General features: G+C 33.5%; 34 protein-coding genes. 17 read left to right on the top strand and 17 right to left on the bottom strand.

Features of this window, described 5'->3' with window-relative positions; all coding sequences use genetic code 11:
• Positions 1-98: 98 nt before the first annotated feature.
• Positions 99-269 carry a hypothetical protein gene (locus tag ACP6PK_RS21990; protein ID WP_426562663.1) on the bottom strand — a complete coding sequence of 57 codons (171 nt, stop codon included), beginning with the start codon at positions 267-269 and terminating at the stop codon, positions 99-101.
• Positions 270-1,756: 1,487 nt separating this feature from the next.
• Complete coding sequence (locus ACP6PK_RS21985; protein ID WP_426562661.1) at positions 1,757-1,915, bottom strand: hypothetical protein; 159 nt, start codon at positions 1,913-1,915, stop codon at positions 1,757-1,759.
• 469 nt (positions 1,916-2,384) lie between these two features.
• Here ACP6PK_RS21985 and ACP6PK_RS21980 point away from each other — a divergent pair, with 469 nt between their 5' ends.
• The 4 genes from ACP6PK_RS21980 to ACP6PK_RS21965 all read left to right on the top strand — a co-directional run bounded on the left by ACP6PK_RS21980 (position 2,385) and on the right by ACP6PK_RS21965 (position 8,027).
• Complete coding sequence (locus ACP6PK_RS21980) at positions 2,385-4,448, top strand: ABC1 kinase family protein (RefSeq protein WP_426562659.1); 2,064 nt, start codon at positions 2,385-2,387, stop codon at positions 4,446-4,448.
• Positions 4,449-6,077: 1,629 nt separating this feature from the next.
• Positions 6,078-6,797: a DUF5009 domain-containing protein gene (locus tag ACP6PK_RS21975; RefSeq protein ID WP_426562657.1), complete on the top strand. Its 720-nt coding sequence runs from the start codon at positions 6,078-6,080 to the stop codon at positions 6,795-6,797.
• A 565-nt stretch (positions 6,798-7,362) separates the two neighbouring features.
• The gene (locus tag ACP6PK_RS21970) at positions 7,363-7,557 is read left to right on the top strand and encodes a hypothetical protein (protein WP_426562655.1); all 195 of its coding nucleotides are present in this window, start codon (positions 7,363-7,365) and stop codon (positions 7,555-7,557) included.
• Between the two features lie 110 nt (positions 7,558-7,667).
• Positions 7,668-8,027 carry a hypothetical protein gene (locus ACP6PK_RS21965; RefSeq protein ID WP_426562653.1) on the top strand — a complete coding sequence of 120 codons (360 nt, stop codon included), beginning with the start codon at positions 7,668-7,670 and terminating at the stop codon, positions 8,025-8,027.
• A 910-nt stretch (positions 8,028-8,937) separates the two neighbouring features.
• Here the strand turns inward: ACP6PK_RS21965 and ACP6PK_RS21960 are convergent.
• Complete coding sequence (locus ACP6PK_RS21960; protein ID WP_426562651.1) at positions 8,938-10,446, bottom strand: diguanylate cyclase domain-containing protein; 1,509 nt, start codon at positions 10,444-10,446, stop codon at positions 8,938-8,940.
• Positions 10,447-11,186: 740 nt separating this feature from the next.
• Between ACP6PK_RS21960 and ACP6PK_RS21955 the strand changes: the two genes are divergently transcribed.
• From ACP6PK_RS21955 to ACP6PK_RS21915, 9 genes are all read left to right on the top strand, one after another.
• Positions 11,187-12,422 carry an LL-diaminopimelate aminotransferase gene (locus ACP6PK_RS21955; RefSeq protein ID WP_426562649.1) on the top strand — a complete coding sequence of 412 codons (1,236 nt, stop codon included), beginning with the start codon at positions 11,187-11,189 and terminating at the stop codon, positions 12,420-12,422.
• Positions 12,423-12,643: 221 nt separating this feature from the next.
• Positions 12,644-12,916, top strand: a complete 273-nt coding sequence (locus tag ACP6PK_RS21950; RefSeq protein WP_426562647.1) for a Panacea domain-containing protein — start codon at positions 12,644-12,646, stop codon at positions 12,914-12,916.
• Between the two features lie 269 nt (positions 12,917-13,185).
• Positions 13,186-13,350, top strand: a complete 165-nt coding sequence (locus ACP6PK_RS21945; protein ID WP_426562645.1) for a hypothetical protein — start codon at positions 13,186-13,188, stop codon at positions 13,348-13,350.
• Positions 13,322-13,531: a hypothetical protein gene (locus tag ACP6PK_RS21940; protein WP_094675795.1), complete on the top strand. Its 210-nt coding sequence runs from the start codon at positions 13,322-13,324 to the stop codon at positions 13,529-13,531. Before ACP6PK_RS21945 ends, ACP6PK_RS21940 begins: the two co-directional genes overlap by 29 nt.
• Before the next feature lie 418 nt (positions 13,532-13,949).
• Positions 13,950-14,090: a hypothetical protein gene (locus tag ACP6PK_RS21935; RefSeq protein ID WP_426562643.1), complete on the top strand. Its 141-nt coding sequence runs from the start codon at positions 13,950-13,952 to the stop codon at positions 14,088-14,090.
• Positions 14,091-14,114: 24 nt separating this feature from the next.
• Complete coding sequence (locus ACP6PK_RS21930) at positions 14,115-15,299, top strand: DNA cytosine methyltransferase (RefSeq protein ID WP_426562641.1); 1,185 nt, start codon at positions 14,115-14,117, stop codon at positions 15,297-15,299.
• Between the two features lie 609 nt (positions 15,300-15,908).
• The gene (locus ACP6PK_RS21925) at positions 15,909-16,490 is read left to right on the top strand and encodes a Bpu10I family restriction endonuclease (RefSeq protein ID WP_426562639.1); all 582 of its coding nucleotides are present in this window, start codon (positions 15,909-15,911) and stop codon (positions 16,488-16,490) included.
• A 330-nt stretch (positions 16,491-16,820) separates the two neighbouring features.
• Complete coding sequence (locus ACP6PK_RS21920; RefSeq protein WP_426562637.1) at positions 16,821-17,672, top strand: LysM peptidoglycan-binding domain-containing M23 family metallopeptidase; 852 nt, start codon at positions 16,821-16,823, stop codon at positions 17,670-17,672.
• Positions 17,673-18,750: 1,078 nt separating this feature from the next.
• Positions 18,751-20,202 (top strand): sodium:solute symporter family transporter, encoded by a 1,452-nt coding sequence (locus ACP6PK_RS21915; RefSeq protein ID WP_426562635.1) that lies wholly within the window; start codon positions 18,751-18,753, stop codon positions 20,200-20,202.
• Between the two features lie 483 nt (positions 20,203-20,685).
• On the opposite strand, the gene ACP6PK_RS21910 is transcribed toward ACP6PK_RS21915, so the two are convergent.
• On the bottom strand, positions 20,686-21,513 hold the full coding sequence (locus ACP6PK_RS21910) for a class I SAM-dependent methyltransferase (protein WP_094678537.1): 828 nt from the start codon (positions 21,511-21,513) through the stop codon (positions 20,686-20,688).
• A 239-nt stretch (positions 21,514-21,752) separates the two neighbouring features.
• On the opposite strand from ACP6PK_RS21910, the gene ACP6PK_RS21905 reads away from it, so the two are divergent.
• Positions 21,753-22,442, top strand: a complete 690-nt coding sequence (locus ACP6PK_RS21905) for a phosphorylase family protein (protein ID WP_426562632.1) — start codon at positions 21,753-21,755, stop codon at positions 22,440-22,442.
• A 194-nt stretch (positions 22,443-22,636) separates the two neighbouring features.
• Here the strand turns inward: ACP6PK_RS21905 and ACP6PK_RS21900 are convergent, their stop codons facing one another.
• The 6 genes from ACP6PK_RS21900 to ACP6PK_RS21875 all read right to left on the bottom strand — a co-directional run bounded on the left by ACP6PK_RS21900 (position 22,637) and on the right by ACP6PK_RS21875 (position 28,021).
• Positions 22,637-23,197: a Crp/Fnr family transcriptional regulator gene (locus ACP6PK_RS21900; RefSeq protein WP_168186757.1), complete on the bottom strand. Its 561-nt coding sequence runs from the start codon at positions 23,195-23,197 to the stop codon at positions 22,637-22,639.
• Between the two features lie 292 nt (positions 23,198-23,489).
• The gene (locus tag ACP6PK_RS21895; RefSeq protein ID WP_426562630.1) at positions 23,490-23,840 is read right to left on the bottom strand and encodes a hypothetical protein; all 351 of its coding nucleotides are present in this window, start codon (positions 23,838-23,840) and stop codon (positions 23,490-23,492) included.
• Between the two features lie 455 nt (positions 23,841-24,295).
• Complete coding sequence (locus ACP6PK_RS21890; RefSeq protein ID WP_426562628.1) at positions 24,296-25,039, bottom strand: alpha/beta hydrolase; 744 nt, start codon at positions 25,037-25,039, stop codon at positions 24,296-24,298.
• 252 nt (positions 25,040-25,291) lie between these two features.
• Positions 25,292-25,804 (bottom strand): flavodoxin FldA, encoded by a 513-nt coding sequence (gene fldA / locus ACP6PK_RS21885; RefSeq protein WP_426562626.1) that lies wholly within the window; start codon positions 25,802-25,804, stop codon positions 25,292-25,294.
• Positions 25,805-25,882: 78 nt separating this feature from the next.
• Complete coding sequence (locus tag ACP6PK_RS21880) at positions 25,883-26,071, bottom strand: hypothetical protein (protein ID WP_426562624.1); 189 nt, start codon at positions 26,069-26,071, stop codon at positions 25,883-25,885.
• A gap of 921 nt (positions 26,072-26,992) precedes the next feature.
• Positions 26,993-28,021: a chlorophyll a/b binding light-harvesting protein gene (locus ACP6PK_RS21875; RefSeq protein ID WP_426562622.1), complete on the bottom strand. Its 1,029-nt coding sequence runs from the start codon at positions 28,019-28,021 to the stop codon at positions 26,993-26,995.
• Positions 28,022-29,685: 1,664 nt separating this feature from the next.
• Between ACP6PK_RS21875 and ACP6PK_RS21870 the strand changes: the two genes are divergently transcribed.
• Positions 29,686-30,684, top strand: a complete 999-nt coding sequence (locus tag ACP6PK_RS21870; protein ID WP_426562620.1) for a glycosyltransferase family 2 protein — start codon at positions 29,686-29,688, stop codon at positions 30,682-30,684.
• A 309-nt stretch (positions 30,685-30,993) separates the two neighbouring features.
• Here the strand turns inward: ACP6PK_RS21870 and ACP6PK_RS21865 are convergent, their stop codons facing one another.
• The 6 genes from ACP6PK_RS21865 to ACP6PK_RS21840 form a co-directional block, all read right to left on the bottom strand.
• Positions 30,994-31,239 (bottom strand): hypothetical protein, encoded by a 246-nt coding sequence (locus tag ACP6PK_RS21865; RefSeq protein WP_094678553.1) that lies wholly within the window; start codon positions 31,237-31,239, stop codon positions 30,994-30,996.
• A 90-nt stretch (positions 31,240-31,329) separates the two neighbouring features.
• Positions 31,330-33,828 (bottom strand): tetratricopeptide repeat protein, encoded by a 2,499-nt coding sequence (locus tag ACP6PK_RS21860; protein ID WP_426562618.1) that lies wholly within the window; start codon positions 33,826-33,828, stop codon positions 31,330-31,332.
• An 89-nt stretch (positions 33,829-33,917) separates the two neighbouring features.
• On the bottom strand, positions 33,918-35,954 hold the full coding sequence (locus ACP6PK_RS21855) for a tetratricopeptide repeat protein (protein ID WP_426562616.1): 2,037 nt from the start codon (positions 35,952-35,954) through the stop codon (positions 33,918-33,920).
• A gap of 291 nt (positions 35,955-36,245) precedes the next feature.
• Positions 36,246-38,291 carry a tetratricopeptide repeat protein gene (locus ACP6PK_RS21850; RefSeq protein ID WP_426562614.1) on the bottom strand — a complete coding sequence of 682 codons (2,046 nt, stop codon included), beginning with the start codon at positions 38,289-38,291 and terminating at the stop codon, positions 36,246-36,248.
• A 716-nt stretch (positions 38,292-39,007) separates the two neighbouring features.
• A complete protein-coding gene (locus tag ACP6PK_RS21845) occupies positions 39,008-40,381 on the bottom strand; it encodes a tetratricopeptide repeat protein (protein ID WP_426562612.1) in 1,374 nt (457 codons plus the stop codon).
• 373 nt (positions 40,382-40,754) lie between these two features.
• Positions 40,755-42,626: a tetratricopeptide repeat-containing sulfotransferase family protein gene (locus tag ACP6PK_RS21840; RefSeq protein WP_426562610.1), complete on the bottom strand. Its 1,872-nt coding sequence runs from the start codon at positions 42,624-42,626 to the stop codon at positions 40,755-40,757.
• 931 nt (positions 42,627-43,557) lie between these two features.
• Here ACP6PK_RS21840 and ACP6PK_RS21835 point away from each other — a divergent pair.
• Complete coding sequence (locus ACP6PK_RS21835; RefSeq protein ID WP_094670900.1) at positions 43,558-44,376, top strand: tetratricopeptide repeat protein; 819 nt, start codon at positions 43,558-43,560, stop codon at positions 44,374-44,376.
• 14 nt (positions 44,377-44,390) lie between these two features.
• Here the strand turns inward: ACP6PK_RS21835 and ACP6PK_RS21830 are convergent, their stop codons facing one another.
• Positions 44,391-45,299, bottom strand: coding sequence for an MBL fold metallo-hydrolase (locus tag ACP6PK_RS21830; RefSeq protein WP_426562607.1), 909 nt, complete (start codon positions 45,297-45,299; stop codon positions 44,391-44,393).
• A 113-nt stretch (positions 45,300-45,412) separates the two neighbouring features.
• On the opposite strand from ACP6PK_RS21830, the gene ACP6PK_RS21825 reads away from it, so the two are divergent.
• Complete coding sequence (locus ACP6PK_RS21825; protein ID WP_426562605.1) at positions 45,413-45,535, top strand: hypothetical protein; 123 nt, start codon at positions 45,413-45,415, stop codon at positions 45,533-45,535.
• Positions 45,536-45,643 lie beyond the last annotated feature (108 nt).

The following is a 45,643-nucleotide window of genomic DNA, read 5'->3' as shown; positions in this document are numbered from 1 at the left end:
TCGAATATTTTCTGGAAGTGGCAATAAACTCTCAGTTGTCTTGCTCTCTAGGTTTTAGTTCTACCCGATGCGTATGTCGCAATAGTCAGATTTAGCAATTAATTTTTCGATTCTTGATTCACTAATAAATTTTTTCTGACTAGAAGAAATTCTGGGTAGAGAAATAATAGTCGAATATTTTCTGGAAGTGGCAATAAACTCTCAGTTGTCTTGCTCTCTAGGTTTGATGTTCTACCCGATGCGTATATCGCAATAGTCAGATTTAGCAATTATTTTTTCGATTCTTGATTCACTAATAAATGTTTTGTGGCTAGAAGAAATTTCAGGTAGAGAAATAGAGTCAAATATTTTTTGGCAGTGGCAATAAACTTTCAGTTGCTTTGCTCTCTAGGTTTGATGTTCTACCCGATGCGTATATCGCAATAGTCAGATTTAGCAATTATTTTTTCGATTCTTGATTCACTAATAAATGTTTTGTGGCTAGAAGAAATTTCAGGTAGAGAAATAGAGTCAAATATTTTTTGGCAGTGGCAATAAACTTTCAGTTGCTTTGCTCTCTAGGTTTGATGTTCTACCCGATGCGTATATCGCAATAGTCAGATTTAGCAATTATTTTTTCGATTCTTGATTCACTAATAAATGTTTTGTGGCTAGAAGAAATTTCAGGTAGAGAAATAGAGTCAAATATTTTCTGGCAGTGGAAATTAACTCTCAGTTGTCTTGCTCTCTAGGTTTGATGTTCTACCCGATGCGTATATCGCAATAGTCAGATTTAGCAATTATTTTTTCGATTCTTGATTCACTAATAAATTTTCTGTGAGTAGAAGAAATTTCCGGTAGAGAAATAGAGTCAAATATTTTCTGTCAGAGGAAATAAACTCTTAAGTCTCTTGCTCTCTAGGTTTGATGCTCTACTGTTGCGTATGTCGCAATAGTCAGATTTCACAATTAATTTTTCGATTCTCGATTCACTAATAATTTTTCTGTGACTATTAGTTGCGTTGCAGTCTAGGTTTGATGTTCTACCCGATGCGTATATCGCAATAGTGAGATTTAGCAATTAATTTTTCGATTCTTGATTCACTAATAAATTTTCTGTGAGTAGAAGAAATTTCCGCTAGAGAAATATAGTCAAATATTTTCTGGCAATGGAAATCAACTCTCAGTTGCGTTGCTCTGTAGGTTTGATGCTCTACTATTGCGTATGTCGCAATAGTAAAATTTTACAATTAATTTTTCGATTCTCGATTCACTAATAAATTTTCTGTGAGTAGAAGAAATTTCCGCTAGAGAAATATAGTCAAATGTTTTCTGGAAGTGGAAATAACTCTCAGTTGTCTTGCTCTGTAGATTTGATGCTCTACTATTGCGTATAGAGCAATAGTGATATTTCACAATTAATTTTTTGATTCTTGATTCACTAATAAATTTTCTATGGGTAGAAGAAATTTCGGGTAGAGAAATAGAGCCAGATATTTTCTGGCAGTGGCAATCAACTCTCAGTTGCCTTGCTCTCTAGGTTTGACATTTCACTATTGCGTATAGAGCAATAGTCAGATTTTGAGAGCTTCTCATAAATGGTTAATTTTCCCCCATCGAATCTTTCCATCTATCCTCAAGTGAAAAATCACCAATATTTTCATTTTCTAAAGCTCCAGAAAAAAAATCGCGCCTCAAAGAATTTTCGGTTGTATCCTCACAATTTTTGTGATATCATAAATTATAAATGGGGTTGTTCGTATATACGCATGACTTTTTATTCAACCCAAATCTTTACTGAGAGAAAATCAAATATTCGGGAATTTTTCCCAGGAGCAATACCAGAAATATTTTCATTTTCTGAAGCCTCATAAATGGTTAATTTTCCCCCATCGAATCTTTCCATCCTCAAGTGAAAAATCACCAATATTTTCATTTTCTAAAGCTCCAGAAAAAAAATCGCGCCTCAAAGAATTTTCGGTTGTATCCTCACAATTTTTGTGATATCATAAATTATAAATGGGGTTGTTCGTATATACGCATGACTTTTTATTCAACCAAGGATAGTATAGTTTCTTTGTGATAGAACTGCCTTCCGTTTTCACTTTGCGACATCTTTAGCGGAGCATGACCTCAGGAAAAGGCGGAATAAGTCCGACAGTTATATCACGAATATTACAGAAAGAAACCCAATGTAAAAGATACGCTTAGGAATTCTATAGAACAATAGTCAGGTTTAGCAATTCTGTTTTTGATTCTTAACTAACTAAAAAATTTTCTGTCACCCGATCGACATAGATTAGATTCACTAACGAGAGGGAGGATTGATTTTTTACACTCGCACCCCAACAATAGGGATATTGTTACAATATTTAACAAGATTCGTTAAATTTTTCTTAAATATTATGAATTTAGAAACAATATCATCTATTCCTCGCCAAAAAGACATCAATTCCAACAGCAAGAAATTAGACACAGTAGAAGTTGAAGCAATGCAACTAAAAAATATAGATACAGAAATACCCAAATCTCAAAATCCTCCAGAGACAGCAGAAAATGCCCTACGCTACGATCCAGAAGCAATAACAGCCATCTACAGTAAACGTCCTTTGCAAGTCTGGAAACGGCGAATCAGTATCTTATGGACTTTTGTATTATTTGCTTCTAGCTTATGGCTGGACAAAATTACTGGTAACGCCACTAAAAATGAAAGAAAACGGGCAATCTGGTTAAGAGAAATTTTGACAAATCTCGGTCCTGCTTTTATTAAAGTAGGACAAGCACTATCTACTCGACCAGACTTAGCTTCTCCAACATATTTAGATGAGCTGACCAAATTACAAGACCAATTACCTGCTTTTCCCAATGAAGTTGCTTATCATTTTATAGAAGAAGAATTAGGTTTTCCTCCAGAAGAAATTTATGCAGAATTAACATCAAATCCCATCGCTGCAGCTTCCCTTGGACAAGTATATAAAGGCAAATTAAAAACAGGAGAAATAGTAGCAGTAAAAGTACAACGTCCTGGTTTAGCAGAAAGCATTGCTTTAGACATTTATATATTAAGAACATTAGCTATTTGGGCACATAAAAATATTCAGCGACTCCGTAGCGATCTAGTAGGCATAATGGATGAGTTTGGTACTCGAATATTTGAGGAAATGGATTACACTCAAGAGGGTCGAAATGCCGAAAAATTTAAACAACTCTACGGTCATTTGAAAGATATTTATGTTCCTAAAATTTATTGGCAATATACGGGTCGTCGTGTGTTGACAATGGAGTGGATAACGGGTACTAAGTTGACTGATTTGGAAGCTATAAAAGCCAAAAATATTGATGCGAAATATCTGATAGAAATTGGTGTGCAATGTTCTTTGAGACAGTTATTAGAACATGGTTTTTTTCATGCCGATCCTCATCCTGGTAATTTATTAGCAAGTCCTGATGGTAAGTTAGTTTATCTAGATTTTGGCATGATGAGTGAGGTTAAAACTTATCAGCGATATGGTTTATTGGAGGCAGTTGTACATTTAGTAAATCGTGATTTTGATGCTTTAGGTCAGGATTATGTGAAGCTGGAATTTTTAACTCCTGAAACTGATTTAACTCCGATTATTCCGGCATTGGCTGGTGTGTTTAATAATGCTCTTGGTGCTAGTGTGGCAGAACTTAATTTTAAGAGTATTACAGACCAGTTATCAGCTTTAATGTATGAGTATCCATTCCGGGTGCCTGCTTATTATGCTTTGATTATTCGCTCTTTGGTAACTTTGGAAGGTATTGCTATTAATGTCGATCCTAATTTTAAAGTTCTGAGTAAAGCTTATCCTTATGTGGCAAAACGTTTATTAACTGACCCTGCTCCTGAGTTGAGAACTTCTTTGAAAGATTTACTTTTTAAGGATGGTGATTTTCGTTGGAATAGATTGGAAAATCTTTTAAGAAATGCAAGTAATAGTGATGATTATGATATTAGTAAAGTTTTAGATCAGGCTCTAGATTTCTTGTTATCTGAACGAGGAGATTTTATTCGGGTTCGTTTAGTTGAAGAACTAATTAATAGTCTAGATTTAGCATCGATAAATACATTTATTAATGCGAGAAGTAAAGTCAATGAATGGTTGGGAATGAAGGTAGAGAAAACTCCAGTTACTACATCTAATAATCCTGGTAATGAAAAGAGAGCAGAACATATTAAAAATATCTGGCAAATTATTCAAGATACTCCTGGTTTTGATGCTATGCAGTTAGTACAATTAGTACCAAATATATTAGTTAAACCAGAGATGCAAAAAATGGGGCAACAAGTAGCAGGTGGTTTGACTCAACGGGCGATCGCTCGTTTGATTCGTCAAGTATTATTATCTCCAGAGTATTCTAATACTAATGGTAATGGTAATGGTAATGGTAATGGTCATAAACCAAAGACTCAACCTCAACTTTCTTTGCCTGCTTCTTCTAGTTAAGTTGATATTGATTGAAGGAAGAGTTCATTAATTGATAATTGATAATTGATAATTACCTCTGGTTAAAACCATTACGGAATTGAATATCAGGAAATATCCTAGCACTTTTTTTCCCCTATCCAAGGGGGGGCTTTAAACCAAAATTATTTAATTATTAATTATTAATTATTAGTAATTCGGGAAGAAGTAAGAAGGAAGAAGGCAAAAATCAATTTAATGACAAATGTATAACTTCTCTCTTTTATCAAGTTTTATCTTCAGAAAGATGTTGATAAAGCATAACTTTTCAAGGGAGTTAGGAGGGATAATTTATCAGAATAAACCCTCTATCTAAAACTGATTTATATATATAAGTCAGTATTGATTCTTTGATGGTTAATTCTGATTAGTTGTTGGTCGCAAAAATTTCTACTGGCAACTAATTTTTTAATCAAAAAATTCCCATAAGTTGCAGCAGTATTTCTAGCTAAAGCAAAAGGTGGAGATAGTATTATGGGTATAGCTTTAAAAAAAAGGAAGAATTCAATAATGGATAATGGATAATTGATAATTGATAATTGATAATTACCTATCCCTAAAATGAAGAGGATTGAATAAAAGAAAAATTTTTTTTGTTTCTCCTGGAAAGGAGAGGCTTTATACCTTGATTTTTCGGTAAGAAGGAAGAAGCCAAAAATCAATTTAATGACAAATTTATAATTTCTCTCTTTTATCAAGTTTCATATTCAGAAAGATGTTTATAAAGCATAAGTTTTCAAGGGAGTTAGGAGGGATAATTTATCAGAATAAACCCTCTATCTAAAACTGATTTATATATATAAGTCAGTATGGATGTTTTGATGGTTAATTCTGATTAGTTGTTAGTAGCAAAAATTTCTACTGGCAACTAATTTTTTGCTCAAAAAATTGCCAGAAGTTGCTTTAGCAATGTGTCTAGCTAAAACAAAAAGTGGAGATAGCATTATGGGTATAGCTTTAAAAAAAAGGAAGAATTCAATAATAGATAATTGATAATTACCTCTCGCTAAAAGGAAGGGGATTGAATAAAAGGAAAATTTTTTTTTGTTTCTCCTGGAAAGGAGAGGCTTTATACCTTGATTTTTCGGTAAGAAGTAAGAAGGAATAAGGCAAAAATAAATTTAATTACAAATGTATAACTTCTCTCTTTTATCAAGTTTTATATTCAGAAATATATTTATAAAGTATAACTTTTCAAAGGAGATAGGACGAATAATTTCTCATAATAAAACTTCTATAGCAATCCTAAATTGTTAGTGACAGTTTTAATAATAGTTAAAAAAAGCTGAAACCTTGAAAATTATGACTCCTGACTCCTGACTGCTAAATGCCATCAAAGTATTGTAACCTAAATAGAATTGCTATATCTAAAACTGATTTATATATATAAGTCAGTATCAATTTTTTGATGGTTAATTCTGATTAGTTGTTAGTAGCAAAAATTTCCTACAGCCTAAAGCTTTCTAATGAATATAATCTCAAGTAGCAACAGTATTCTAATTCAATTTTTTAAGATTTTAATCTAACTATTTCCTATATATAGTTGTTCCTATACTGGTAAGGTAGAAAATTCGTTAATATCACAAATGAAATTAGGATGACTATACAACTATGATAAAACAACCAACCTCTAGAAAACATGCCGATGCTTTAGATGCTTTGCGTGGATTTGCTATTTTAATGATGGTATTATCTGGCATAATTCCTCGTGATGGAACATTACCTGCTTGGATGTATCATGCTCAAACTCTACCACCAAATTATATATTTAATCCTAATATTCCTGGACTGACTTGGGTAGATATTGTTTTTCCAATTTTCTTATTTGCAATGGGAGCATCAATACCCCTATCTTTATCTAGATTAATTAATAAAGACTGGCAATACAGTCAAATATTTTTATTGATACTGAAAAGGGGATTTTTGTTAGGGACTTTGACTATAGTTTTGCAACATTTTCGACCACACATCATTAATAGTTTAGAAGAAACTCCTAAAAAGTGGCAATTAGCTTTACTAGGATTTTTAATCCTCTGTTTAATGTTCACTCGTTTACCTAAATTTCCCCCCAAGTTTCTGAATCAATTTATTACTATAGCTGGGTGGAGTTTATGTATTTTAGTTCTGAGTAGATTAACATACCCTGATGGTAGTAACTTTTCCTTAGAACGGAGTGATATTATTCTCATAGTATTAACAAATATGGCTGTTTTTGGTTCTATAATTTGGTTATTTACTAAATCTAATTGGTGGTTACGTTTAGGATTATTAGGAATATTATCATTGCTCAGATTTTCTACTACTGATGATCGATGTTTCAATAATTGGTAATTGATAATTGATAATTCATAATTACCTTTCCCTAAAAGGAAGAGGATTGAATAAAAGGAAAATAAATTCATTGTTTCTCCACGGCGAGTGAGAGGCTTTAAACCTTAATTATTCGGTAAAAGAGTTTTGGTTTAATTCTCCTTTGCCTTAGATTTTTAGATTTGATTATTTGAAATATTTATTTATCGTCATTCCAGGTACTATTGCTGGAGATTTAATTTTAAATTGCATGAAAAATAATGAAACTAATAATGATGATTCTATAGTATAAAAATGGTCAGCTGGTCGTTTTTTTATCATTGCAGTGTTAATGGTGACTATTGACTTAGTGTTATTGGTTGGGTTACAATCTAGGCTGGTTTTACAAACAACTTTAATAACTGTAGTTTTATGTGGTTCTGGTTGATTATTATTCCAGCAACCAGGTAATCAGATAGAAAATTTACTAAATAAACTTTATAGTTGGGGTACTTATTGGTTAGTATTAGGGTTAGCTTTTGAGCCTTTTCAAGGTGGCATCAAAAAAGATAGTGCTACTATTAGTTATTTTTTCGTTACCACAGGAATGTCTATTTTTCTGTTGATTCTATTCACTGTAATTAGTGACTATTTTCCCCAGAAATGTCCGATAAAATTATTGATTTATAATGGGCAAAATCCCATGATAGCTTATGTGATTTTCGGTAACTTGCTTTTACCTTTTTTCAAATTAACTGGATGGTATGAAAAAATTACACAAATGACTCAAGCAACAAGTTGAGGATTGTTTCGGGCATTTGTTTATACATTAATAGTGGCATTGATTGTAAGTATTTTTAGCAGGTTAAAAGTTTTTTGGAGGACTTAAAAAAATCAAATTAGGAGAATTTTATGAGTAGTATACTTCCTGTAGTTTTTGTATGGTTTGTTTCATTATTTGGTGCTTGTTTAGGCATTATCATCGGAGGTACTATTGGAGGAATAGTTGGTGGAATTACCAACTTAATTACTCATTTCAGATGTACGATGAGAATATTTAATGCAGCAACTTTTACTTCACTTTTGAGTACAGTTTTTTTTATTATTATCGGTCATCAAAAAATTCAACCTCTAAATTGTGCTGATGGTTTAGATGGATTTTATGTTTGTTTTAGCCCACTACTTATTCCTTTTTGGGGAGGAATTATCGGGGGTATATTTGGTTCATTTATTGGAGTGTTAGTGGAAGTATATAGAAAATCGAGTCGTTAAATTAATTAAATTAAATTATTTATTAAAGTTTTTTAGGATTGGTTTTGATTAAGGAGAAATGCAATTAATATAATGTCCGTTCAGCAATTAACAATGTTCATGTGACGAGGTGCCGTTTGCGGAGCATGACCTAGGAATACAATTAATAATTATCTAGAGTGGAACATTCATAATTTATAACAGACTATGTCATAGTTCTTTATGCCGTGTAAATTGTAAATTATTAATTATTAATTATTCGGTAAAATACGGATAAATGATGAGTGAGCAGTCAGCAGAGAAGAGGTAAGAGAAAGGAAAAAATTATATTATAGCAATTCCCAAAAAGCGTGAGGTACAAAATTTTAGGTTTGAGGGAACACTTAACACTTAACAGGGAACAAAAATACAAAAATACAACTGTACCTCATAACCTTGGGAAAGGCTATATTGACGGTTGAATACTTATCAATAAGTCAGTGGTAAGTATAACAATTCTCAAAAAGCGTGAGGTACAAAATTCTAGATAATAGGCAACAGGCAAGAAATATAAAAGTGTACCTCACACTTACTGATAAATGCTTTATAGCGAGATTAGTCTAGAAGGAGAGGAAAGATTTTTTGATCGCTAATCAAACTTAAATAGACTGGGTATTACTATTACCATAATATAAGCACCTGTACAAAATTAATTTAATATTTGTAAGCAATGAACAGCTTAACTAAGAACAAAAAATATACTTGTATACAACAGCAGTAAATATATCGCTGAAGTCAGACTTAAAAATTATTGATCTGACTAAATTTGAGAGAAGCAAGAATTTCCTAATAGTAATGGTGAGTGCTATAAAAATAATTTAGCTGACCTACTTAAAGTGACCATTAAATATAAAAAAATTAATTTTTGTTGAATGTTTAATTAACAAATTAATTAACAAACACAGCTATTTCTATGGGCAACAACACAATTACGTCCCTGTTCTTTAGCTTTATAAAGTGACTGGTCAGCATCTATTAATAATGTACGAGGGGATAATTTAAACTTAGGAACTATACTACTTACTCCCAAACTTACAGTAACATAAGGACTTGTTTTTGAATAGGCATGAGATATCTCAAGGTTTTTGATTTCCACTCTAATTAATTCTGCTCTTCGTAAAGCTTCATCAAGATTTGTATTGGGTAATATAATTCCAAATTCTTCTCCACCATAACGACATACTAAATCAGTAGGAAATATAGCAACTTTACTAATCGCCTGAGCAACTTTTTTGAGACACTGATCTCCCTCTGGATGTCCATAATAATCATTGTAATATTTGAAATAATCTACATCACAAATTATCAGAGATAAAGGCTTTTGCTCTTGTCTAAGTTGTTCCCATTTTTGGTGAAAATATTCATCAAATTTACGACGATTAGCCAGGGAGGTTAGACTATCTAAACTAGCAATTACTTGTAAATCTTGGTTAGCTTTTTTGAGAGCTAGTTCTGCTTTTTTGCGTTGAATTAACCCCCCTAATTGAGTAGCAACACCATTAACTAATTGCATAGAATTTTGGTCGAGGGAGCGAGAACTTTTCTGGAAAAAGACTAAAATAGCTAAAACCTTTTTATCTAGGATAATCGGAATTCCTAAAGCAGATTTAATACCTATTTTTTCAGCAATTTCAGAACAAATAGAAACAGAAGATTGTTCTTTAAAAATATCTTTTAGCCATTCTGACTGCTGAGAAGAGAAAACTCTTTGTAGGAAACCTGGATGAGAACTAAAAGTAATAATTTGATGCTGTTGTCGAAACTTGAGAGTAAGTGGTAAAGCACCATTGCTACTGTTACTAGCATACCAACCTCTACTAAATCTAAGCATTGTATTATCTTGATTAGGAATCCATGCTTCCCCAAAATCCCAATTCATAGTTTGGCATATTTCTGCGAGAATTATTTCTAAAGCTGATTCAAAATCAGATGCTTCACTAATAGCATAAGTCGCATTTAATAATAGTTGTAATCTAGCATTTTGTTGTTGTAATTCCTGCTGTAGAGAACGCAAGCGCAATTGATTTTCAATCCTGGCTAAAATCTCAATTAATTCAAATGGTTGAGTTATATAATCTACCCCTCCCACAGTAAAAGCTTTAATCTTATCCATCACCCCACCCAAAGCAGAGATAAAAATCACAGGGATATCACAAGTTAGTTCATCTATTTTCAGAACTTCACAGATTTGATACCCATCCATTTCTGGCATTTTAACTTCTAATAAAATCAAGTCTGGAAGTATGAAATGAATAGTTTCTAGAACCTCCTTACTACTGGTGGCAATTTCCACCTTATACCCCTGGGTAGATAACAACTCAGTCAAAAGTTTTAAACTTTTAGGATTATCATTAATAATTAAGAGAGTTTCTCTGAATCTAGAATCTTGTTGTTGATGCATGATTTAGTAGGACTAGAGTGAACATAACTACTATTTTAGCTACCTAGAGGAAGCTATTGGCCAAATTTAAGCTTCTTAAAATTGTGTTCGGTTAAGGGGCGTATAGACTTGTAAGACTAACTCTCTCAACTAATAATTAATAGCTGTTTGATTGAATTTCACCTACTACATTAAGAAACCTACAAGCAATTTTTAATTGTTGTATGCACCCTGAACTGCCTGAAATATTATGTATAACATAACCTTTTAAGATAAAATATTTTAATTTAACTAATATAGCATTTTCATTGGAGTGTTGAAAGTACTTTTGAGAAAAAAACAACAGGGAAGCAAGTATATATTTTTCTTGATAATGGAAAAAACACACAGTAGTTTTTACCAGTTTTTACCAATTTTATATAGCAAGCCATGATAGATAATCAAGTATGAAACTCTTGCTAATGTTACCTTTTCCCGAATTTATAGAGAATTTATCTTTTTGCTTAGGTTTGGAAACAAAACCCATAAAATAAAATGTTACAACCTATTTAGGATTTCTATATGGATACAGGAAATATAGGAATAAAGATCAATAGGGTTCAGATAAGACTAAAACTTATCTTAAATTGTATTTATTTATAGACTCATTTACTTTCCTTCTTCTTTCCTTCTTCCTTCTTCCTTCTTCCTTCCCTCTTCCTTTGTTTGACTTTGAGTTTTCCAACAGGTCTAATGTTGTAAGTGACTTTTTTTAATCTACTATGGCAACAATTAACGATAATTACCTCAAACTCAAAGCAGGATACCTATTCCCAGAAATAGCTAGACGGGTTAATACCTTTGCCGAAGCAAACCCAGAAGCCCAAATTATTAAATTGGGTATTGGGGATGTCACTGAACCATTGCCAGAAGCTTGTCGTCACGCCATGACTAAAGCTGTGGCAGAAATGGGCGATCGCTCAACTTTTAAAGGTTATGGTCCAGAGCAGGGTTATGCTTGGTTGCGGGAGAAAATTGCGACTCAAGATTTTCAAGCTAGGGGATGTGATATTGATGCCTCGGAAATTTTCATTTCTGATGGGTCTAAGTGTGATACTGGTAATATTCTAGATATTTTTGGCAATAATAATACTATTGCTGTGACAGATCCAGTATACCCAGTGTATGTAGATACTAATGTAATGGCAGGTAATACTGGTGATGTAAATGAGAAAGGGGAATATGAGGGTTTAGTTTATTTACCAATTACAGCAGATAATAATTTTATTGCTGAAATTCCTACTCAAAAAGTAGATTTGATTTATTTGTGTTTTCCAAATAACCCCACTGGTGCGACAGCGACTAAAGAATATTTGCAAGCGTGGGTAAATTATGCCAAAGCGAATAATGCCATTATTTTATTCGATGCTGCTTACGAAGCTTTTATTACTGATGCCAGTCTTCCCCATTCTATTTATGAAATAGAAGGAGCAAGAGAATGCGCGATCGAATTTCGTTCCTTTTCTAAGAATGCTGGTTTTACTGGTACTCGTTGTGCGTTGACTGTCATACCCAAAACTCTCAAAGGGAAAGCTGCTGATGGTTCCGATGTAGAATTATGGAAATTGTGGAACCGCCGTCATTGCACTAAATTTAATGGAGTTTCTTATATCGTGCAGCGGGGTGCAGAAGCAGTTTACTCCGAGGAAGGAAAAGCGCAAGTGAGAGCATTAATAGAATTTTATTTAGAGAATGCAAAAATTATTTGCTCCCAGTTACAAGCAGCAGGGTTAACTATTTATGGTGGAGTAAACGCGCCTTATGTTTGGGTGAAGACTCCTACAGGTTTGTCAAGTTGGGATTTCTTTGATAAACTGTTGCAAAATTGTAATGTTGTGGGTACTCCCGGTTCAGGTTTTGGTGCTGCGGGTGAAGGTTACTTCCGAATTTCTGCTTTTAATAGTCGGGAAAATGTCAACGAAGCGATGAAGCGGATAACTGAGAAATTTAAAATTTAGGTAGGCGATCGCTCTTTAGAAACCGGGTTTATCGAATAAATTTCCCAAGGTAGGGGCGGGTTTTTCAGTTAACTTAGTTAAAAACTTTTAACCTTACTAAACCCGCCCCTTTATTCCGGTTTCTTGTTTAAAGGTAATGTACTGATGTAACTACTTATTTAGTGCTAAAATAATAAATATATATAGCTTTATTAAACTAAAAATAAAAAGATAAAAGTGCAATGATTAACCCCTTAGAAGTAGCCAAATATTTCATTATGCGGGCTTATGAAGATGGTAGAGAAGCTCAAATAACTAATATGAAAATACAAAAACTCCTCTACTATAGCCAATGCTTATATTTAGCTCTTAATGGTGAACCTTTATTCGCTGGTGAAATACAAGCTTGGCGATATGGTCTTGTTTGTCCTCCTGCTTATAAATTTTACAGTAAATTTGAAGCCGAACAATTACCAATCCCAAACCAGGAAAGTATTACTAATATTCCCTCATAAATCAAGGACGTTTTAGAGGAAACTTGACAATACTTCGGTGAATATGATGCTTACTATTTGAGTGATTTAACCCACCTAGAATTTCCGTGGCAAAAAGCGAGAAAAGATTTACCGAAATATTGTGGTTTAAAGCCTCCCCTTGGATAGGGGATAATAAATAAAAATTTTCCTGTTTGTCAATCCTCTCCTTTTCAAGGAGAGGTAATTCGCGCATTCTTAATTCTTGAAGTAGTAATGCAAGTTCAACCGAACCTATATTATTAGAAGATATGCGTTTATTAGGAAAAGAAAAACTTTTAGAAATTGAGAAAGAACATCCTCACTACCCTTCTATTATTTCTCATATTTTAAAAGTAGCAATAGAGTCTAAAGAAGAACCAAAATATATTCAGAAAGGAGAAGTGAATGACTGGCTCAACTCCCTTCTTAATTGAGAAGACTACTAACTTTGAACGGAGTTTTAAAAAGTTAGTCAACACCTATAAATCTCAATCTCAAAAACAGGAATTTATTCAGATTATTAGTCAGTATCTTGATGAACTAATTATTCATCCTTATCCTACTCAAGCCAAGGTTGAACCTTTACCAAGTGGTCTGAAATTACCTGATTATTAATTATTAATAATTAAATAATTCTGGTTTAAAGCCTCCCCTTTTAAGGGGAAAAAAGCGGTCGTTTGCGGAGCATTCCGTAGGATGGGATGGCGTTCGCGAAGCGTCCCGGAGGGACAGGTCTCCCGCTCTTATCAGAGCCGCTCCGCTTTTCATGTCGCGCAGCGTTAACGTTTGCGGAGCATTCCGTCAGGAAAGTTGTGCGGAACGCTAAACGCCATATCCAATCGACCAAGAGAAGAAATGATATTTCCCGATCTTCAATCAAGAACGGTTTTAACCAGAGGTAATTATCAATTATCAATTATCAATTATCAATTAATGAACTGATGAATGGCAATTTTATAAATTAGTTTTAGCCATTGCTAAAGGTGCATCAGGACAAATTAGATTAATGTATTTAGTTGAGGAGAAGAAAAGAGTGATTAAGCCTTTATGGATTTATAATCATCAACAATTTAAAAAACGTCCTCCTGCTCAAGATATTAAAGATTTCATTCAAGAAATTTTTGAGGAAAAATATATTGACAGAGAAACTACTAAAAATCAAATAGTTGTTTAACTATTTTTGCCAAAAGTATCATTTATGAAACCATTAATATTAGATATTTTTTCCGGTGCAGGTGGATTTAGCCTTGGTTTTAAGTGGGCAGGTTGTCAAATTATTGGTGCTATAGAAATAGATAAATGGGCATCAGAAACTTTTGCTTATAATCATCCAGATGCAGTTGTTATAAATCAAGATATTACGACTATTACTAATAGAGATATAGCAGCAATTTGGGGTAATAATAAACCACAAATTATGATAGGAGGTCCGCCTTGTCAAGGATATTCTATTTGTAATAAAAATGCTGGAGATCCTAAAGACCCTAGAAATAACCTTTTTAGAGAATTAATTAGAATAGCTAAAGTTTTTGAGCCAGAAATATTAATTATGGAAAACGTACCTAATATGATTAAATTTCGGACTCATTCTCAAATCAAAGTTATCGACATTATTGAACAAGAGTTAAAAAAGATTGGATATAACGTCTACACAAATATATTAGAAGCTACAGCATACGGCGTATCTAAAATTAGAAAACGTTTATTTATTATTGCTTCAAAACGGGAACTAGAAAATCCCTTTCCCTTACCAACTCATGGAATATTAACTAATCAGCAAATGTCTTTATTTGGAGAAAATTTAAAGTTTTGTCCGACATTATGGGATGCTATTTATGACTTACCAACCTTAGAAGCTGGTGAAGGAAAAGAAGAGTCAAATTATTTCAAACAGCCGTCGAATGAATATCAAAAATTATTGAGAAATGGCAATAAAATTTTGTTTAATCACAAAGCAATGAATCATACTAAAAGAATGGTAGAAAGATTTGCCACAATGACTTGGGGAAGTTCTGGAAAAGACGTACCAAAACATTTACAACCACGACAAAGGAACTCTACAGAAATATCTGAAAAAATCTACCACCAAAATAATAGAAGACTCCATCCAGATAAACCATGTCATACAATTCCAGCTTCATTTTATGCTAATTTTGTTCACCCTTATCAACATAGAAATTTCACAGCTAGAGAAGGTGCAAGAATACAATCATTTCCAGATAGTTTTAAATTTATGGGTAAACCAACAGTTGTTAGTCATAAACTACTATCTAGAGAAGGTAGTTTAGCAGAAAAACATTTATGTCAATACAATCAAATTGGAAATGCCGTTCCTCCTTTGTTAGCTAAAGCTATTGCCGATAATATCTTAAAACAGTTGTAAAATTGAGGCAAATAAAATGTATGTTCATGGTCATTTCAGTTATCAGTTATCAGTGAACAGCACCTCCTACTAATTTATACCAATTTGAAAAAGAATGCTATACTTAGGTGACACTTCAATGATTAGGTAATTAACAGGAGCTTTTTAATCTTTTTGATAATTATTAGCCAGAAGCGCCTTAATTTTTCTTATGTTTCCCCACTCCCCTACTCCCCTACTCCCCTACTCCTCTGCTCAAGAAAATGTAGCAAACATTTATCAAATTGGTATTAGGAGGAGCGAGTAGAATTGTTGAATGAATACAAAGATTTTCCAGAACAACAACGTAAGCATTCAGTCGTCAGCTAGCCTCCTACAGAGGAGCTGCGCTAACAGCTATCAGCTATGAGTTATTAACTTATCCTGTTTGGAAGTTTGTGTTTGAGAAATTAATCTCCAAAAAGTGAAATATAAATAATAAAGATAGTCAGCTAATTTTAATCACTCCTGTAGGTTTGCTCGGCTATTAGCTGACTGCTGACTGCTAATAGCTGAATGCTTACACAACAACACTATGCAGAAAAATTTGATTCTCGTTCAAATCTCCATTCATCTGTCTTGGAATAATTTATGTATTACCTTTTCAAAGATTTAGTGAGTGAATTTTCATCACAAGCTTTAATTGGAAAGTCTCGTACTTTCAAAGATATATTTTTTCGGTCTAAAAATTATCGAGATATGCTCAATTTTCCTCACGCTTTAATTGAACTGAAAGATAATGATTTTGCCATAGGAGTAAGAATTAATGCCACAATGAATTGTCAGGGTTCCCAAGCATTAGAAAGTCATATTTGGGATGTACCTGCTGTAGTTATAGAATGCAAAACTTACTTGGATAAAACTATGCTTCAAGATGCGGCAACCGCAGCAGAACAACTTAAATATAGAAATCCTAATGCTGTTTATATTTTAGTAGCTGAATGGCTAAAATTAACAGATGCTGTAAATCTACGAAAATTCAAAATCGACCAAATATATGTATTAAGAAAACAAAAGAATACGGATAGAGAATTTCGATTTCAAGAAGGGTATATTAAAAACCCTATATATGCAGATGTGGTAGAGCATTTATTTGTTTATGTTCGAGATTATTTAACATCTGATTGGGAAGGGGGTATTAATTTTGGTTTAAAACGTGGTTATTTGATTTAGCTGACTAATTTTGGTTAAGATTGGTGGCATAATGTATATTTTTGTTTAATTTGTATTTCTTCGAGGGGATAACTGAAAAATTTATAACTTAGCTTAGATTTAGGCGATCGCTAAAATCAAGTAACATTAAATAGTAAGGTGGGCAAAAACTGAATTATCAATATCATGGTAAATCAAGTTGTATTTGTCCACCATATTTTTTTCTCCTTACTTGTTTAGGACTACCCTATTTTTTTTCAGTAAATTTATACAATTTAATTGCCGATGATTTCTCAACCCTGCTTTTACCTTATAACTACATTATTATCCTTAATTAACCCAGTATTAATAATGCAAGTTAACGCCCAACCCCAACGAATAAAAGTTCCCACTCCTTCCATCTCAGAAGAAGCACAAAAAGTTTGCCCCCCACCTGCATTATCTCGTCTCCAACGCCATACCGTCGCCCCCGGAGAGACCATTGAAAGCATCGCCCAAAAATACAACCTAATACCCCCAACCTTATTAGCATTTAATCGAGTGCTACAAAAAGGACAAGTAACTGTAGGTACTGAAATTATAATTCCTCCCTATAACGGTATTGCCGTGAAAATACCCACTGGTAAAACCTGGAAAAATGTTGCAGAAAATTATAATATCCGTGCTGATACTTTATATGAAGTAAATGGTTGTCCAGAAACACCAGATCAACAAACACCAGAAGTAGTTTTTTTACCAGGAGTAAATTGGTCTCCGGGAGGAAAAACACCGCCAAAAACATCTTTATTAACAGGTTATCCTTTACCTTTTGAAGCTAGGGTAATTTTAGGTTATGGTTGGTTGCTACATCCCATTAAAAATCAAGTAGTTTTTCATAGTGGTTTAGATTTAATTGCTGATAGTGGTACATCAGTTTTTTCTATAGGAAAAGGTATTGTGGCATTTGCTGGTAAACAAGGAAATTATGGAAACTTAGTAGTAATTAATCATATTTCTGGCAAACAAACTCGTTATGCTCATTTAGATTCTATCAATGTTAAAACTGGTCAAAAAATTGAACAAGCAGAACTTTTAGGCACAGTTGGTCAGACAGGGCAACCTGATTTTGAGGGAGCTCATCTACATTTTGAAATTAGATATAATTCCCCTTTAGGTTGGGTTGCTGAAAATCCCAATTCTTATATGGAAGTTATTTTTAAGTAATTGAAAAAAATTTTGATCACATCAAACTGCTAATGAATATATACAACTATATTTTTAACTAAGTAGATCTCCAATGTGATTCTTTTGTATCAATAAATTATCTCTTCAGTACACCCTAGTTTTGCCGGAGAGGATGACAATTAAGAGTTAGGTGTGCTATAATTTAGTCATATAAATATCTTTGATATTTTTGGGAAATAGTTAGTAAACTTCCTTGAAGCAATGAACTTATAACTGAGGCTCAAAAATATAAAGTACCAGCAATTATGATCAAAATTAGGAGTATAAATTATGATAGGCATACCATTTTACTTGATGATATTATGTTTCTTTGCTACTATTATCTGGGAAAAAATAAAATATAGTTCTGAGCCAGATTCTCAAAGCTAAATTCAAAACTCAGTTGATTAATTGATAATTGATAATTGATAATTGATAATTACCTGTGGTCAAAACCATCAGATTGAAGATCGGGAAATATCCTAACACTTTTTTTCCCTATCCAAGGGGAGGCTTTAAACCAGAATTATTTAATAATTAATAATTGGGTAAACAAGAGGGTGAATATCTACAGGAAATTTAAGTTTTTTTGTTGCTCTTAAGCCTTCCTCCCTTGTCCCTCTTCCTTCTTCAAATATGAACAATTTCAACTTTTTCAAATCTGCCTATTTTTGGTGTTTCTGCTTTACCATAATTTTCCTACTTTCCCTAGACTTTTGGTCATGGAAACAAACGATTTCTTTTTCATTTTTCGATCTCCCACCCTGGGTGTTATATTTTATTGGTTTGCAAATTATCCTCGCCTGTGCTATTTTTATTTTCTCTCAAACTTTCTGGAAATCTGAAACTGAAGAGTAAGCATTCAGCTATTAGCAGTCAGCTATCAGCAATAATAGCCTGTGCTTAAGGAGGGAGTTTAAATAAATATAGACTTTAGAGTTAACTTTTGTAGTAAGATTTTTCTAGTTTAATTAAATATTGCTTTTATCACTCACTAAAAGCAATAGCTGAATTTCGCAGTTCCTCCGCAGGAGACTAGCTGACGGCTGAATGCTTAGACTGAAGAGGAAAATTAATCGTGCTTGAAAACCTAATTCCTTACTTATTTATTGGTGCATATTTACTCTCTACTTTAATCATCGGAATTATTGGTTATCGTAGCCAACAAAATACACCAGAAGATTACTTTCTAGCAGATAGAAAAATCGGCTCTATAGTTCTATTTTTTACTCTCATTGCCACAAATTTTAGTGCCTTTGCTTTTCTCGGACTTTCTGGTGCTGGTTATCGCATTGGTATAAGTTATTATCCCATGATAGGATTTGGTACTGCCCTCGTCGGAATTACGTTTTATTTCATCGGTTATAAAGTTTGGCTTTTTGGCAAAGAAAAAGGTTTAATTACCCCCTCCGAATTAATCGAAAATCGCCTCCCCAGTCAACCACTTAAACTATTATTTTTAGCCGTGATGGTAATTTTTACCATACCTTACTTAACCCTACAACCAATTGGTGGGGGTTATATGATAGAAAATTTAACTAATGGGCAAATTCCCTATTTTTTTGGAGCAGCTTTTTTGACTTTCATCATTGTTTTATATGTGTTTGTGGGGGGCATGAAAAGTGTAGCCTTAACCGATGTTTTGCAAGGGGTATTAATGTTTGTTTTAATGATAGTTGCAGTAATAGCTATATCCCAAAGTATCGGTGGCTTTACTGAAGCTAATCAAACTGTTTATCAACTCAAACCAGAGCTTTTTTCTCGTTCTGGCACGAATAATTTTTTCACTCCCCACAAATGGTTTAGTTATATGTTGCTTTGGGGTTTCAGTGTGCCGATGTTTCCCCAAATGTTTATGCGGTTTTATACTCCGAAAAATGCTAATTCCCTCAAACTTTCTGCTAGTTTATATCCATTAATTACTTGCACAATGTTTATTTGCCCCGTTTTAATTGGAATGTGGGGTCATATTAATTTTCCCGATTTAGTCGGAAAAGAAGCAGATAGAATTTTTCCCATGATGTTAGCTGAATATACCTCAACTGGCATTGCTTCATTAGTAATGGTGGGAGCTTTGGCAGCGTTCATGTCAACCCTTGATTCTCAACTTTTAGCATTAAGTTCGATGATAACTAGGGATATTTATATTGTTTATATTCGTCCTCAAGCTTCCCTAAAAGAACAAACTTTTGTTGGCAAAATTTTAATCGTTATTTTAGCAATAATTGGTTTGATTTTAGCAGCAAATCCTCCGGCAACAATTGCAGCGATCGCTACTCAAGCTTTTACTGGTTTAGCAGTATTATTTCCTACAGTTATTGCTGCTTTATATGGCAAAAATATTTCACCTCTGAGTTGTATAATTTCGATTATTTTTGGTGAGATAGCAGTTATTGGTTTTCAGGTAGGGATTATTCCTAAAAGTTTCGCTTTAGGATTTTTGCCAGTAGTGCCGATAGTGGTAATTTGTAGTTTAATTATTGTCATAACATTAGGCATTACTAAATTAGGTGAACAGGATAAAAAGTAGGAAGGTTATATGGAACCTCCCTACAATTAGATTGAATTGATAGGATTATTAAAGTATAATATTATTTAAGCATCAAACTGACCGAAAAATTTGGGTCTCAAGCATCCTCTTTTAAGGGGATAAAAAAAGAATCTTCGGTATTTCAAGCCTCCTGGTTTCCTACGGAATGCTGCGCAAACAGCAGGAGGTACTGATAACTGTTAACGCAGTTCCTCTGCAAGAGGCTAACTGTTAACGCAGTTCCTCTGCAAGAGGCTAACTGTTAACGAAGTTACGACCATAGGAGGCTAACTGAAATGACCTCTGCTAGCATTTTTTTAGTATAAAAAAGGGTTAAACTTTTACCTATAAATGCTTTTATACTTAATCAGGAAACCCTATATTAATTTAATAATAAAAATTTGGTAAGTGGGAAACCAGTTTGTTTCCACGGCAGGATGGAAAAAACACAATGGGCAACCTATAGGAATCAGTTTTTCATGCCTATTTCCTACTCCCTATTCCTTTATTCAATTTGACATCAGATTTTTGAGCAATAACTCCTACTGTGGCATAATAAATAGCCGATGAATTGGGGTCATCTGCAAATAAATAATAGTTTTCAATGTCAGACTGACTTGCTTTACCAGTTACAATATATTTTTGTGCAAGCTGCATTGTAGACATTTTCATCATTTTAGCTATTCCCGATCCTCCAGTAGAAACAGGAGTATCATTTTCTAGAGATAACTTTTGCCAGTCATACTTCTGAAATATATCTGGCAACTTCCCCCCTAAAGCGTAATCAATTCCTTTATCTGCGAACATCTGCTGAATAGCAAGATTAACTTGATTGAAAGATTGACACATTGCATTCTCTCCCACAATAGCTTTAGCTGCAGAAAAATCTGGTTCTTCAATGACTATCCATCCACCAGGTTTGAGCAAATCTAACATCTTCGATAAGGCAACTTCAAAGTCTGGGATATGGATAAGTAGGTAACGTGCATGAATTAAATCAAATGATTGATTTTCCAGGGCAAGATGGCGAACATCTTCTTGTAATACCTCAAGATTCGATGATTGAACATTCGCTAAAAAACGAGTATCTATATCCACTGCAACTACTTTTCCACTTTCTCCAACAATTGTTGCTAACCATTGAGCGATCGCTCCTGCTCCTGCTCCCACTTCCAAACATTGCCATTTGTTCGTAATTCCAGTTGTTAAAATTCGTTGGCGAGTTTTGGGGTCAAAAATTTGTTCGATCGCCTGTAGTCGCTCTAATTCTTTAAGATTTTGAGCATCACTAAATATATAAGATGTTGACATTTATAAATTGTCCTTTCTTGTTTTGTTACTTAGGCGTTGGTAATTAATGAGATGATTTATCTTTTGGGATAGCTCCCCTGTGACAACCCCGGTGAGGGCAACCAGGGAGAAATTACCAAGACAAATTTCATCTTTTGATTTACCAATGCCATTAGTTATATTTCCAACTAAAATTCTCAGATATGTAACTAAGATACCCAAAAGCTTAGAATTATTTTAAACTTTCACTTGTAATAGAAATGATTGATACAATTTTAGTTGTTCAAGGGCCGGAATTAAAGTCTGTGAAGCGTGGTCTTAACTGTAGGTTATCTCTAGCTCCGAAATTGTTACCTCTACCAATAGGTTTTACATCTGCTACTCGCTATTTGCATCAATGGCAAAAAAAACAGGATTTTTCCTCTCAGCAACCATCAACAGTATTGGTAATGGGATTATGCGGTAGTCTCTCTAGTCAATATCAACCTGGAGATGTGGTTATTTATGATGAGTGTGTTTTATTTGATGAGTCTCAGTTACTTCGGCAAAAGTGCAATGAGGTGTTAACTAGGAAGTTGCAAACTCATTTACAAGAAAAAGCATCTCTAGTTAGAAGTTTAACTAGCGATCGCTTCATCTACAAGGCGGAGGAAAAACAACTACTGGGAAAAAATACTGGTGCAGAAGTCGTAGATATGGAAGGTTTTGCTATTCTCAATTTTTTTGCTAATCTTTCCGTTTCTGTGGCGATGGTGAGAATAATTAGCGATGACTGTTACCATGATCTTCCCGATCTCTCTTCTGCTATAACATCATCTGGAAATTTACAACCTTTACCATTAGCGATCGCTATGTTTCGACAACCACTTGCTGCTTTGCAACTTATTCGAGGTTCTACCAAAGGATTAAAAGTATTGCAGGAGGTGACAACTTGTCTGTTTACTGATTAAAAAAGTTCTCATTTCAGTTATCAGTTATCAGCTATTCAGCAATCAGTAGTAGACCGACACAGCTAAAATGGTGCGTTACGACGGATTGCTCAATCCCTTTCATAGTCTAAATTTAAGTCGTCTAACACACCCTACAAGTTTTACTACTTCCCTGTCTCCCCACACTCCCCCTCTCCCTACACTTCTCACACTCCCTACTCCCTAAAAAGAATTAAACAGTTACTCTGCGACCACCCAATTTTATTTTCCTTTTCAAACTCATTTAGTAGTCGCGTTACTGTTACACGACTGGTACTAATAATGTCAGCTAATTCTTGATGAGTTAACCGAATATCGAGTATTTGCCCTTCTGGCAGTTGATTTCCAAATCTGTCTGCTAACCATTTTAATAATCTCAACAGTCGCCATTTGATTTTTCTAGAATGAATAATTCTTAAGAGTTCTTGAGTTCTTTGAATATGAGAAAGCATTACTTCTTGAGCATAAAAATAACCCCTTGGTAAAATACTCGCCTCGACAGTAGTTAAACATTCAACTTGATAAGGATAAGAAGGAAAGAGAGGTTGACCAACAATATCTCCTTGACCCCAAAACCCTAAAGTAATCGTATTTTCTTCTTCATTCTTAGTCAGAGTACGAACTACTCCAGAATCTATTCGCCATAATAATACATCTGTCAATGGCATTAGTTGACGGCGTTTAAATTGATGGCTCTTTAATTTAGGGGCGACAGTAATTACTGAATTTAAGCTCACTTTTCTTCTCCTATTTATGTTGCAAAATCTGTATTTTTGTGAGCATTTCCTGGGGAATGCTGCACCAACATTCATCAGTCATCAGCTATCAATTATATCACATCCAGTAGTATAGGTCTCGTAGGGGTTGGGTTACCAATGGATAATGGATAATTGACAATTGATAATTAAAGATAGTTTTCATTATCCATTATTCATTATCCATTATCAATTAATGAACAAACCCCCTACCAAATTTCGAGTTTTTGCCTCTTATGCAACAGTTACTTCTCAGCTAATTTTTTTGAGTAAGTTAATTGTGAGTTGCTGGGTTGGTAGCTTGGGAATGGAAGTATTGTGAATTAGCTTCACACACTTGTAAGGCGGGTTTTGCTAGATTATTATTTCCTTCATAGTCACTACAATTGATTGCTGTTTCAGTGAGTGCGCTATAAGGATGTACAGTACACTTTAAACGATAATCACCTGTAAAAAATGTACAGCGACTACAGGGAATTTGATGTAGTCGTTTAACATAATTTATTCCTGACTGAAACGTTACATAAAAATTACGCAAACTTATAATAATTAGTGATATCATACCAATCATAAAAATGGTACGAGCTAGACTTTGAAGTATTTCTTCAGGGAGAAAATTAATCATAGTTTCAACTATATAAAATAAATGCTTGGTGAAAAATTCCTAGCTAGAGGTAGTAGTATAACTAGCCAAAAACTGAAGCGATCGCTAACTATATTAGTTATAGGGTTTATAAGTTAAAAATAATGTCAAATAAGACACTCTTTTATGTTTGAAATCAGTAACTAATTAGGATTTGCTGAAAAAGTCTGATGTATGAGGGGAGCATTCAAGTAGGGGCATCGTTATATTTGCGACCTACAGTGAGGAATAATGGGAATTACAGAGGAGATAGGAGGAATAATTGTCTGCTAAAATGCTCACATTTTGAGTAATTCCTTCCTAAAAGCTGGCAATTTTTTACCACTAAAAATGCTTTAGCCTTTATCTGTAAATGCTTTTATACTTAATCAGCAAGCCATAATTAGCAATGATTATATTCTAATTAACTACTGTGCAAATATTCAGCAATAGAACATTTAACTTGCTATTGTTTGTGGAGTAATATCTGATAAAACCAAGCTATTTTCTTGCCAAAATTCTAGAAGTGGTTTGGCTACATTTAGAGGTGAAAAATGATGGAAAAAATAACGACCTTCAGGACATTCCCAAATCCGATCTTCTGGTTTTAAAAATGGTTGCCATCCTTGAATTAAATTAGGATCTATAATTTCGTCATCATTGCTACCACATACCATTAAAGGTACAGGAACTTCTCTCGGAATCATGCTTTGACGTTTTAACAATGAGTGAGGAGATGGAGATAAATCTAAATCTCTCTCCAATATGTTGACTAAATTTTGAGTAATTTTTCTATCTTGTTCGCCAAATAAACTTTTTACCATATTAGTCAACATTATTTCCCGACTACAAGGTAAAAGATGGCGATGTACATAATAATGTGCTTGCCAATCAACTGTGGGATGAACACCTACAGATAGTAAGGTTAAAGATTTTACTCTTTCTGGATATTTACGAGCATATATTAATCCTACTAATCCACTTGTACTATGACCAATAAGATGAATAGGTTTATTGATAGATTTGAGATAATCATGGAGTAAAGTTACGGCTATATCTAGAGTGCAAGGATCGTCGGGAGTTTGCAAATAATCCCATTCTGCAATTAAAACTTTTCTGGATAAGTAACGAATTAATCGCTGATTAAAAACTTGTAGACTAGGGCTAGTGCTTAACCATAATACATCTGGAATTTTAGACATTGCTCTTGATTCTCCTAAGTTATATAGTACCTTTGAGTAGATGATAATTTTTGGAGAAGGAAGTATCTGAAATTAGAAGTATATATTGAGGTTTTCTAGTGGATTTTTTTTAGTCTCAACTAGATATTTCTCAAATATTACTTTCCATTTTTTTCATCAAGCTTCCTTCTCTTATAATTTTTGCAAGTTAAAGGATTTTCTCTGAGTTAATCAACTTTATTCAAATCTGATAACTTTGCTAATTAAATCAGACTAAACTCCAAAATCTGTTTTGAGTTGGGCAACCCATTTTTTGATTCTTTCTTCTGTTAATTCTGCTTGATTATCTTCATCTAGAGCTAAACCTATAAACTTGCCATTTTTGACTGCTTTAGATTCAGTAAAATCATAACCATCTGTAGACCAATGCCCAACAGTGGTACCTCCTAAACTAGAAATTTTTTCCTCCAACATACCCATGGCATCCTGAAAATTATCAGCATATCCTATTTGGTCTCCTGTACCAAAATAGGCTACTTTTTTGCCCTTGAAATCGATATTATCTAGTTCTTCAAAGAAACCTTCCCAGTCACTTTGTAGTTCACCAATATTCCAGGTAGGACTGGCAATAACTAAATTTTGATAACCATCAAAATCATCAGTTTGTGCGTCAGTCATATTATGGATAGTAACTACATCGTCACCACCAAATTCTTTCTGAATAATTTCTGCAGCTTCTTCAGTTTTACCTGTTGTGCTGCCGACAAAAAGACCAATTTTTGACATTTTTCCTCCGTAGTAGTTGTTTTTTTGTCTTAGAGTTAGATATTGGTTTGAGAATTTTTCAAACTCTTGAACTAGAACTTAGTCAGGGTCTAATTCGTCACAATAACTAGACCAATCACTGTGTAGTTTATTCATGTTTTTGTTTGTATTTATTGTTTCCTCTTGATAACTATTTTCTGCTTCTAAATCTTGGAAAATATATCGGCTATCGCAATCTTGTTTGTATTGTTTGATTTTCCATGAAGCTAGTTTTTTTGAACCTGTCATTTTTCTATTTCCTATGAGTTATTTTTTAAAGAAAAAACTGTTAGCATCAAAATTTTGATGTATTTTTAAATTTGTCAGGTATTATTTGAGAATTTAAAATTGCTTATTGCTTGATTAAATAGTAGCTATAATCAAGTTAAAAGTTGTCTGTAATTTTTCGGTAAAAAATAGTTATTCTTAAATTTTGATTTTTGTCTGAAGTGATACCTAACTACTGGGATCAAAATCTATAGCGTTACACGCTAGGGAATAGGGAACAGCGGTGCGACCCCGCGTCGGCGTAAGACGCAAGGGAACGCGCACCAAGAGAGGGAACAGGGAACAGAAGACTGTAAAAGGGTTTTCCTACGGAATGCTGCGCAAACAGGATTTAAAAATGTCCTAACCTATTTGCGTAGTGCTATATTTATTGATACCCTAGGAAAATTTTGATAATTATTTGCAATAAGTTAAGAAAACAAAACTCTATATAATTTGATCTCCTGTTGATTAACTATATTGTGGAATAGCCTTCTGGGCTGTTTCCAGATTTAGGTGGAGGAACAAAAATTAAATAGGGATATAAAATAAACTTCTCTCAAATTCATCTCAGACTCCTTGTGATTCTTAGGCTAAAACTTTGTTTCTGGAGATGTCTAATCTTTTAGGTTGTTCTGCCATTTAACCCACCCTATAGTATTCTCATCAAGATAAATGAGAAAAATTTCTATTTACTATTTATATTTACTCATAAGTATAGTACGGTTGTCAAGCCCTAAAGCAAAATTATTTTAGTATAGCAATTTTTGGCTTCCCGAACCACCTGACGGGAGATTGGCTACAACCTCCCTACTATAAGCCTTCCAGAAATATAAACTGAGAGTTGGAATCTCAGAAATCAGATTCAAAAATTCCAACTCTCAAACATTTATCGGATTAAGATTATTCTCCTACACTATTCAAAGCATTTTCCACACGCTTAAAGTCAAAACCCATAGCTCGCAAAGCGTGCCAGAGATGACCTTGCAGGAAAAAGAATCCTAAGAAGAAATGAGCATTTGCCAACCAACAACGAGCAGTATGAGCGCCCAAAGGTAACTCTACACTGTCCGCAAAATAAGGAGTAATCCCCAACTTAATATCCAAAACTGGACCGTAAAACTCTACAGGATAAGCCAAAGTATTAACAGCACAGAAATAAGCCGCAACAAATCCTGCTAGAGCAATTCCACCTAGAGAATAAGAAAGAATTGCTTCACCAGAGAATATTAAGACCCGTTTTGCCCAAGGCAGGGGTTGAGTAATAATGTGCCAAACGCCACCTAAAACTAGAAGAAATCCCACATAAATGTGACCTCCAACTAAGTCTTCTAAACTATTAACAGTGGCAAAATGAGTTTGATATCCATATATTACTAATGGATCGAGAGTGGGATTTGTTACTAAATGAACTGTTTGAGTTGTCGCATCATAAAGCCCACCAAAATACATAGCTTTGGCTACTAATAATAAAGCACCAAATCCTAAGAAAAGTAGGTGATGACCTAAGATAATACCGAGTTTTTTAGGGTCATCCCATTCAAAGTGAAAGTTCTTCGCTCCACCTGTTGCATCACTTAAATTTTCTGGAGCTTTAAAGGTATGAAAAAGCGCTCCTGCACCTAATACTGCTGATGAAATTAGATGTACAACACCAATTACAAAATAGGGATAAGTATCTACAACTGCTCCACCTTTTCCGATACCTAAACCTAAAGTTGCTAGGTGAGGGAGTAAGATTAAACCCTGTTCTCCCATGGGTAAATCGGGGGAATATCGAGATATTTCAAACAGAGTAAATGCCCCTGCCCAAAAAGTAATTAGAGCTGCTTGACCTGCATGAGCAGATATGAATAAACCAGATAGTTTAGCGAAGCGAGCATTTCCAGCCCACCAATCGTATTTAACTTCTGGAGTACCATAAGTTTGCATGAAGTTTGGCCTCTTGGAATTATGGTCAATTGTTTTTTTAAGCAGTAAATACTAATTTTTATACAATAATTAGTAACTGCTTATATTTAACATAATTGTTGAAATAAATCAGAAAATCTGTATGATTAATTACTTTTTTTTGAAAACAAACTAGAAAAATAATTAATAAATTATTAATCTGATTATATTCAAGAAAATTTATAATGATTGGTCAGGAATAAAAATAGCTTAATAGCTATTATTTGTTACTAGCTTATAGGGCTGATATGCCCAAGATACAAGCTATATAGCAGTAATAATTTTGAGAAAATTATCTATTTTTAATCACCAAAAATTAGATGACAATTTAATGAAAAAATATTGCTAATAATAGCGATATTTTCTATCAAAAAAGTCAATATCTATGGCAGTTTTAGGGATAAAACTGCCTCAACATAGATTCTAATTTTCTAGAATTTTTAGTTGTGAGCTGATTCTATGGAGATTGTGATCGCTCATCTCAGCATCGATTTGATACTCAGTCCTATTCCGTATTGTGGAAATGAGTGGAATATTTTTCTTTGGTCGTTAATTGTGGTATCATACCTTTAATCAAAATACATATCTTTGGCCACTAATTTCTAGTGGTCATTTTTTTGTCTTCAGGTTTAAAAGTCCATTGCAAGTCCACAAATCAATAGTTTTCGATTTTGGAGCAAAAGATTAGAGATTAAAAAGCAGTCAGCACTCAGCACCTCAGCGGTCAGCATTAGGACTTTTTTTACGTCCTTGTCGGGGATTTTAACCCCGACAAGGGCCAACAGGTTTATAGAAACCGGGGATTTAACCCAAGGTCAAAAAGCTGATAACTGTTAACGCAGTTCCTCCGGAGGAGGCTAACTGTTAACGCAGTTCCTCCGATAGGAGGCTAACTGATAACTGAAATGACAGTTGTCATTGCTGTTGGCCTTGTAATCAAAAGTATATTACATACTTATTGCAACTAATATTCAATAATTTTCTGATTTTGTCAAGGGTATTTTGAGATGTTTTATCATTAATTTTTGCAACAAAGCCCATTCAAACCTTAAGAAATTACTAAATTTTAGGAAAAAACTTTTTTATATTGATAATAAGCATTATTAATGCAAATTTTTTTCGTAAAATCTCAAAAAAGTATTGACAAGTTTTATCATTAGGTTCATAATAATAATCACATTGCTTATGGTGTTCTTCTCTCTGGTAGGACAACGTATTATAGAAACTTTGAGTCCCTCAGTGATACTGATAATACCTCTCAGTTATACTGGAAAGCAATTAGGGACTCTTTTATTATTTTGATTATTTTGCCCCTCAACATTAGGCAAGTTTAAATTTATATATTAAGAAGGTATTGAGTGGAGGTAGCGAGTACAATAACTGTATAATCGGATTGCTGCAAATGAGCCTTCTTATTGCTACTCACTACAATTAATTTGGCGATCGTAGGAAAAAACTAGGTATAGCACTAGGCAAATATGTTAGGAAATTGGTAAAAGCTGAAAACTTTTTGCGATTGACTTTTATATGAGTGCCTTCTGCGTAGCAGTATATATTGATAGATTCTTATTCTGAATCAGACGTTGCGAAGTAGAATATAAGTAAAATACCTATAAATATATTTATATTCATCAGGAATAATTTTGATGTCAACTACTGCTACAACTCCACGGGTAAGTGTAATTATACCCGTATACAATTGCGATCGCTATATTAGTCAAGCCATAGAAAGCATTTTAGCCCAAACCTATCAATCTTATGAAATTATTGTGATTGATGATGGCTCCACAGACAATACCCGTTTGGCGCTACAACCTTATATTGAGAAGATTCGTTATGTATATCAAGAAAATCAAGGGGTTTCGGCTGCCCGGAATCATGGCATTGATTTGGCGCGGGGAGAATTAATCGCTTTTTTGGATGCGGATGATTTTTTCCTACCGGATAAACTAACTGCTCAAGTGGGAGTATTTGACGCGCAACCAAATTTAGGAATTGTTCACAGTGGGTGGCGCAGGGTGAATCAGCAGGGTGAAACTATTAAGGATGAGACACCTTGGAATTATGTGCCTAAGTTGGATTTGGAGGGGTGGTTGCGGTGGAAACCTATTGGCACAATGGGTACTTTGATGTTTCGGCGACAGTGGTTAAAACAGGTGGGGAGTTTTGAAGCAGGATTAGGTCAAGCGGAGGATGTAGACTTGGTGTTGCGTTTGGCTTTGCAGGGTTGTGAGGCTGACTGGTTGAGACAGTCTACTGTTTGTTATCGTCAACATGACCGAAATACTATGCGGGATGGAGTGTCTCAGGCGCGATCTATTAATCGGGTTTTGGATAAGTTTTTTGCCTCGGAGTCTCTACCTTTGGGGGTTAGGTTATTGGAAAAACAGGTGCGCTACAATACTTTGGTCTGGAGTTCGTGGTATTTGTACTATACAGGTTTTTATTCTGAGATGGTGGAGTATTTACAAAGGTCTTGGCAATATACTCCTTTTTTGCCTGTGGGAACGGTGATTAATTGGATTGAAAGTTTTACAGGCTTTTCTGAGAATATGGGGGATGATTTGGATGCTGATAAATTGGCGAAAACTCCTGAATGGCAACAGTTAATGGGTTGGGTGATTCGTAATAGTGGAGTTTCGTGAAATGTGGTAATTGCTAAGAGACTTTTATTGATTGGATTTTTACAATTAAGTATCAGCTATTAGCAATTAGTAAAGTACCTATTTTTTGCCACAGTTTCATATCAAATTCACTTAATTCGGTATAAAAAAAATTTTTTATCTTCAGCTATTAGTAAATCTTTCTAAATTCTCTTCTCTCCTGACTCCTGTACGGGTGATTTCGTTCCGAATGCTGTCGCAAAGGCGTTTGCGGAGCATGACCTTAGGAAATCACCCCTACCTGACTCCTAGATTAACCATCTAATTATACCGATGCTACCGGATTTGATATCACAGGTTTTTTGTTAAAAAGTAGAGCAGAGAAAAACCTCCGAAAAATATTAAAGGAACTGCTATCATTACAATTATTAAACCTAAAGGAACTCCAGAAGAAATTACATATACGAATACTGCTGTATAGGGAACTAATAAACCTATTCCAGCAAGAGTTAATTTTTTAGGAGTCCATTTAATATCTTTTTTTAGACCTTTAGTCAACATCTTTTCCTCTTTTCCTTTTAAAATTTTTCTTGTCATTAACTACTCCTTTAAGTAAAATTCACGAGATTGTTTAATTGTATCTATCTTTTATTGTAACTTTTCCATAAAACTGAAGCAAGTTCAGTATTATTTCCAGTTAAACTCCATTCCTAAATATTCTTCTAGTCTTTGATTATGAGGTTGAAAATATTCACTCAATTTCTGGCGCATCTCATCACTTATTGGTGAATAAGATCCTGGATTTAATTTTCTATATTCAGGCAGTTGATGTTCTGGTAATCCTAAAAATTTCCATACTTTTTTCATGGTCTTTACAGGTTTTTGATAAAGGTATTCTCCCTTTAAAATCAGTATTTGTTCTCTGGGAAATACTGCTAACCATTTATTGATAAATTCTACATAAATACCACGTCCTATATAGTTACCTGGTTGCTGCCAATAATTTTTTTCTCCTTGGGGTTTTTCGGGATTTTTGCTGAGTATTTCTAACTCGGAATTTATGGCTGTTTCAAAGGAGCGATATTCCCAATTTAACCTAATCCAATGATTGTATTGAGAGAAGGCTCGATCTACAGGATTTCTCAATATTACTAATAATTTTACTCCTGGAAAGACATTATATATTCGCTCGGCACTCTGATAATTTTCTAGATAGTTAGGAGTTGCTTCTCCGGTAATAAATTTTTCTGATTTAGGAATAGGAGGAAAGTGTGCGAGATACCAATTAATTCCTTTGTCAAAATCTCGATACCAAAAGTGAGTTTCTTTTTTAATTGCTGGTATTACCTGGGGATGTTGAGCAATATAATTTTCTAGTGAAGTTGTACCACTTTTTTGAGCGCCAATAATAATAAAGTTAGGACCATTCGTATTTTTTAAATCCCAATTTTTTTCAACAAAAGTAGGATGAGATTGGCGAGTTTTGTTGTAGGAAGCAGTTTGATAATTTTTGATTGCTGCATCTAAGTTTCCTGTTGCTGTGAGAATTTCTCCGAGGTTAACGTAACACCAAATATTTTCTGGGTTTTCTTGAGTGACTTTTTGAAAAAATTCCAATATTTGCTGTAGTTTTCCTTGTTTAATCAGAAAATTTAATAAATTAGAATAGAAGAAAAACCAGGGATATTCAGGTCTGATTTGAATTGCTTTTATATAAGCTTCGGCAGCTTGATTTAATCTCTGAAGTTTGAGTAATATATTCCCTAGTTTGTAGTGAGCTATAAATTTTTTGGGGTTTTTGTTAATAGTATTTTGGCAGTCAGTGAGTTCCTGGTCTAATTGATTTTTTTTGTTTTCTAGTTTGGTAAGTTTGCTGGTAATTTCTGGATGGTTTGGCTGTACCTGCAAACCTATATTATAAATGATTATCGCTGGATTAAATAGATTTTTTTGCCCTAATAAATTTCCGAGTTTTAAGTAAAATTCTGGAGCTTCTAGTTGAATTGATAATTCTTTGACGGGGGTAGGTTTCTGTTGTTGATAATTTTGAATAATCTGACAATAATAATTAATAGTTTCTTTGAGATTTGATTGAGATTGTTTTTCCAGAGTATATCCCAGTTGTTCATGGATACTTGGTAAATTTTGATTAATTTTAAAGGCATAAAGATAAGCTACTACTGCTTCATTCCATCTTTGGAGTTTAATGAATGTTTCTCCTAAACTGTAGTAAGACCAGAGAAAATCAGGATTGAGTTTAATAGCTTCATGGTAGGCGAGGATGGCTGCATCTAACTCTCCTTTTTGTTGGAAAATATTAGCTAATTTATGATGAACTACCCAAGTTTCTGGTTGTAATTCTATAGATTTTTGATAAGCGATAATTGCTTTATCTAATTTTTTTTGATTTACTAAAGCATCTCCGAGACAATGATAAGTAACAGCAGTTTGAGGATTTAGTTTAAGTGATTCTTGATAAGATAAAATTGCTTTTTCCCACTGCTGAGTATTGGCAAAAGCTTTACCTAAACTGTGATGAGACCAGGAAAATTTGGGGTTAAGTTTAATGGCTTTTTGATAACTTGATATAGCAGCTTGCCATTTTTCTTCTCGACTATAAATTTCTCCTAAATTATGATGTGCTTGGGAGAGGTTTGGGTTTAATTTAAGTGATTGTTCGTAACAGGCGATCGCTTCTTTTTTTTGGTTGTATGTTAATAGAGTTTTTGCCAATTTCAGATATTCTTGGTCTGTTGCTAATTCTGGTTTTAAAGTAAATGCTTTATATTTACAGGAAGCTGCTAATTCTGGTTTGTTTATCTGATGGTATATTTCTGCTAAAGCACGGTAAGCACTGGCAAAATTTGGTTCTAGTTTGGTGGCTGTTTGGTAGGAAGTAACAGCTTTATCCCACTGCTGTTGTTTGACATAAACACTCCCTAAATTAGCATGAGCTTCGGCAAAATCATGTTGTTTTTCTATTGCTTTTTTGTACCAAGTAATAGCTGAATCTAAAGCATCTATTTTTTCCATTATTTTCCCGATAGTATTGCTAACTGGTGCAAAATCTGGAACTAATTCTAAAGCTTGTAAACAAGTAGCATAAGCTTGATCAAAATCTCCTTTAGTTAGATAATATTCTGCTTGTTGGTTTAATTTCAATGCTGCTGTTTCTGGATTTTCCATGAACTTTACTGTTACTCCTACTCACCTTACTGATAATTATATCATTACTTTTATTCCTCTTCTTCCCTTCTAGATCTGAGCCAAGTAAATCAGATTATTTTTGTTAATTTCATTAAGTTTAGTAGTTTTTGTAAATTAACAAGAATATCTTTGTTAACTGGTTTACCAGAGAAGTTATCATCAAATTGCTCACCTATTAAGTGGTAATGTTCCAAACCACAAATATTACTAATTAGCCAATAGCACACAAGTATATATTCAGGAGCAAAAAATTCAATTATTTTAGTTCCAGGATTACAGAATAAAATGTTAGTTAATCCCGCACCATGAGGTGCTATTACTACTACGGCATTGGCTAAATATAATGCTTGTTCTTCTATTGAAAATGATTCTAATATAATGGTTTGAAAACCAAATTTTTCTAAGAGGTTAACAACTCCTTCTTCATTAACTACTCGTCGCTTTAATGCTCGACTACGACTTATATATATCCTCTCAGGATATAATGATGAACTGCTAATTTGTTGAGATAAAAATATATTTTTCAACGATTCACAAGCCCATTTTGTTGTTCTAAATCCAGAATTAACTGGAATTGATGGAACTATTAATCTATCAGTTTGGATATGAGGATAATTACAACTCTCTATAATTTTGTTTTGGGGAATCCCTAACTTTTTGATAGTTTCTTGGTGAAATCTTGTCTGAATTTTATTAACAATAAACTTATCTATACTCAATATATCTATACTGCTTTGATATAATAAAGATATCCTAGCAACCATATCAAACATCCAATGATAATAACCACCACCTCCAAATTTAACTGATAAAAATGCTACTGTTCCTTTTAACTTGTGAACGGGGGGTAATTTAGAGGAAGATATAATCAACCCACCATTACCAGAGGATATATCTTTCACTACTTTATTATCTGAAGTAATAACAACACTATTTAATTGATCTGCCCAAACTCTTGCTTCTGGTACAATTGCGATGAATTCTTCTGCTAATTCTACTAGCTTAATTTGAAAATTAGGATGAAGTTTTTTCTCTATATTTTGAGATGGTAATAAATCTATTTGATTAGGAGGGTGTATCTTAATTAGGTTTATTGTATTTATGGAATTAGAAGTAACTTCCCAATCTCCTGTTAATTTACAAAATTTCTCCAATATATCCTTTGATAATTGTTTATGCACTTTACATTTAACCGCAGCACTTAGATACTTTTGTTGTTCTAAAAGTTCGGCTATTTTAAAGTAGGTATCCCTATGATCAGCTTTAATTTGTAAAGCTCCAATTAAACAAGCGATCGCCTCCTCTAAAAGACCTTGTTTTTGTAAAGCTTCTCCAAGTTTTATGTAAAATAAATGGTTATTAGGATTTAATTCTATAGCGCGATTATAAAAAATAGTAGCTTGCTGATATTGTTGTTTTTGTGTCAGTGCTTCCCCTAAGTTGAAGTGTAATCTAGGATTGTTTGGCCTGATTTTTATTCCTTGTCTGTAAACTGTTATTGCTCTATCTAACTCCCCTTTTTGAATTACAGTATTTCCAAGTTTGTTGTATGCTGCTGATAATTCTTTGTCTAATTTTATTGCTTGGTTGTAACAAGCGATCGCCTCTTCTAATTTGCCTAATTCTAATAACTTATTTCCTAGATTTAACGATTCTTTTGCTGTAGCTAATGTTGGCTCCAAAATAAGAGCTTGATATCTGTATTCTGTTACTAAATGCTCTTTTCCTAAACACTGGCATATTTTAGCCAAGTTTCGATAAAAACCTGCAAAATTAGGTTTAATGCTAATAGCTTTTTCATAATATTTGATGGCTTGTTCCCATTGCTTTTGTCTAGCACTTATGCTACCTAGATTTGCATAAGATTCTGCTAAATTATGATTTTCTTCAATAGCTTTTAGATAGCAGTTCTTAGCTGATTCCAACTTACCCATTTTTTGCATAATATTACCTAGAGTATTATGAATTTCTCCACAGTTGGGTAATATTTCTAGAGCTTTTAAACAAGTAGCATAAGCTGCATCTAACTTTCCTTGAGATAAATATATTTCTGCTGTTTTGGATAAATTAAATGCAGCATTTTCTTGATTGAAAACCTCAGACATATTTTTCCTGACTCTTAATTTAATTTGCTTGACTGGAAGGAAAAAGGAAGATACTTTTTGTTTAATTCTCTACTAAAGCTGACTGTTGAATAGACTTCAATAAAGAATAAATTTTACCTCCTATTAATTACCTTCTGACTTATTTGAAAAAAGCGGTCAGCACTCAGCAATCAGTCAAATTATTTTTTTACGTTTTAGAAGATTAAACAATTCTTTATAGAAGTAGGGGATTTTAACCCAGAGCGTCTCAAGGTTGACCGCTGAATGCTAAAAGCTGATAGCTAGTTAAGATTACCAATTAAACTTAATACCAAGATATTCCTCTAATCTATGATTATAGGGTTGAAAATATTCACTCAATCTTTGACGATAAGACTGATTAATTGGGTGATAAGAACCAGCATTAAACTTTCTATATTTTTGCAGTTGATGTTCTGGTAAACCCAAGAAATCAAAAACTTGCTTCATAGTAGTAGTAGGTTTTTCATAAAGGTCTTCTCCTTTCAAAATTATAAATTGTTCTCTAGGGAATATTTCCATCCATTTCTTGATAAATTCTAAATAAACACCTCTACCTATATAATTTCCAGGTTGTTGCCGCCAATAATTCTGATTGCCTTGAGGTTTATCTGGATCTTTTAAAAGCATTTCCAATTCTGAATCTATAGCTTTTTCAAAAGAGCGTTCTTCTCTTTTTATTCTCACCCAATGATAATATTGAGAAACTGCTCTATCTATAGGATTTCTAAGAATTATCAATAATTTTACATCAGGAAATACATTATATATTCGTTTTGCAGAATCATAATATTCCAGATAATTAGGAGTAGCTTCACCAGTAATAAAATTTTGTGACTTGGGAATAGGAGGAAAATGTGCAAGATACCAATTAATTCCTTTACTAAAATCTCTATACCAAAAATGGGTTTCTTTCTTAATAGCTGGTAAAACTTGGGGATGTTGACTAATGTAATTTGCTAAAGAAGTCGTACCACTCTTTTGAGCACCAATAATAATAAAGTTAGGTCTCCTAGTATTTTGAGAATTCCAGTTTTGTTCAACAAATGTTGGATAAGATTGACGAATTTTATTATAACAAGCAGTTTGATAGCAGGTAATTGCTACTTCAATATTTCCTATTTCTGTAAAAATTTCTCCTAGATTAAGATGGCATAAAAAACTATTTGGCTCCTTCTTAATAGCATCCTGATATATATTTAATACCTCCTCAAGCAGATTTTTAAGTAGGTATTTCCATAATAAATTATTGTTTATCCAAGGATGATTTGGTTTCAGTTTAACTGCTTCTAAGTAAGCATTAATAGCTTCTTCTTTCTGATTATTTTGCGATAAAGCATTAGCTAAGTTGTAAAATCCATTAGAAAAATTTGGATTAATAATAGTTACTTTGCGGTAAGCATAAATTGCTTTATCCCATTCTTGTTTTTTAATATATATATTACCTAAGCTGTAGTAACCCCAAAAGAAATTTGGGTTGATTTCTATAGCTTTTTCGTAACATATTATCCCTTTCTCTACCTCACCTTTCTTTTGCCAAGCATCTCCTAATTTTTTGTGAAATAAATGATTATCTGGTTTCAATTCTATAGCACGACTATAAGCTGATATTGCTAAATCATATTCTTTTTTTTCTTGCCAAACTTCTCCTAATAAGTAGTAACATCTAGGATTTTTAGGAGTTAGTTTTATTCCCTGATTTAAAACATCTAACGCTGACTCTATTTCACCCTTTTGAGTCAGCACTTCTCCTAACTTTTGATATGAATCTGATAAATTTGGTTGTAGCTTAATGGCATGACGATAACAGTTAATTGCTGCTTCAATCTGACCTAATTCTAATAATTTATTTCCTAAATTAAAGTGTTCTTGAGCTGTAGCTGATTCTGGTTCTAAAATCAGTGCTTGATAAGTACATTCTGTGGCTAATTCTTCTTTGTCAATGCACTGCCAGACTTTGGCTAAATTCCGATAAACTCCTGCTAAATCTGGTTTAATATAGAGAGCTTTTTGATAATAAAAAATTGCTTTTTCCCAGTTCTGTTGTTTAGCATACATACTACCAAGGTTAGCATGAGCCTCAGCAAAATCTGGTAGTATTTTTATAGCTTTATTGTAGTAATTTATTGCTGCTTCTAAATCACCTTTGGCTTGCAAAATATCCCCTATAGTTTTACAAGCTGGTGCAAATTCTGGTTGGCTATTTAATGCTTTTAAACAAGCTGCATAAGCTTCATCTAATTTTCCTTGGGCTAAACTAGCTTCTGCTAGTTGATTAAAATTAATAGCTACTGTTTCTATTTTTTGATTATTAGACATATTATTTCAGTTATCAGTTATCAGTTATCAGTTATCAGTAGCTCCTGAAATAGGAAGGCTTGAAATACTGAATTTTCTTTTTTTATCCCCTTGTAGTAGCGATAATTGATCCGCAGCTAAGGGGGGGTTAATACCATTTATGAAAAACTTTTCTACATTTTGTTGAGTAGGGTAGTGTAGAGACATTGCATGCAACGTCTGTACGGGAGAAGTAAAAATAAGAATAATTAACATTAACTTGACTCAAATTAGCACAAAAGTGATGATGTTTGTTTTAATTAGTTAATAACTGAAGTATTACGCAAGTATGGCGTTAATGCATGGGAATTGGTATATAGCGCTACTTGAATCGGGAATAGGGAACAGGGAACAGGGAACAGCAGACTATCAAACTGTTTCAGGGTTTAGAAATGTCCTAACCTTTGCTTCGACTGCTATAAAACCTAATTTTCTAGTCATGTTTGATTTTTTCCAATAAGAAAGTTTATATCTTATCCAATAAAATTTTCAACATTTGCGGAGCAAGAAGTGAGAGAAGATTAAACAAATATTATTTATTATATTTATTATTAAGATACTGCTACATTGATTTTTTTAGTAGTTAGATAAATAATATTCAAGAATTTTTTCTAATTTCTCTCTACATCTGACTTCAAAACCCTCTCTCACTATCAATTTTAATATTAGTTCTTGGTAAAGCATAGATAATAAATTAGTCAGTAAATTGATTTTCTTATTTCATATTCTAACTCCTGTTTATTTCTACATTTTTCTGCTGCTTCGTGGTCACCTAGCTGCTCAAAAATATAGGCTATTTTGTGGTAAGCTTTATCATATTCTGGTTTAATTTGTATTGCTTGTCTGAAACATTCGATAGCATCAGACCATTTTTTTTGTTGAATATACAATTGTCCTAATGATGCGTATAACCAACAGGATTTAGAATTAATTTCTATAGCTTTTTGATAACTAATAACAGACTCATCTAATTTTCCTATATTTTGTAAAGCATTTCCTAATCTGAAATGAAATAAATAGTTATCTGCTTTTAACTCTATCGCTTGATGATAGGCTTTAATTGCTGGATGCCATTTTTTTTGTTTACTTAGTGCTTCCCCCAATTTGTAGTGAAATCTTGCTAAATTAGGATTTACTTTGATACCTCTACGGTAGATAATAACTGCTTTATTTATTTCCTCTTGCTTGACAAATATTTCTCCGATTTTACAGTAAGCATCCCAAATATTAGGATGATTTTTAATTAGTTTACGATAATAAGTAAGTGCTAGATTTAAATTTCCTTTTTCATACAAAATATCTGCTAAATGTTTCTGAGACCAAGGAAATTTTGGATTAAGTTCTATAGCACGTTCAAATGCCTCTACCGCATCATTTAATTTACCTATTTCTCGGAAAATTTTTCCTAGTTTATGGGAAATTAACCAATTTTCAGGTAAGAGTTCAATTAAACTTTGATAACAATTGATAGCCTCCTTTAATTTCCCATGACCAACTAAAACTTCTGCTAATTTAGAGTAGGCTTCCGATAAACTAGGATTTAATTCTATAGCCTCACGATAATAAGCTATCGCCTCTTCCATTTTACCTTCATCAAACAGAATATTTCCTTGATTTACCTTTTGTAAAGCTGTTTTTTCTGATTCTATTTTTTGTGCTTGAAACCAATATTTTTTTGCCAAACTTAAATCTCCTAACTGTTGGCAAACCCGAGATAAATTACGATAAACACCAGCCAAATCAGGTTTTAATTCAATAGCTTTTTCATAACAAGCTATAGCTGGCTTCCACTCTTTTTGTTTAGCATATAAACTCCCAATATTTGTGTAAACCTCTGCCCAATTTGGTTGTTGTATAATTGCTTGTGCATACCAATTTATTGCTTCATCTAACTTTCCCATAGCCTGCAATATATTTCCCATACTTTTGCAAGCTAAAGGATAGAAAGGTAATATTTCTAGAGCTTTTTCACAAGCAAAAAAAGCATCTTCTAATTTTTCTGCTTCTAAATAAGACTCTGCTTCTTGACATAAACTAAAAGCTGACATTTCTGGAGTTAAATTTGAATACATATAGCAATCCTATTTGAATTGTGTAACAAAAATATAGTCTTTTTAGGGAATGGGGAATAGTTTAGTATGTTTTTATCTACTTTTGCATTTTATACAAATCATTTCATACTGCTATATTTATTTTTTAAAAGTAAGGAAAAAGGAGAAAGTAAGAATAATTGCTAAATGTTGTTGGCACAGCATTGACCTCGGAAAAACTCACTTATAAATTACTTCTAACTTCTGAATTATAATACCATTTCTCTGTAACAATGCCCTGAATAATTCTTACCCAAACCTGAATTTTACCAATAGCTGTTATCTGTTATTAAGCGCAACTTCATGGATAAATGGTATAAATTTTAAATTCTCAATTCTCAATTCTGAATTCTGATTACTCCCAATTAAATTTCATTCCTAAATATTCTTCTAGTCTGTAATTATGAAATCGGAAATAATTACTTAAACTCCTACGCATTAATGGGTCTATTTGTGAATAATTTCCAGGATTATAATTCTTATACTCTAATAGTTCATATTCTGGCAAATCTAAAAAATTTAAAACTTGCTGCAAAACTGCGTTTGGATTTGTATAAAAGTCTTCACTTTTCAAAATTAGGAATTGTTCCCTTGAGAATAAACTCATCCATTCCTGTAAAAATTCAACATATACTCCCTTTGCTAAATAATTCTGTTCTCCCATCCAATAATTAACATTTTCTGGAGCCTTGATTAGCTTATCTAAATCTGATTCAATTGCCTCTTCTAAAGATCGGTTTTCCCAGGTAAATCTTCTCCAGGTATAATATTGGGATATGGCTCTATCTACAGGATTTCTCAAAAGTATAATCAGCTTAATTTTTGGAAAAAATTGATAAATTCTCCTAGCAGCATCAGGATGATTAAAATAACTAGGACTAGCTTCCCCAGTCAATAAATTTTTTCCCTCTGGAATTACTGGAAAATGAGCTAAATACCAATTAATTGACTGATTAAATTTCCAAGACCAAAAATCCATTTCCTTTTTAAGAGGAGATATAATTTGTGGGTGTTGAGTCAGATAACCATAAAGGGAAGTAGTACCTCCTTTTTGCACTCCAATAATTATAAAATTAGGTCTTTGCGCTGCTTCTAAATTCGAGGGTTGAGACACCAAGTCAGGGTAAAATTTCTTAGTTTGCTGATAACAAGCAGTTTGATAATAAGGTATAGCTTCCTCAATTTTACCCAAACGAGTTAGAGCTTCTCCTATATTCAAGTAAGAAGAAAAAGAGTCGGGATGAGCTTTCTGAAATATCTGGAAAAAAGTTAGTATTTCTGTTAGTTTATATTCCTTCGTAAAAGCTTCCCATATATTGTAATAAAACCACCAATGAACATCCGGTTTAATCTCAATACCTTGACGGTAAGCTCTAACTGCTTCCTCCCATTTGTGTTGTCTAGTTAGGGCAATACCTAAATTGTAGTAAGACCTACTATTTGGGTTTAATTCTATTTCTTTTCTGATTTCTAAAGTTTCTCTTTCTAACTGATTTTTTTTCTCTAATACTTGCTGTAGTTTTTCAGAAATCTCTAGGTCATCATGATTAGACTCTAGAGCTATTTTATAAAAAATAATTGCTCCGTTAATTTTATTAGCTTGAGCTAAACCATCTGCTACTTGTACAGATAAATTAGGATTCTTTTGTAAAAGTTGCAGTGATTTATTGTCAAGATAATATTCATTCAGGTGTTGAATAACTTGGCGGTAGTCCTTAATTTCTACATCTAAATTTGACTGATATTTTTCTTCTATAGCATCTCCTAATTTGCTATAAATTCCTGGTATATCTGGCTGCAATTTTGTTACATAAAGATAGTTATATATAGCTTCATCCCATTTTTGTAATTCTATTAAGGCATTGCCTAAATTGTAGTAAGACCAAGGAAAATTAGGATCTATTTTAATTGCATTTTTATAACCATTAATCGCCTCTTCCCACTTTTGTAATTTGCTTAAAGCATTTCCTAAATTATAATAAGACCAATAAAAATTCTGATTTAATTCAATAGCGCGGTAGTAATTATTGATAGCATTATCCCAATTTTCTTGTTCATATAAAGCTTGCGCTAAGTGATAGTAATACCAAGAAAAATTGGGTTTTAGCACAATAGCTTGCTGGTAATTTTCAATTGCTAAATCCCATCTTTTCTCTTGAGCATATATGCTGGCAAGGTTGGCATATTCTTCAGGGGTATTCAAATTAAAATTATTTCTTGATGACATTTTTTATGTGAGATTTATCAATATCTATTGATAACAGTATATTTTTTGATTAGGATAAGAAATTTAAGTTGAAAGGGAATAGGAAATAGAGAACAGAAGGATGTTTTATACTATCGATCAAAAATAATGCTATATTTTACAGCGCTGTAGGTGTGTATCTAATACTAAGTTTTATTGGCAGGAAATACCCCCTCTTTCAGACTCATTTCTGACTACTCTTGAGTCCTGAATTCTTACTCCTAACTCCTCACTCCCAACCTTGTGATGAGGAGATAGAGAGATGGCAATTAAATATAGCATTACTTTATTATTAAGAAATAGTATTATAGCGTTTCCCAAGAAGCGTGAAGTACAGTTATCTTTTTATCTTTTCATTATTCCCTATTCCCTATTCCCTATTCCCTATTCCCTATTCCCTGTTCCCTATTCCCTGTTCGCTGTTCCCTCAAAGCTAGAATTTTGTACCTCACCATTATGAGAACTGCTATATACTAAATCCGGTTTAGAAAGAACCAATATTTATCAAGGTAAAGCAGAAGGGAGATGACAGATAACAGATGGCAGATGACTTAGAGAGGAATTTAGAAAACCGACTTTTGATAACCGAATTTGGTATTATTTATAATTATTCAAATGGACATGATATTTTTTGTAAAATTCTCCGAGCAAATTGCTCATTTCATTACTGTTATGATTTTTTTTCTTAAAAATAAATAATTATATATTTATTATGTACAATTATCAGACAAATTAATCTTTTTTTTATCAGCACTAAAACTCATAGCTAAATTTGTTCATTCTTAATTTACAACCCCGCCCTTAAGAGCGAGGTCTTTAAAAAAATCGAAAAATTTAACTTCATATTGCCAAAAATTTGCTGGAGTCCGACATAATAGTTAATAACACAACATATTCTAATTCTAAGAATTCAATGGGCATCTCTATAGAAGTTGACAATACAAACTTTGCTACCGAAGTCTTAAAAAATTCCCACAAAAAACCAGTTTTAGTAGACTTCTACGCTACTTGGTGCGGTCCATGTAAAATGCTAAAACCAATCTTAGAAAAATTGGTTCAAGAATATGACTTTATCCTAGCCAAAGTTGATGTCGATCAGAGTCCAGACTTAGCTCAAAGTTATGGTATAGAAGGAGTACCAGATGTAAGAGTCGTAACTCAAGGAGAAGTTAAACCAGGTTTTGTGGGAGTTCTCTCAGAACCAAAACTAAGAAATTTTCTAGGGGAACTTAATCTTCACTCAGAACTAGAAATAGATATAGAAGAACTACAAAATCTAACAAAATCTGGTCAATTTGAACAAGCAAAAAATATTTTAGATCGGCTCTTTCACAAATATCCTAATAATGTTACTATCATCATAGAAGCTGCCAAGTTTCTAGTAAAATTAAATCAGTTAAAAGATGCAGAAAAGCTGATTGAAACTATTGGGGAGAATAACCGGGAATTTTATCCCCAAGTACAGACAGTAAAAGCATTAATTCACTTTAAACAGGAATCAGAAAATCCTGGTGAGAGTGAAATAGATCAAACTTATGCAAAAGCCTGTAATCTTACATTATCAGATCACTATGAACAAGCCCTGGAATTATTTTTAGATATAGTTAAAGGGAATCGTAAATATAAAGATGACGGCGCACGCAAAGCAATATTAGCAATATTTAACATCTTGGGAGATGACCATCCTATAAGTAAGGAATATCGTAAGCAGTTATTACTAAGTCTGTACTAAACTAATTTCCCATCTTAAATCCCTACTGGCAGAACTAAACCTTCTCTGGCCATGACTGCCAGAGGAAAAGCTACTTTGACCTTTTCCGCCATCCGATCCAGAAAATCATCACTATGAGTTGGTTCATGGTGAAAAATTACCACTCGCTTCACCCCAGCAGTTTCAGCAACCTTAATTGCTTCCTGCCAAGTCGAATGTCCCCAACCAACCTTGGGCGACTGGGGATTATGATACTCATCATCAGTGTACATAGCATCATAGATTAGTACATCAGCATCCCGTGCCAAATTCACTACACTTTCATCCAAACCATCAGGAAAATGCTCCGTATCAGAACAATAAACCACACTCCTTCCATTCCATGTCACCCTATATCCCATTGCCGTATTAGGATGATTTAGGGAACCAGTCTCAATCTCTATACCATGAAGCATCATTTTTTGCCCATGCTGGAGTTCATAAAATCGCAAGTCTGCCTGCATACCTGTGAGTGGCACAGGAGAGTTATAATGTAATACCCTATCTATAAAATGCTGTTTCATTGACTCCCCTTCTGGAGGAATTGCCCCATAGATATGAAAACAATTTCCTGGAGTAAAAGCAGGAGCGAACAATGGGAAACCTTGAATATGGTCCCAATGATAATGAGTAAAAAATATATAAGCTTCTACTGGGGTTTCCTGCATTAATTCTTTTCCTAGTTCTCGCATCCCAGTACCTCCATCAAATATCAAACGCTTACCAGCTATTTGCATTTCTATGCAGGAAGTATTTCCACCATATCTAACAGTATCTTTTCCTGGAGTCGGAACACTACCTCGTACTCCCCAGAACTTAACTACAAAGTCCTCTAGATTTTCAGATAAGTTAGGAGAATTAATATTATCTTGGGTTACCACTACAGAAGAAAGTTTAGTTTCCATATAAATTTTCTTACCGAAAAATAAAGGTATAAAGCCTCTCCTTTTAAGGAGAAAAAACGGTCGTTAACGGAGCATGACCTAGGATGGGATGGTGTTTCGGCGCTTGAGCCGACATGAAAAGCGTTAGCGTTAGCGCAGTTCCTCTGCAAGAGGCAGTTCCTCTGCAAGAGGCAGTTCCTCTGCAAGAGGCAGTTCCTCTGCAAGAGGCAGCTCCTCTGCAAGAGCGGGAAACCTAGCCATATCCAATCGACTAAGAGAAAAGAAATAATATTTTCTTAATTCAATTCCCTTACGGTTTTAACCAGAGGTAATTATCAATTATCAATTATCAATTATCAATTATC

It is taken from the genome of Dapis hubbardiae BLCC-M172 (genome assembly GCF_050016015.1).
Classification (GTDB): Bacteria; Cyanobacteriota; Cyanobacteriia; order Cyanobacteriales; family Microcoleaceae; genus Trichodesmium.
This window is presented reverse-complemented; position numbering and strand designations above follow the sequence as displayed.

Bases quoted from the DNA above. Each gene is read 5' to 3' on its own strand.
- ACP6PK_RS21895 (WP_426562630.1), bottom strand. From the start codon at position 23,840: ATGATTAATTTTCTCCCTGAAGAAATACTTCAAAGTCTAGCTCGTACC.
- ACP6PK_RS21950 (WP_426562647.1), top strand. From the start codon at position 12,644: ATGATTAACCCCTTAGAAGTAGCCAAATATTTCATTATGCGGGCTTAT.
- ACP6PK_RS21975 (WP_426562657.1), top strand. From the start codon at position 6,078: ATGATAAAACAACCAACCTCTAGAAAACATGCCGATGCTTTAGATGCT.
- ACP6PK_RS21920 (WP_426562637.1), top strand. From the start codon at position 16,821: ATGCAAGTTAACGCCCAACCCCAACGAATAAAAGTTCCCACTCCTTCC.
- ACP6PK_RS21870 (WP_426562620.1), top strand. From the start codon at position 29,686: ATGTCAACTACTGCTACAACTCCACGGGTAAGTGTAATTATACCCGTA.
- ACP6PK_RS21980 (WP_426562659.1), top strand. From the start codon at position 2,385: ATGAATTTAGAAACAATATCATCTATTCCTCGCCAAAAAGACATCAAT.
- ACP6PK_RS21825 (WP_426562605.1), top strand. From the start codon at position 45,413: ATGAAAAGCGTTAGCGTTAGCGCAGTTCCTCTGCAAGAGGCAGTTCCT.
- fldA (WP_426562626.1), bottom strand. From the start codon at position 25,804: ATGTCAAAAATTGGTCTTTTTGTCGGCAGCACAACAGGTAAAACTGAA.
- ACP6PK_RS21840 (WP_426562610.1), bottom strand. From the start codon at position 42,626: ATGTCATCAAGAAATAATTTTAATTTGAATACCCCTGAAGAATATGCC.
- ACP6PK_RS21875 (WP_426562622.1), bottom strand. From the start codon at position 28,021: ATGCAAACTTATGGTACTCCAGAAGTTAAATACGATTGGTGGGCTGGA.
- ACP6PK_RS21905 (WP_426562632.1), top strand. From the start codon at position 21,753: ATGATTGATACAATTTTAGTTGTTCAAGGGCCGGAATTAAAGTCTGTG.
- ACP6PK_RS21965 (WP_426562653.1), top strand. From the start codon at position 7,668: ATGAGTAGTATACTTCCTGTAGTTTTTGTATGGTTTGTTTCATTATTT.
- ACP6PK_RS21830 (WP_426562607.1), bottom strand. From the start codon at position 45,299: ATGGAAACTAAACTTTCTTCTGTAGTGGTAACCCAAGATAATATTAAT.
- ACP6PK_RS21855 (WP_426562616.1), bottom strand. From the start codon at position 35,954: ATGTCTGAGGTTTTCAATCAAGAAAATGCTGCATTTAATTTATCCAAA.
- ACP6PK_RS21945 (WP_426562645.1), top strand. From the start codon at position 13,186: ATGCGTTTATTAGGAAAAGAAAAACTTTTAGAAATTGAGAAAGAACAT.
- ACP6PK_RS21925 (WP_426562639.1), top strand. From the start codon at position 15,909: ATGTATTACCTTTTCAAAGATTTAGTGAGTGAATTTTCATCACAAGCT.
- ACP6PK_RS21970 (WP_426562655.1), top strand. From the start codon at position 7,363: ATGTCTATTTTTCTGTTGATTCTATTCACTGTAATTAGTGACTATTTT.
- ACP6PK_RS21890 (WP_426562628.1), bottom strand. From the start codon at position 25,039: ATGTCTAAAATTCCAGATGTATTATGGTTAAGCACTAGCCCTAGTCTA.
- ACP6PK_RS21930 (WP_426562641.1), top strand. From the start codon at position 14,115: ATGAAACCATTAATATTAGATATTTTTTCCGGTGCAGGTGGATTTAGC.
- ACP6PK_RS21860 (WP_426562618.1), bottom strand. From the start codon at position 33,828: ATGGAAAATCCAGAAACAGCAGCATTGAAATTAAACCAACAAGCAGAA.
- ACP6PK_RS21940 (WP_094675795.1), top strand. From the start codon at position 13,322: ATGACTGGCTCAACTCCCTTCTTAATTGAGAAGACTACTAACTTTGAA.
- ACP6PK_RS21910 (WP_094678537.1), bottom strand. From the start codon at position 21,513: ATGTCAACATCTTATATATTTAGTGATGCTCAAAATCTTAAAGAATTA.
- ACP6PK_RS21960 (WP_426562651.1), bottom strand. From the start codon at position 10,446: ATGCATCAACAACAAGATTCTAGATTCAGAGAAACTCTCTTAATTATT.
- ACP6PK_RS21845 (WP_426562612.1), bottom strand. From the start codon at position 40,381: ATGTATTCAAATTTAACTCCAGAAATGTCAGCTTTTAGTTTATGTCAA.
- ACP6PK_RS21985 (WP_426562661.1), bottom strand. From the start codon at position 1,915: ATGAAAATATTGGTGATTTTTCACTTGAGGATGGAAAGATTCGATGGG.
- ACP6PK_RS21955 (WP_426562649.1), top strand. From the start codon at position 11,187: ATGGCAACAATTAACGATAATTACCTCAAACTCAAAGCAGGATACCTA.
- ACP6PK_RS21880 (WP_426562624.1), bottom strand. From the start codon at position 26,071: ATGACAGGTTCAAAAAAACTAGCTTCATGGAAAATCAAACAATACAAA.
- ACP6PK_RS21865 (WP_094678553.1), bottom strand. From the start codon at position 31,239: ATGACAAGAAAAATTTTAAAAGGAAAAGAGGAAAAGATGTTGACTAAA.
- ACP6PK_RS21835 (WP_094670900.1), top strand. From the start codon at position 43,558: ATGGGCATCTCTATAGAAGTTGACAATACAAACTTTGCTACCGAAGTC.
- ACP6PK_RS21850 (WP_426562614.1), bottom strand. From the start codon at position 38,291: ATGTCTAATAATCAAAAAATAGAAACAGTAGCTATTAATTTTAATCAA.